Below are 57,671 nucleotides of genomic sequence, written 5' to 3'. Positions count from 1 at the left end.
ACTTTTTGTGGCCTGGGCATTATATTTTCATATCACATCATCAGCTATACCCTTATTTAAATGAAACCTGACATAAAAAAACTGGAAGATATAATTCTTTTCGTAAATGAATTTTATGGTTGCGTACAGCGAGATGATCTGATTGGCCCAGTATTTAATCAAACCATTGAAGATTGGGACCCACACTTAGAAAAGATGTACAAATTTTGGAATGCAGCTTTGTTTGGTGTTCCTGGATTTAAAGGTAATCCTTTTGCTAAACACGCCCCATTACCCATTGAAGGGAAACATTTTGAACGTTGGCTTATCTTATTCAGAAAGACTATCGACGCTAATTTTGAAGGTGAAATGGCGGAAGACACTAAAAACAGGGCAGAATTGATGGCTGCAATGTTTTTGAAAAGACTGGAAAATATGCCTGGCGGACCAAGTAAGGTTATTGTTTAAAATACTGCTATCAAAAATATGACAGAAGATATTATTACCGAAGCGGATGTAAAGGCATTGGTTTATGCCTTTTATGATAAAGTAAGAAAGGATGAAATATTAGGGCCTGTTTTCGATGCTATAATTAAAGATAATTGGGATGCCCATTTATCAAGGATGACGGATTTCTGGTCTACGCTATTGCTATATACTAAAAAATACAAGGACGATCCAATGCCAAAACACTTACCACTTCCAATTGATAAGACTCATTTCGACAGGTGGTTGCTGTTTTTTAACCAAACGATTGATGACATGTTTGAAGGTCAGATAGCAGAGAATGCAAAAAAACGAGCTAATAGTATTGCAAAGATAATGAAGGCGGTTAAAAGTATTCCACAATAACAAATGATCTTATATCTTATCGGGCAAGATAATTTATAACAGAATGCTATCTTAGCAAGATAAGTATAAATTCAAATTATGAAGATAAGTATTTGCGCATTGTTATTAACTGTTTTAATTGGTTGTCAGAATGGTAAAACAGAAAAAATATATTTAGCCCGGAACTTAGTGACAGGAGAAGATTTTAATACCTACACTAAAGAAAACGATAATCCTTTTACTGTTCTAAAGGCAATCGCCACAAAAAAACCTAAAAAATCGACTGATCAGGAATTTGCAGAAGTCTATTCTGTAAAATTTAGAGATACTACAATAAGAATTCAACCCAATAAGGCAGATAAAGACATGGTGGTTGATAAATTTGCATTAGCACAGTTTGTAAATACTCAAAAAACATGTTTATTGGTTCAGCTTTCAGATAACTCAGGGTTAATTGCACCATTTTATTTGTTAACTTTAAAAAACGATCAACTTGAAGTCGTTAAACTTTACCGTGCCTCCACTGGAAAGCAGGATAAAAAAGTTACAAAAGGTATGTTTAGGGTAGGTAATGCAGGATATTTAATTAATAACGACTATTTTATCACTAATGTTAACGCCAAAGTTTATACCATTAAAAGAGAAAGACCGGAAGAAAGAATTCAGGGAGAATTCTTTCTGAAATCTGCGGATAAGCAAACCCTGGTATTTTTATTAATGGATTCTTTTTATGAGGTTCATTACCCAAGTGGTGAAACTTTCACCTTACCTTTCCCTGTTGGAGTGCCTAACAATAAATCCGCTTTATATTCCTGGATCCAAACAAATTTTAGCTGGCAGAAAAATAATAAAGGAATTTATTTTTTGATGGAAAACAAAGGTAACGACAGAATTGTGGATATAAAGGAATTTAAGTAAATTATCTAGAATAAGAGAAAATGAAGATTATACAAAATCCTTGATTAGACTTTATTTTCTTTAAAAATAAATTTACATTGCTAGCATGGATATAACGTTCAATAAAAATGAAGACCTCAATAAGCAATCGGTTTATGAATTAAAAACCCGATTGAAGAAAATATATGCTGGTGGTGGCGAGAAGAATGCAGCCAAACAAAAAGCAAAAGGAAAAATGCTCGCCAGAGAGCGTATTGCCTATTTAATTGATAAGGAAAGTGAATTCCTGGAAGTGGGAGCCTTTGCTGCAGATGGAATGTATGAAGAACAAGGAGGCTGTCCCTCTGCAGGAGTAGTCTCAGGCATTGGTTATGTTTCTGGCCGACAATGTATGATCATCGCCAATGATGCTACTGTAAAAGCAGGCGCCTGGTTTCCTATGACTGCTAAAAAGAATTTAAGGGCACAGGAAATTGCCATGGAAAACCGTTTGCCAGTTATTTATCTTGTCGACAGTGCAGGTGTTTACTTGCCAATGCAGGATGAAATTTTCCCTGATAAGGAGCATTTTGGAAGGATGTTCAGAAATAATGCACTTATGTCATCTGATGGAATTGTACAAATTTCTGCAATTATGGGTTCTTGCGTTGCCGGTGGTGCATACTTACCTATTATGAGTGATGAGGCTATGATTGTAGAAGGCACTGGTTCTGTGTTTTTAGCCGGCTCTTATCTAGTTAAATCAGCAATTGGCGAAGATGTTGACAACGAAACTTTAGGTGGTGCTACAACACATTGTGAAATATCTGGTGTTACTGATTACAAACATCCGAATGATCAGACCTGTTTAGACAGTATCAAAAAAATAATGAGTATGCTCGGGGCACCGCAATCTGCTGGCTTCGATCGTATTAAACCTGTTCAACCTCTATTTCCACAAGAAGAGATTTATGGCTTATTACCAGAGAATAGGGAGAAACCTTATGATATGGTCGAACTCATAAAAAGATTGGTTGACAATTCTGAGCTGGAAGAATATAAAAAGGAATATGGACAAAGTATAATTTGTGGTTTGGCACGTGTTGATGGCTGGGCCGTTGGCATAGTGGCTAATCAGCGCAAGGTGGTTAAATCAAAAAAAGGGGAGATGCAGTTTGGTGGGGTCATTTATTCCGACAGTGCAGATAAAGCTGCACGCTTCATCATGAACTGCAACCAAAAGAAAATTCCATTGGTATTTTTGCAAGACGTAACCGGTTTTATGGTAGGCAGTCGCTCTGAACAGGGTGGTATTATTAAAGACGGCGCTAAAATGGTCAATGCTGTAGCTAATTCTGTGGTGCCAAAATTCACGATTATATTAGGCAATTCTTATGGCGCAGGCAATTATGCCATGTGTGGAAAAGCTTATGACCCCCGGTTAATTTATGCTTGGCCAAGTGCGAAAATTGCGGTAATGGGGGGTAGCCAGGCAGCAAAAACCTTATTGCAGATACAAGAAGCATCCCTTAAAGCAAAGGGTGAAACCATTACTCTTGAAGAAGAAGCTGAACTATTAAAAGAAATCACTGATAAATATAACCGTCAAACTACACCCTATTACGCCGCCTCAAGGTTATGGGTAGATGGTATTATCGATCCCCTGGAAACACGTAAAGTTATTTCTATGGGAATAGAAGCTGCAAATCAATCACCTATAAAAAAGCAATTCAATGTTGGAATTATTCAAACCTAGATTGGTATTTTTGTGGATGAAGAAAATTGCAATACTGCTCCTGTTTGTTTTTTGTTCTTTTAGTAATTATGCACAAGTAAGAACAGTCTTTTTCGATGTTGAAGAGAAAGTAACTTCCGACTCAACTAAAGCAGAAACTTATGCCATTTATGGCCAGGTGACAGGCAACAGTTTATGGGTTTTTAAGAAATACGATCTCAGTGGTTATTTATTGGTTAGTGGTGCTTTCAAAGATGAATCGCTTCGAATTGCTCAAGGAAAGTTTGTTTATTATGATTGGATCGATCCGAATGATAGTTTCGAAAACCTGGAAACAGTTACTAAAGGTAAAGATAGATTTGTGGTCCTTTCCGGTGCTTTCGAGGATGGTTTACGCCAGGGACAATGGTTAAGTTTTTATGAAAGTGGCGAGGTTAGGAATGTTCTAAACTATGATAAGAACGTGTTTCATGGCGAATATAGGTCATTTGATAGCCATGGTGATTTGCAGGAAAGCGGCCAGTTTGTAAACAACAAGAAGGAAGGAGAATGGCTATTAAAGGGTGGTTTAGAAGTGGTACAGTATAAAAATGACCAGGTAACGGCTGTAGTTAAGAAAACCAGGCGAGAACTGAAAAAAGAAAAAGAAAATACGCATAAATTATAATGCAAAAATCACAATGCGTTTAACAATTGAGGTATTAACAGGATAATCATTAAATTTGATGTTCAAAAGAATTACAATTATATGTCGCAAGAAATAGAACACGTTCAATGTTTGATTATAGGTTCAGGACCAGCAGGGTATACAGCAGCAATTTATGCGGCAAGAGCTGATTTGAAGCCGGTTTTATATACTGGTATGGAAGCTGGGGGACAGCTGACACAAACCACTGATGTTGATAATTTCCCGGGATATCCTCTTGGCATTATGGGTCCTGAAATGATGGAAGACTTTAGAAAACAAGCAGAACGGTTTGGAACAGCAATCCGTTTTGGTTATGTAAGTTCTGTAGATTTTTCTTCCCTTCCACATAAAGTTATAGTTGACGAAATTAAAACCATTACTGCAGATACAGTTATTATTTCTACTGGTGCCACAGCAAAATGGCTTGGCTTGCCAAGCGAACACCAATACAATGGTTTTGGTGTTTCTGCATGTGCGGTTTGTGATGGTTTCTTTTTTAAAGGTCAGGATGTTGCCATTGTTGGTGCAGGAGATACTGCCGCTGAAGAGGCTACTTATTTGGCTAAACTTTGTAATAAAGTATATATGTTGGTTCGCCGTGATGAGTTCAGGGCTTCTAAAGCCATGGTTCACCGCGTTTTAAATACACCCAACATAGAGGTCATTTATAATTCTGAAGCTAAAGAAGTTTTAGGAAATGGCAAAAACGTTACCGGCTTAAGGGTGTTTAACAACCAAACTAACGAAGAGCAAGATTTACAGATTGAAGGTTTCTTTGTTGCCATTGGTCATAAACCTAATACAGATATCTTTAAAGGGTGGATTGATATGGATGAAACTGGTTATTTAATAACCAAACCAGGTACAACCAAGACTAATGTGGAAGGTGTTTTTGCATGTGGTGATGTGCAGGACCACTATTACCGTCAGGCTGTAACAGCTGCTGGTACTGGATGTATGGCTGCTTTAGATGCTGAACGTTACCTTGCTGCAAAAGAAGATGTATTAAAAGCTTAACCCTAAGAGTTATAGGGCGCGCCTCGAAGCGGATCTTTATGATCCGCTTTTTTTGTGGGTATTTTTTATTGCTTAAAATTTAGGCTTTGATGGCTCCTAAATGTAAATTATTTTTACCTTGTAGACTTATTTCATCCATTAATAAATATGAATAAGTTTATAACTTTAATTTTACTGGCTACAATTGCTATTCCAGCACTTGCACAACAAGACGCTAACATGGGAATTATTCCAGTTCCCGTTTCTATTCAAAAACATACTGGATCTTTTGTTTTGGATAAAACGGTTTTATTGATTTCCAACAATATGGAAAACCGTAAAACAATGGAACTATTGAATGCTTTTATTGTCACTAAAGGTGGTTTTGCACTTAGAGAAACAAAAAAGGCAGAAGCTAACCAGAAAGCAATAATTATAACTTCAGAAGGTGCCGATCAATTACCTGCCGAGGGTTATAAAATTAACATTTCAAAAAATCAAATTCTAATCACCGGTAAGGGAGCTGGTTTATTTTATGCCATACAATCGGTGATGCAATTAATGCCCGAAAAAGTGGGTGACAAAATTACAATTCAAACAGCTGAAATTAACGATTACCCGAGGTTTAAATACCGTGGTATGATGCTGGATGTAGCCAGACATTACTTCCCGGTCTCTTTTGTTAAGAAATATATTGATTTATTGGCACAATATAAATTAAACAATTTCCACTGGCATTTAACAGAAGATCAAGGATGGAGAATTGAAATTAAAAAATATCCTAAATTAACTACCGTAGGCGCTTCAAGAAACGGAACAATTATTGGCCATCACCCTGGTGTTGGTACCGATAACGAAGTTTATAAAGCTTTTTACACCCAAAATGAAGTAAAAGAAATTGTTGCCTATGCAGCATCAAAATATGTTAATGTTATTCCTGAAATTGAAATGCCTGGTCATAGCTCTGCAGCTATTGCTGCTTACCCAGAGCTAAGTGCTTTTCCTGATCGGGATACTTTTATTGATGCTAATACACCATGGGCTGGCCCAAGAACAGGGAAGCAACTACAACAAACCTGGGGCGTTTTTCAGGATGTATATGTTCCTACAGAAAACACATTTACTTTCTTAGAAAATGTACTTGATGAAGTGATCGCTTTATTCCCCTCTAAATATATTCATATTGGTGGCGATGAAAGTCCGAAAGATTATTGGAAAGAATCTGCATTTTGTCAGAAATTTATTAAAGACAATAACCTTAAAGATGAACACGGCCTACAAAGTTATTTTATTCAGCGCATTGAAAAGTACGTGAACAGTAAAGGCCGTTCTATAATTGGATGGGATGAAATTTTAGAAGGTGGTTTAGCACCAAACGCAACGGTAATGTCATGGAGAGGTGAAGAGGGGGGAATTGCCTCAGCTCAACAAAATCATGATGTAATCATGACTCCAGGTTCGAATGGTTTGTATTTTGATCACAGTCAATCAAAGTCTATAGACGAACCATTAACAATTGGTGGTTGTTCACCTTATGCTAAAGTTTATAACTATGATCCCATTCCTGCCGTACTTACTCCCGATCAACGAAAATATATCATTGGGGTACAGGCAAATCTTTGGACTGAATACATTAAAACACCAGCTAAAGTTGAATACATGATCTTGCCAAGGATGTTTTCATTAGCTGAAATTGCATGGAGCCAAACTGATCGTAAAGATTTTAAGAACTTCTCAGAAGAGCGTTTGCCGGCACATCTGGCACGTTTAGATCAAACGAATACAAATTATTGGGTTCCAACACCCATCGGACAAATGGAGGGAATTATGAACGGAAAGGATTTCAATATTGAATTAAAGGTGCCTGTACCGGGATCTAAAATTTACTATACTTTAGATGATTTTAGACCTTCAGAAAATGCAACTTTATACAACAAACCAATTAAGGTAAGCGTTTCTAATGGTAAAAAGCTTAACCTTAAAACTATAGTTATTATGCCTAGTGGTAAAAGAAGTGTGGTTACGGAAACAATCTTAAATAATGGGGCTGTGATCGCTGCCCCTGCTAAATAATAGCGTTCACTAATTGATTTTGTGATAGGATACTTTTTTAATTTAAATATAACGTTGAATCAAAAAGACATTTAAATGAAATATAAATATTTATGCCTAAAACCTTTATTACTTGCTGGAAGTTTGCTGTTCTTACTGTCCTGTGCTGATGAAAATTCACCAAAGGCAGTTTCGCAAGGTAGCAATCAACCCGAAGTTAAAGAACAGGTTAATCCTTTCCCTTTTTATAAAAACATCACTGTTAGACCCGGGTTTAACTTTGAGGTTCTGAGTTGGGGAAAGGGGGTGGATACCCTGGGTGGTTATTTAATATTGATGTCTGATTCTGCAAAAAATGATTTTAAATCTTTGTCTAATGAGCGCAATGGAATCATTACCGATGCGTGGAATATGGATTTAGATAATGATGGCAACCCAGAGCTTTACATTGAATTTTTAAGTAAGCAAAATGTACGGGATTTAAATGTTTATGAATATTCTAGAAATGTTTTTCAAAAGATAAACTTCCCCTCGTTAAGCAGTAGAATAAAGAAAAATTACGGAGGTAAGGATAAGTTCTTTATTAAGAATGGCGATCTTTTCCGTTCTTTTCCAATCGTTAATACAGAGGATACTACGCAAAAAACTGGTGCTTTAAAAATACTGCAATATAAATTGAGTGGAAATAGTTTTTCTGTTGATGAGGTTAAAGATTAGTGCTCGTTCTCTTTGAACTGAGCACTAATCCTTTCAAATTTTTCTATCAAGAGCGCAATGCGCTCTTTTTCTTTTTTGATCACTATTTTACGGAGAATGGTAGAGCAAAAGATTAGCCAGCCAAACGTAAATACTACAATCACACCTTGCTTCCAAAAGCTGAAATAAGAAAGTATTTCAAAAAACATTAAAACAGTGCCTAAGCTTAATGCAAAGGTGTAGATCCAATAGAGTTTATTATAAAGGCTATACCTGCTTAACTGGTATATTTTAAGTTCTTCCAGAAAATCATTTGGATGTGCTGTAAAATCACTCTTAAAAATTAAACGATGCCCACGATATAAAATAAATGTGTAAACTGCAATAGCAGTTATTAAAATGGTAATACCAGTATGGGTTATCCAGGAGTTAAAGTCAAAAAATAACCACAGACAAGCAATGGCTATGAAGGACAAGCACATGCCGATAATGTTCATCATCGATTTGTTACGTATACTGTTTACTTCTTTTTTTGCCTGCGTTAGCATTTCCCCGGAAGAAATTTTTACTTCAACGGTATGGGAATGCCATAACGATTGTATATCTTCAAATTCTTGCATGTTGATTGTATAATTCTGTCAGTTTTTGTTTAATCCGGTGAATTTTCACCCTTAAATTCCCTTCACTAATACCTGAAATTTCTGCAATTTCATGATACGGCAGTTCGTCCAGAACCATGGTGATTATTAAACGATCATTTTCTTCCAGTTTTGATATGGATTTATAGAGTAAGGCTACCTGCTCATTTTTATCGGAGTATTCTTCAACTCTATTTTCAATAATATTGTCAGTGAGTTCTTCCTTTCCTTGTCTTTTCTCTGATCGTAAATAGGTTAAACAAGTATTTATTGCTATTCTGTATATCCAGGTAGAAATGAGTGATTTGTTTCTGAATTTATCCAGGTTTTGCCAAACTTTTAGAAATGTTTCTTGTAGCAAATCATTTGCAGCGTCCTTGTCTCCCGTATATCCATAACATAAATGGAATATTTTCTTGGAGTTGGTATCGAAGATTTGCTTAAATAACAGGTCTTTTTGTTCCACTTACGATGAGTTGATATTTGTTTAGAGGTGTTTTTTGCTGGTTTGTTACAGCTAATCTGCAAATTATATATCTTTCAAAACATTGTTTACAGAATAATTTAATTATTGTAGTTTTACAGCCATTAAAATTAAAACTTATATAAGTGTCGAAACAAAACAGGTTAACATTCTTTATCTTTTTAGCGCTCATATTGGGAGTTGGAATGGGATATTATTTAAACGTAAAATCTTTTAGTTCTTATAATGAAAACATTGCCAAAGCAGAAAGCAAGTTAAAGGCCCTGGATAGTCAGATTTTATTAATTAAGGACTCCACAGCTACTGCTTTTACTACTCTTGTAGCAGAAAAAAAAGCGGTAGAAAACATTCGTCAGGAAAATGAAAAGATTAGGGAGAAAAAGTTGGAGCCCTTTACTTTGTTAAGCGACATCTTTCTACGACTTATAAAAATGATTGTTGCACCACTTGTTTTTACTACTCTTGTTGTGGGTGTAGCTAAAGTTGGCGATATCAAGGCTGTTGGCCGGATTGGTGGTAAAACAATGCTTTGGTTTTTAAGTGCCTCTTTACTATCCCTGATATTGGGTTTAATTATGGTTAATATCTTTAAACCCGGCGAAACGATGAATTTACCATTGCCCCCAAGTAATGTGGATACGGGCATACAAAAGGTAGCGCTGTCTGTAAAAGACTTTATCTCCCATATTGTACCAAGGAGTATGGCCGAAGCAATGGCCACCAATGAGATTCTGCAAATTGTTGTTTTCTCCTTGTTCTTTGGAGTAGCAACAGCTGCAATCGGAGAAAAAGGGCAAATCATTATTAATTTTTTCGACGCAGTAGCGCATGTAATCTTAAAAATCACAAGTTATGTAATGAATTTTGCTCCTTTTGCCGTTTTTGGTGCCATGGCGGCTATTGTGGCAAAACAAGGATTAGGTGTGCTGTCCACCTATGCTTTATTTATTGGAGAGTTTTATTTTACCATGTTCTTACTTTGGATTATCCTAATTTTTATAGGATTCTCGATTTTAAAAACCAGGGTTTTTAACTTGATTAATCGGATTAAAGAACCTGTTTTACTCGCTTTTAGTACGGCAAGCAGTGAAGCTGCGTACCCGAAAACAATGCTACAGCTAGAGCGTTTTGGTTGTAAAGACAAAATAGTAAGTTTTGTACTGCCCCTTGGCTATTCTTTTAATCTGGATGGGTCTATGTTATACATGACCTTTGCTTCCCTATTTATTGCGCAATCTTATGGCATCCATTTGTCGTTTGAACAGCAAATAACCATGTTATTGATTTTAATGTTAACCAGCAAAGGAATTGCTGGTGTGCCAAGGGCTTCTTTGGTGGTAATTGCCGGTACAATTGCTACCTTTGACATACCAGAGGCCGGATTAGCCTTATTGATTGGTATAGATCCATTACTGGATATGGGTAGGTCTGCAACGAATGTAATTGGTAATAGTTTAGCTACTGCGGTGGTAAGTAAGTGGGAAGGGGAGCTGACAGGACCCTTGGATTAAAAAAGAATAATAAATAAACAATATTATATGACTTCCAGAGGGAAAAAAATATTTTTAGCGCTTTCGATTATTGTGCCATTTTTGATTTATTCTATTGTGTATTATACACCTATGATAAAGAATGCACCTTATAAATCTACAGAGTTTGTTTCCATCCAATATAAGTGGGGTGTTGGTAAGGAATTGGCAAATAGTTATGATTCTGCCACTGGAGCTTATCAATACCTTAATAACAAGGATTCTTTGGTGATTACTAATGTGAAATTAAGAAAAAACGACATCAGCTATTTACATAATAAAGCCAATGAATTGGGCTTGTGGAATTTCCCTGATGTTATTGCAAACCGTGGGGCAGATTTAAAGTCAGATAAGGTTTTACGCTATGAAATTCAGTTCAACTATCAACGCAAATCAAAGAAGGTAATCATCCTAACTGATTATAACGAAATACCAAAACTAAAGGATGTTGCGATACAAATGAAAACACTAGTGGCACAAACAATCAACGATGCAGAAGAAAGATATACTAAGAAAAACTAAATCATTTGATTTAAGGAAAATTAAGTCTATATTTGCACCTCTATAATAAAAATAAACAATTTAAAAATAATAATTATTTAACAATGTACGCAATAGTAAATATAGCAGGACAGCAATTCAAAGTTGCAAAAGACCAGCACCTTTTTGTACACCGTTTACAAGGAGATGAAGGCGCTAGTATTGAATTTGACAATGTATTGTTGGTTGAAGATGGTGGTACAATCTCTGTAGGAGCTCCTACATTGAAAGGCGCAACTGTTTCAGCTAAAATCGTGTCTCATTTAAAAGGTGATAAAGTTATCGTTTTCAAAAAGAAACGTAGAAAAGGTTACAAAAAGAAAAACGGACACCGTCAGTATTTCACTAAAATCCAGATTTCTGGTATCAGTTTATAATTATTTGTTAAACAAAAATTACCAATTTTAATTACGGTAGTTTGTAAAATATAAAACATGGCACATAAAAAAGGAGCCGGTAGTTCCAGAAACGGACGTGAATCGCATAGTAAGCGTTTAGGTATTAAAATATTCGGTGGTCAAACGGCTATCGCTGGTAACATTTTAGTACGTCAACGTGGTACAAAACATCATCCAGACAAAGGTGTAGGTATTGGTAAAGACCATACTTTATTCGCTTTAGTTGATGGTACTGTAATTTTCAAAAAGAAACAAGATAACAAATCTTACGTTTCTATTTTGCCAGCTGCTATTGTAGTAGCTGCACCTGTTGCAACTACTGAAGCTGCTGTTGCAGAATAAGTAACCACAAAAGAATATTTAAAAAGGCTGTATCATTGATATGAAATGATACAGTCTTTTTTTGTATGTAACGTTTTTGAGCTGTTGTTATTTATAAGATCAGCAATACACTTATAAAACTTGGATATTGCTTCCAGAAAGCAATAGAATGATTAATACTCCATCCAAGCCGATATATTTCCTATGAATTTTACCGCTCTCTGTGCATCAGTGCATTCGCCAGGCCAATTAATACTTTCTTTTGTGCTTCAGGTACTTTTATGTTTGCCAAGGCTTGAAAAGCGCTGTCCAGGTATTGTCGCATTTGTTCTGTAGCCAGTTCTTTAACCTGATACCTGTCGTACAATGCTTTAATATCGTCGATTTTAGTAGTAAGTGTTGTTGTATTTAAAGCATGCCTGGCTAAAGCGGTAAGATCATCTTTACCCGCTAATTCCTGAAGTTTTAACAGTAGATAAGTTTTTTTATTAGCAATGATATCCCCACCTATTTGTTTGCCGAATTTCTCGGGATCACCATACACATCCAAAATGTCATCCTGCAATTGGAATGCAATGCCCAGTTTTTCTCCAAAGTCGTAAATCAATTGCGCCTCTTCATTTGTTGCACCGCCAACAATAGCCCCAATTTTCATGGCACCACCAACTAAAACCGCTGTTTTAAGACGGATCATGTCTATATATTCTGCTATGCCAACATCATGGCGCAGTTCAAATTCCATGTCGAGTTGCTGCCCTTCACAAACACCTTGAGCAGTCGCATTAAAAGTATCCAGCACTGCCTTTAATACTTCAATTTTAACCTTTGTAAGTTGCTTATTAGACTCCACCATCATCACATCTCCACTTAGGATTGCATTGTTAGTGCCCCATTTTTCATGAACAGTAATTTTGCCGCGACGTAATGGCGCATTGTCCATAATGTCATCATGTATTAACGTAAAATTATGGAAAGTTTCAATAGCCAGTGCAGCAGGCAGGGCCTCTTCAATATTGCCATTAAATAAGTCTGTAGCAATTAATACCAATGCCGGGCGTAATCTTTTTCCGCCAAGGTTCATGATATAAGCAATTGGCGCATATAAATTTTTTGGATGAGCCGGATATTCTATTTCTGAGATTGCTTTTTCAATAATCTCTTGTAATTCAGAAGTGGTATGCATTATTTTATTGCCCGTGTTTTATTGAGTGTTGGTAAGTGAGAAATCTATCTGGCGCTTAGAAAGGTCCACTTTCTTAACTTTTACCTGCACTTCATCCCCTAACTGGTATTTTTTCTTTTTCCGTTGACCAATGATACAGTAATTCTTTTCATCCAGTACATAAAAATCATCTGCGATATCTCTCAGTCTGATCATTCCTTCGCACTTATTTTCAATCAGCTCTACATACATACCCCATTCGGTTACGCCAGAAATAATGCCAGTATAAGTGTTGCCAATATTTTCTTCCAGGTATTCTACTTGTTTGTATTTTATAGAAGCACGTTCTGCATCAGCAGCGCGTTTTTCCATTGCTGAGGAATGTGAGGAAGCAATTTCAAACTGTTCTTCATCCGCAGATTTTTCGCCATTTAAATAAGAAGCAAGTAAGCGGTGTACCATCACATCAGGATACCTTCTAATTGGAGAAGTAAAGTGAGTGTAATGGTCAAATGCTAAGCCATAATGACTAGTTTTTTTTGTTGTATAAATAGCTTTAGCCATTGAACGAATGGCTAGTTGCGTTAAAACATTCTGTTCTTTTTTTCCTTCTACATCTTCCATCAGAAAATTCAATGACTTAGCAATTTCTTTATCCGACTTCATATTGATTTTATAGCCAAAGCGGGAGGCAAAAAGGGCAAAGGTATTTAAGGTTTCCAGGTTTGGAGAATCATGTGAACGGTAAACAAAGGTGTATTTTTGTTTGCCTTTACCTTTTTTAGCTACAAATTCTGCAACTTTTTTATTGGCCAACAGCATAAAATCTTCAATAAGTTTATGCGCATCTTTACGTTCTTTAACATAAACGCCAATAGGCTTACCTGTTTCATCAAGTTTGAATTTCACTTCAGTGCTTTCAAAACTAATGGCGCCTGCTTTAAACTTTTTCTCTCTCAGGATATAAGCAAGCTCATTTAATTTAAGAATTTCACTTGCATGGTCGCCTTCTTTGGCTTCAATAACTTCCTGCGCTTCCTCATAGCTAAACCTGCGGTTGGAATGAATTACCGTGCGGCCAAACCATTCTGAATGAATGTTGGCTTTCTCATCTAACTCAAAAACAGCTCCAAAGCATAGCTTATCTTCATTTGGACGTAAAGAACACACCCCGTTACTTAATCGCTCTGGCAGCATTGGAATTACCCGATCTACCAGATAAACTGAAGTAGCCCTAGAATAAGCTTCTTTATCTAAAGGGCTATTTGGCTTCACATAATAAGAAACATCAGCAATATGAATACCTACTTCGTAATTTCCATTTTCCAGCGTTTTAAAGGAAATAGCATCATCAAAATCTTTTGCATCTGCAGGATCTATGGTAAAAGTAACCGCGTTTCTAAAATCCTTTCGACCCGCTAAATCATTTTCTGTAACCTCTTCTGGTATGGCATTGGCTTCTTTTTCAACTTCAGTAGGAAAAGTAAGTGGAAAACCGTATTGGGCAAGAATAGCATTCATTTCTGTGTCATTCTCTCCTTGTTCACCAAGGATGTGTATCACTTTTCCAATAGGATTTTTTGCGTCTTCAGGCCAATCGGTGATACTCACCTGAACTTTTTGTCCGTTTTTAGCTCCATTTAGGTCACTTAATGGGATAAAAATATCATGAAGCATTTTGCGGTCGTCAATGTTAACAAAAGCAAAACGATCAGCTATTTTTATCACACCGATGAAGTCTGTTTTTGCGCGCTGAATGATTTCAATAACTTCTCCTTCATTTTTGCGGCCACTTTTCTTAGCGAAAATATAAACTTTTACTTTATCGCCATGCAGGGCCTGGTGCAGTTTTCGGGCAGTAATATAAATGTCTTTCTCCAGGTCATCGTCTGGCACTACATAGCCAGAACCATCTGCTGTAATGTCAACTTTACCAATGATGAAAGTTTTAAGGTCTTTTAACTGGAATTTGCCTTTTTCAACTTCAACAAATATTCCTTTAATTGTTTGCTCTTTGAGAACTTCTAAAATAGTCTCTCTTGAGGCAGGGTCAGTTATATTTAATTGTGCGGAGACTTGTTTATAATTAAGGGCCTCCGTGCTTTTATTTAAAACATCGCTGATCAGCTGTGTTAGAACTTGTGCGAGGTTGGATGATTTATTTTTTGCCATAATGAGTTTATGAATCACCCGAAGGTAACAATTTGGTGCGAAATTACGGTGGTTTTAGTACATTTGTTAGCATAATAGGGGTTAAACAAGGTGTTGAAGATGGAAATGTTTGCTGTTAAAGAGAGAAAGACAAGGAATGAATTTATTGTGATTTTGGTGAAAATCATAATTTATACCGTGCTGGTTTATTTTAGGATTAATACTCCTGATGTTTATGATAGGTATCTTTTCGTTAACCAATTTTCCAGTGCCCTTTTTATGTTCCTCGGACCGAGTTTAACGGTGTCGATCCTTAGGATGATTATTATCTTTTGGTACATCAAAAAGCACAAGCTTAAACCTACTATTAAAGACAATTTTATTTTAGGAATAAACCGTATCGAGTCTATTTTGAATACGGTATTCTTTGCCCTCGCTTTTATCGTTTTTCTGGGAAATGACCCTAAAACATTTTTAACCAGTATTACCATTGTTGCTGCTGCCATTGCCCTGACTTTTAAAGATTACATTACCAATATGATTAATGGCTTAATCATCATGTTCTCAGATCAGCTATCGTTAGGCGACCACATCAAAATTCAGGAACTGGAAGGTAAGATTGTAGATATTACTTTGATAAACGTGATTTTACAAAATGAAGATAACGATATGGTTATTATTCCAAATTCCGTTGTTTTTAGTGCGGTAATCGTGAACCAATCCAAACAAAATATAAAAAAATTAAGTGTAGAATTTCAAATAGCCCTTCATTTTGGATATACACCAGATTACCTCGAACAATATTTAAAGAAGGTTGTTGCTCCTTTTTCAGGCTATATTGTAGTAAACGGCCTGTCTGTGAAAACGATAGCCATCAATAAGGATGAAGCCAGATTTAAAGTGCAGGTTTTACTGACACAGTATGATAAATTAAAAGAAAGAGAAATTAGAAGGGAATTGAATACAGCAATCATGAAGTTATCAGAGAAAGCTTCAGAAAACCTTTCCTCAGCTGATGTTTCCAGTGCCAGGAATGGCATCAATTAACTTTTTAGTGTACAATGCTTGTGGGTTGTTGTAGATTTCTTCAGGAAATCCTTCTTCTTCAATTCTGCCATTATTCATCACAATCATCCGGTCTGAAATGTGTTTTACCACTGCCAGGTCATGTGATATAAAGATATAAGTTAAGCCTAAATCTTGTTGAAGCTGTTTGAGCAAGTTCAATACTTGTGCCTGAACAGAGACATCCAATGCGGAAACAGACTCATCGCAGATGATGAATTTTGGCTGTAAGGCCAAAGCTCTGGCAATGACAATCCGCTGCCTTTGGCCGCCAGAAAATTCATGTGGGTACCTGTCAAAATGTTCTGGCTTTAAGTCAACTTTTTTAAGTAAATCCATTACAAATGCTTTACGCTGGTTATCGTTAGTCAGAACGTGGTGAACTTTTAAGGGTTCCATAATGGCGTTGCCTACAGTAAGGCGTGGGTTTAAGGAGGAATAAGGATCCTGAAAAATGAGTTGTATGTCTTTTCTTCTTTTTCTAAGTTCTACCCTGCTCAGGTTTAACAGATCTTGATTGTCGTAAATTACCTCACCAGAAGTAGGTTCCGTAAGTCGTAGAATACTGCGGCCAAGGGTAGATTTACCACAGCCTGATTCGCCAACCAAGCCTAAAGTTTCTCCAGGATAAACATCGAAACTGATGTCGTTTACGGCTTTTACAAATGCTGTAGTTTTGCCAAACAAGCCTTTACTGATTGGATACCAGGTACAAAGGTTTTTTACCTGAAGCAGGGGAGGCTGTCGGTAAAGTTCGCTCCTTCTATTTGCAATTTCGGAGTTGGAATAGCTATTTGCTTCCAATAAATGTGCTACGCTTTGAGCAGTATCACTATTTAAAAAATCGGCTACGGTAGGTAATACTTTTAATTGACGCTCTGGTGCTGGTCTGCATGCCAGTAAACCCTTGGTATAAGGGTGTTTTGGGTGCTCAAACAATGCTTTTGCAGGTCCTTGTTCTACAATTTCTCCGCGATACATTACGGCTACATCATCGGCAATTTCACTAATCACTCCAAGATCATGTGAAATAAATATCATCGCCATCTGTCTTTCTTTTTTTAGCTTCAGCAGGAGCTCTAAAATGGTTTTTTGAACCGTAACATCGAGTGCGGTGGTTGGTTCATCAGCGATGAGTAATTCAGGATTACAGCTAAGTGCCATCGCAATCATTACCCTTTGTTTTTGTCCGCCCGACAATTGATGAGGGTAACTTTCAAATATCTGAGTTGGCCTGGGCAGTTGTACTTCTTCAAATAGGGCAATGGTACGCTCTTTTGCTTTTACTTTATCAATTTCCTGATGGAGAATAATGGCTTCCATAATCTGGTAGCCGCAAGTAAAGACAGGATTTAAAGAAGTCATCGGTTCCTGAAAAATCATGGATATCTTGTTGCCTCTGTATTTTCGGATTTCTTTTTCAGATAACTCCAGTAAATTGATATCGCCAAATTCAATCTGACCTTCAATTTTAGTGCGCTGTTCATTATGAAGGCGCATAATAGAAAAGGAGGTGACAGATTTTCCAGATCCGGATTCACCAACTATGCCCAAAATTTTTCCTTTATCGACTGTAAAACTTACCTTGTTTACGGCTTTTACCCAAGATTTATCTTCTTCGCTTAGAAATTGAACTTCAAGATTTTTTACGTTTAGCATCAGATTACCAAGATAAGTAAAATTTAGACGTGTTATTAGGTAGTAAGTCCTATTTTTGCAGCATGGAAAGAGAAATTCTCGATACTAAGCGTAAAGCATTGAAGATTAATTTAAATCCGAAGATTTACGGAACTTTTGCAGAAATAGGAGCAGGACAAGAGGTGGCACGAAATTTTTTTACTGCTGGGGCAGCATCTGGTACAGTAGCAAAAACGATGTCAGCTTATGACATGACTTTTAGTGATGCCATTTATGGTTTGGAAGAAACAGGGAGATATGTGAGCCAGTCGAGGCTAGCGAAAATGTTAAATCATGAATATGAGTTGTTAAATGAGCGTTTAAGTGGCAAGAAATATGATGACCGTACTTTTTTTGCCTTTGCAGATACAGTAACGACTTTAAATTATAACAAAACAAATGACCCTCATGGTTGGATAGGCATCAAATTCCAGGCAGAGCCTGAAGGAGAGCCTAACGAAATATTTTTCCATGTAAGGTTGCTGGATACCGATGCAACTTTGCAACAAAATGTATTGGGCATTATTGGCGTAAACCTGGTTTATGCAGCCTATTATTATAAGCATGACGTAAAAACCATGATCGAATCTCTTGCAGACAACCTTACTGTCGGTTCTGTGGAAATTGATTTAATTTATGTGAATGGTCCTGCTTTTAAAGAAGTAAACAATATTTTATTAAACCTTTATTTGATTGTTAAAGACTTTTCCAGTGCAGCTATATTTGATGCTCAAGGAAGTCCATGTTTGCCAAAAGATCTTTTATATAAGAAAGATACCATGATTCTACGCACCAAATATGCGCAGAAATCAAACCCTAACTTTAGCATGCTCAATAAAGCGGTAGATCAGTTTGTACGAACTGAAAGTGTTAAAAAGGAAAATCTGAGTGTATTGATAGAGGTGCTTTTATCAAATGTACTGGACAGCGACGAGAATTGGGCCGAAAATCTCGATTTACAGGCGGTGGCTAAACGTGCGGAAGAAATGTGTAAAACAGGTAACCTTGTTATCGTATCTAACTTCGCCAGGCACAATAAACTTGCCAAATACCTTGACCGTTGTAAGCCCAAAAGTGTGGGTATTTCCACTAACATCAATAACCTTAAATTTGTTTTCAACTCCAGCAACTTCGGCGAAAACTACTCTAGTTTGCTTTTGAGTTATGTAAGTGATATGTTTAGTAAGAATGTGAAATTGTTTGCTTATCCTTTTTTAGATAAAAAAACTAAACAGGTTATTACCAGTGCTAATATGCCTGTAACCCCTGATGCCAAACCATTGTTTGATTTTCTGATCATTAACGGTTATATCACTGATATTAAGGATTACAGTGAGGAAGACGTTAAAACCGTTTAAAAGCTTGTTTTAATTAGGTTTTTTGACTAAAAAGAATATTTGTACTATTTTATTAATAGGCTGTCTCATCAAATACGGAGACAGCCTTTTTTGTGCAATTATATTTTTATGATAAAGGGCAACAGTCTGCCTATTAGTTAAGTTAAACCCCGCCGGGTTTTGATGAGACTTTGGCAGGTGTTTGCCAGGTCCTTTGTAGGTCATTTGATTGCGTTAAGGACCTACCAACGACCTACCAACGACCTACCAAGGTCCTCCAAATTTATAAGCCAAAGTGGCAATAAACTGTCTTGGCGGTATAGGGTTAACACTATAGTTTTCATGAACATAATAGTTCAACTCATTGGTAAGGTTTGAAATTTTACCTAATATGGAAAGCTTTTTCCAGCAATATCCTGCTGAAAGGTCGACAGTAGTAAATCCCTTAATAGGTATAATACCTGAAGTAGTTCCTGCTTTGTTGGTGTTCCTTCCACCATTTCTATCGCCGGTATAGAATGCAGAGGCTCCTAATTTTAATCCTTTTAAGGCACCCGAACTTAAGGTGTAAAAAACAGTACCATTTGCAGTGTTTTTTGTTGTACCTACTAAACGTTCACCCTCCACAATTCCTGATGAATCTTTGGTATCGGTATAACGCATATAGTTGTAACTATAACCAGCTAGAAAACTTAATCCTTCGGCAATGGTACCAGTAATATCAAGTTCAATACCATCACTGGCAGATTTTCCAGAAAACTCTTTAATATTAGCATCTGCGTTTGCATTTCTTGCTGCATTTAAAATTGCTTGTTGTGCAAACCTGTCGTTTATGATTTTGTACCAAGTTACATTAGCAGTAAGCTTACCCTCTAAAAAGTCGTTTTTTATCCCTGCTTCATATTGGTCAATAATGGATGGTCCCATTGGAACGTCGTAAATATCTCTGCCTGCGTTAGAAGTAAAGTTATTGGCATAACTCACATATAAGGAGGTTGTTTTAATGGGTTGGTAAATTAAACCTAGTTTAGGCGAATATGCTTTATCTATCTTATCAGCAGCAGTTCCTTTAATAACAGTTTGGTCTAAAACCTTGTTGATTGTAGTGGTTGGCGTTTTTTGGAAAGACCAGCGTATACCTGCAAGCACTTTAAATTGATCTGTTAGGGCTACCATATCTTGTACAAAAGCACCCATACGGTATATAGGAGTATAGGTATCGGTAATGATATTGGTTACCGGAATGTCAGAGCGGGTGTTATAAGTAGCGGGGTTTAGAAGATTGAAATCTCCATAATTATAAGCTGTTTTACCATCAGCATAAGCAAAACCGTATGCATTGGTGTTGGATTGATCTGCATCAAGACCAACAAGTAAAGTATGTTTTAAGGCTCCTGTATGGAAAGTTCCATTTAAATTAAGCTGTTCATTATAAGTAAATTCTTTTGTTTTTGAACGGGTTAAATTTCTCGGAACCAAGCCTTTAGCATTTGCAAATGGGCGCTCTGCAGAAAAGTAATTTCTGTTGTAGGCTTGCAACGATGCCGAAGCGTTGATTTTCCAATTATCGTTTAACTGATGGTTTAAGCTAATTTGCGAAGTGACTGTATTGGTGTTATTATATGCCCACGGGGTGTTAATATAAGCATTTCTTGGCAAGGGAGATATGGCATTGGCAACAGTGCCGATACCAAAATCGGGGGTGAAATTGCTTTTCAAATAATCACCTTGTAAGGTAAGCTCTGTTTTATCGCTGATGCGGTAAAGTAAAGATGGGTTGACATAAAATCTTTCAGACTGCGCCACATCCCTGTAGCTGTCTGCTTTTTCGTAAGTGCTAATTACACGGAAGGCAAGCTTCTTTGAAATAGGGCCATAAAGATCTGCGATTGGTTTCCATAAACCATAGCTACCCGCGCGCAACGAAACTTCGCCACCATATTCAAACTGAGGCTTTTTAGTGACCATATTTACCACTGCACCGCCGGTAACACCACCATAAAGTAAAGCCGCACTACCTTTTAAAACTTCTACAGCTTCTAAGGTACTCGCTTCTGGCATACCACCAAGGGTTGTTCTAACCCCATTTTTAAAAACATTATTAGCACCAAGACTATAGCCGCGTGCATAAAAATTTTCATTAACCGAACCTCGGTTGGCTCCAAGGGCAACACCATTAACATTTTTCATTACATCGCTTAAGCGATTAATCTGTTGGTTTTTAATAACTTGTGTTCCAATAATCTGTACCGCTTGTGGAAGATCTTTTGGTGCTAGATCAATTTTACTCAGACTTACTGGCTTTTGATTTTGTGTTTTTGCGCCATTAATATTTACTTCTTTCAATTGGGAAGAGGATTGAGAAATGTAGAAGTTAAGCGTAAATAAATTTCCGGTATAGAATTCAATTGCCTTTTCTTGTGTGTTTATGCCTATTGCAGACACCCTTAGGATATAATTTCCTGCTTTGATGTTTTTAAAAGAATATGCACCTTTTTTATCGGTGACTATTCTTTTATGAGTGTCTATTAATTCTACATTAACATAACTGGCCGGTTTGCCATCGCTGGTTTTAACTGTTCCTGAAATTGTACCGCTGTTTTGAGCAAAAGCTGCTACTTGTGTAAACAATAAAAGGAGTATTAAGGTAAAGCAAAAATATAGTTGTTTCATATTATTATTAAGACTTAATCTAAGTTGCGACAAAGATATCATCTCTTTTAATATTATGCAATATTATTTAGAATTATTTTAAATAGCGTTTTATGTTTACGTTTCAATTTATTCTTGATTAGTTAAAAACCGCACAATAAAGCAGGTTATAATGATGATAACATTACGCAAAAAGCCCCTTCATAAGATTATGAAAGGGCTTTTTACTATGGGTTAAGGCTCGCTGAGCGAAGAAATCGTTAATTTCTCATGTTGATGTATTGCAAAGGTTGTCCAAAATCTTCTTTTCTGCAAAGGGTAATTACAGCCTGCAGGTCATCAATATTTTTGCTTTGAACGCGTACCTGGTCATCCATCATAGATGCTTGTACTTTCAGACCGCTGGCTTTAATTTTTGCAACTATTTTTTTTGCGGTTTCTTTATCAATACCTTCCTTTATTGAAATCTCTTTTCTGATCATGTTTCCTGATGCATATTGTTCTTTTCCAAAATCCAGGCTTGTGGCATCTAGATTTTGCTTGATCATGCGGGAAATTATAGCATCCTGAATTGCTTTTAAACGCATATCATCTTCTGTAATGATAGTAATGACATTTGTTTTTTTATCATGTTCGATGGTGCTTTTTGAAGTTGTGAAATCATAACGATTCAAAATTTCTTTTTTAGCGTTATTCATCGCATTGTCAAATGTTTGTGCGTCTACTTTACTTACGATGTCAAAAGTGGGCATGATAATAGCTTTAGTATATAAAATTGTTAATTTTAGTTTATATTAAATTAATTCAATAAATAAAATTCAATATGAAAACCAATAACCCAAAAGTGCAAAAAAAAGTTGCTAAAAAGGCAGCAAAAAAAGAATTTGCAAAATCTATGACAGAACGATTTCTAAAACTCATGAACGAATTAGGACATGATGCAGAGAAGATTGGGGTCGATATAAGTAAAGTCGGTTCATCTGTAATGAAAAAGCTGTCTGCGAAACTTTCTGGTGTTAAAACCATCAAAAAAGAAGCTGTAGAAAAAACAGATAAGAAAATCGATAAAGCGGTAAAAAAAGCAGTTGTTAAAGCTAAACCTATTGCCAGTAGTGTTAAAGTACTACCTATTGTTACGGTAGAAAAAGTAGCCAGTGCGATAGAAAAAAAGCCTGAAGTAAAAAAAGTTGTTAAGGCTAAGCCAAAAACTGCGAAGGATAAGGACGTTAATTCTTAAAAAGCACAGTAGAATTAACAGTTAATTAACATTAGATTTCGCAGTTTTGCTTGTCTAGGTTCCACCCTGGTTATTTTGATTGGATTACATGACAGAAAAAAAGATTCCTTTTTTAAACAGGGAAATTAGTTGGCTATATTTTAATGAACGGGTTCTTCAGGAAGCGGCCGATGAAACAGTACCTTTAATAGAACGGATTAAGTTTTTGTCAATATTCTCTTCTAATTTGGATGAGTTTTACCGCGTAAGGGTGGCTACAATGTCGCGTTTGGCTAATTTAAATGAAAAATCTAAAGCATTACTTGGTTTTAATCCTAAAAAGATTCTAAATGAGATAAAAAACACTGTGGTGAGGCAAGAGCGTAAGTTTGAACAACTTTTTCAAGCCACATTGATCAACGAACTGGCACAAAATCGTATTTTCATTTTGAACGATACACAGCTCAATGTAGTAAGGGGTGAATTTGTACGAAACCATTTCAGGGACAAGATATTATCTAACCTTGTTCCGATATTGATAGATTTAGATAAACCTTTTCCTGAGCTGAAAGATCGTTATTTATATTTCCTGGTGCGGCTGTCAAAAAAAAGCTCCCGCAAAAGTGAGCGATTTGCCTTAATAGAATTACCTCAAGATTTGCCTCGATTTTTGGTTTTACCTGAAACCAATGGGTTGAAATTTATTATCCTTGCGGAAGATATTATCAAATATTGCATGGATGATATCTTCTATATTTTTGATTATGATGAGCTCGATGCCTATTCTATACAGGTAACCAGGGATGCAGAGTTAGACATCGATAAAAAAATCAGCGAAAAATTTATTGAAGAGTTAAAGACAAGCTTGGATAAAAGGCGTAAAGGTAAGCCTATGCGTTTGTTATACGATACGGAAATGCCCTTTGATATGCTGAGTGTGTTAGTGGCCAAGATAAAAATTGAAGCAGAAAGTTTAATACCGGGCAATCGTTACCATCGCTTTGGCGATTTTATTCGCTTTCCAAATGTAGGTTCCGCAGCATTCGAATACGCACCTAGTGAACCCCTAAAAGTTGCTGGTTTACACCGTACCGAGAGTATTATCAATAAGATAGCCCTAAAAGATTACTTAATCAATTTGCCTTACCAGTCTTATGATTATATCATTCTCTTTTTAAGGGAAGCAGCCATAGACCCCAAGGTTACCGAAATTAACATCACCTTATATCGATTAGCAGAAAATTCAAGGGTCATTAATGCGCTCATCAATGCTGCAAAAAATGGTAAGGTTGTAAATTGTGTAGTAGAGCTTAAGGCTAGATTTGATGAGCATTCCAATATTTATTGGTCCAACAAACTAGAGGAAGAGGGTGTAAAAGTTAACTATGGTTTAACAGATTATAAAGTACATTCCAAAATATGCCTGGTGAAAAGAATGGAGCGTGGAAGGGCAGTTTACTATGCTAATTTAGCCACTGGAAACTTCAATGAAAAGACTGCAAAGCTTTATTGTGACCATAGTATTTTTACGGCAAAAAAAGAAATCACCAGAGATCTGGTTAAACTGTTTAATGCCTTAAATAAACAAACTGTAGCCAAAGATTTTAAATACCTGATTGTTTCTCCACTAGAGTCTAGAAAGAAATTGTATTTTCTTATTAACCGTGAAATTAGAAATGCTAAAGCTAATAAAGCGGCATACTTGATTTTGAAGGTTAACAGTTTGGCCGACGAAGGCGTAATTGAGAAACTTTATGAGGCCAGTAATGCAGGGGTTAAAGTAAAACTCATTGTTCGTGGTATTTGCTGCCTGATACCAGGCATTAAAGATTTTAGTGAAAACATTACTGTTATTAGTATTATTGATAAGTTCTTAGAGCATGCTCGGGTCTTTATTTTTGGTAATAATGGAAAAGAAGAAATGTTTTTATCCTCCGCTGATCTCATGACCAGGAACATTGACCATAGGGTTGAAGTTGGTTTCCCGGTACTGGATGTTGATGTGAGACAGGAAATTAGAGATATCATAGATTTCCAGCTGCAGGATAATGTTAAAGCAAGGGATGTTACTAAACTAAATAATAACAAATACCACAAAAATAGGCTTTCGGTAAAGGTAAGAGCACAAGTGCAAACTTATAACTATTTAAAAAATAAACACCAGTAATTTAATGTTAAGATACGCAGCTATTGATATAGGATCCAATGCAGTTAGGTTATTGATTGCTGACATAATCAGCAAGGATAACGAGTTTGGTTTTAAGAAAAACACTTTGGTAAGGGTTCCTTTGCGTTTAGGTGACGATGCTTTCCTTGATCATAAAATATCTGAAAGGAAAATTAATGATTTGCTTAAAACAATGATTGCTTTCAAAAATTTAATGGAAGTTTACCAGGTTTCTAAATACCTTGCCTGTGCCACTTCAGCCATGCGCGAGGCCCAAAATGGTAATGAAATTATTGCATTGGTAAAAAAAGAGACAGGTCTTGACCTGGAAATCATTCAGGGACAAAGGGAAGCTAATATCATTTATGCGAATCATATTGAAGAAAATTTAGACATCAGTAAGAATTATTTGTATATCGATGTGGGTGGGGGCAGTACAGAACTTTCGGTGTTTGTGAATAAGGTTCCTGTCGCTTCGCGATCTTTCAACATAGGTACTATCCGTATTTTAGATAACCAGGATAAGGATGAAACCTGGGAAGAAATGCGCCTTTGGATTAAAGAACATACGCGGGATTATAAAAATATGGCCGGCATTGGTACTGGTGGCAATATCAATAAATTGTTCAAAATGTCACGTGAAAAAGAGGATATGCCTTTGTCATTGTTAAAACTCAAAATAATGTACAATGAGCTGAATGGTTATTCTTTAAAAGAACGGATCAATATTCTGGGGCTAAATCCTGATCGGGCAGATGTGATCATTCCTGCTGCTGAAATATACATGACCATCATGAAGTGGACCGGTATCAAACAAATCTATATTCCAAGAGTGGGAATGGCCGATGGAATTATTAATTTACTGATAGAAGAGAATCTTGGTTAATAAAGACTAAGGCAAGATAGGCGCCATGGTGACTGACACATTGGGGGTTTTTATAGCGGTAATTCATTTTTAATGGATTTTCTGGCATCGAGATCTCTATCCTGATCTTATTTATTTCTTCTTTACTGGAAGCACAAATGGTATGTATCATTTTATCATTAAAGGTGCTTTCGGTAAAGTAGGTTAACCCATCAATCAACACTTTTCCGGTATAAATAGGAGTAGAAAAGTTTAATTCCTTACAGCAGAGTTGAGTTGGCGCAAAGATTCTTATTTCCTTTTTTCTGGAATAAATTTTATAAGCTGCTTCTTTCATACTCCATAAAAGCCATACCACTACATCAGGTTTATCAGAGAAAAGTATAAGCAATTGCTCTTCCTTAGAAAAGATTTTATGTAAATAACCTTTTCTTTTCCAATTACTTTCTTTAGCTGCAACTGTTAAATCGACGATATCGTTACCGATCAATCTCCTGCAGCTTTGCTTCAATAATTTCAATGGAGGCACCTATGTTAAGCATTTTTTCCATCGATTGGTTATCTATTTCAATACCAAATTCTTCTTCCACATCCAGAACAACATCTACCAGATTTGCAGAATTAATTTTGAGGTCTTTAATGAAATCAGTATCCTCATTTATCGCATCAAGGGCTTCCTTGTTTTGCGCATAGGTAGTAAGAATTGGCTTTAAACGGGTTATTAACTCCTCTTTAGTCATGATTTATATTTTTTTAAAATTAAACAAGCATTAACATCTCCAAATCCGAAGCTGGCCTTGGCTAATAGATTTACTTCGTAAGGTAAATATTGTGTTGGTATTTTTTCCGGATCAATTATTTTAACAATTTCGGGATGGAGATCTTCACAATTTATATTTGGAAAGAGGAAACCCTGATCAATTTGTAAAACTGATGCAATGCATTCTATGCTACCTGCAGCAGTTAAACAATGGCCTGTCATTCCTTTTAGCGAGTTGATGTAAGGGAAAGTTTTCCCTGACCTGTCTAATGCAGCAGCCCAGTTGTGTATTTCTGTACTGTCCATCACCGTGGCCGTCAGGTGTCCATTTATAGCATCCAGTTCTTCAGCTTTAACCCCTGCATTTTTCAATGCAGCCTTAATACATTTCTGTACAGCAAGGTTATTTGGTGAAGTCATAGATCCGCTTCCTCTTTGTCCGCCGGAATTTACATGCCCACCAAGTATTTCTGCATAAATATAAGCACCACGTGCTATCGCAGACTCCAGGGATTCCAATAATAAAGCTCCGGCTCCACTACCCGGAACAAGGCCACTCGCTGTAGCACTCATAGGCCTGGATCCTTTTTCTGGTTGATTGTTATTTTTAAAAGTACAGACTTTCATGGCATCAAAGCCTGCCCAAATATAAGGTCCACTATCACTTGTGCTTCCGGCAAGCATTCTTAAAGCCTGACCAGCTTTGATTCTTTCATACGCCAGCAGTATACTTTCAGCTCCAGTAGTGCAGGCCGATGAATTGGTGGTTACCTGATTGCCGAGACCAAGTTTTCCACCAAGGTAGGCGCTTATTCCACTGGCCATAGTTTGCGTAATTACATTGCTGCCTAGTCTGCGAGCTTGTAATAGATCGATCTTATAAATGGCCTCCCTAAATTTATCTATTCCTGAAGTTCCCGTTCCAAAAATAGTACCACTATCCCAATCTGGTTCTTCCTTAATATCTAAAGGAAGCCCGGCATCTTTCCAGGCCTCCATTCCAGCAATAACACCGTAAAGGATTCCGCTGCTGTTAAAATTTTTTAGTTCCAGGTCAGTGAAACAACTGGAAATCAATTCCGGAGAAAGTGTTGGCTTTCCTGCAATCTGGCAGGAAAACTGAAGGTTCTCTAATTGTTCCTGGTGTTGAATACCGGACTTGCCATTTTTTATAGCCTCGGTAAATTGAGGAATTCCCACTCCATTTGGAGCGGCTACGCCAAGTCCGGTAATGACAACCCTGCTAGTCATTTAATTTAGTCGTTACCATACCTGATAATGTACCTTTACAAACAATTTCTCCTGCAGCATTTTGCATTTCTACTTTGCAGTGCAGTTTTTTGAACCTGAAGTATATTTTTTCAGAGATTACTTTAACTTTTTCACCTGGAAAAACAGGCTTCATGAAATCAACTGCTGTTGAAGTTAACATCACATGTCCAGTTGTTCCTGCTTCTAAATTGCCCATCAAGAAAATTCCAAGAGAAACCATGCCTATTTGTGCCATTGTTTCAGTTAATATAACACCAGGTGTAACAGGGTGATCTTTGAAATGGCCTTTGTAAAAATCTAGTTCCTTGTTAAAAGTAAAGGTTCCGCTACTGCCATTTTCGTCGACATGCAATAGTTCGTCGACAAATAAAAATGGGTAGCTGTAAGGTAATTTCTCTATTATTTCATTTGTGTTCATCATCATTTTATTTTTATTACCACTGTAATAATATCCGCTGCGCCGAAAACCCTGGTCCGAAGCTCAACATCAGTCCTTTTTCTCCTTTATTTGGTTTCTTATCCATAAATCGTTCGAGTACATACAATACTGTTGCACTAGACATATTTCCATACAAACGTAACACTTCTTTTGTATCGTCAATGTTTTTTCCATGTACTCCAAATAAAGATTCTACAACCTCCACAATTTTTTTACCTCCAGGATGAAATATCAGGTGGTCAATATCTTTTATTGTTAAATTATTTTTCTCTAAAAAAGGACGAACAATGGCTGGGAAATGAGTGGCAATTGATTCGGGTACTTCAATATCCAATATCATTTTTAAGCCGGTGTTTGTTAAGCTAAAGCCCATCATGTGTGTGGCATCAACAAAATGATACATGCCTTCGTCTACTATTTCGGGGCCATTATCTTCTTCACAAGAGGATAATAAAACACAGGCAACACCATCGCCAAAGATTGCAGCGCTCACAATATTAGCCATTGAAAAATCTTCCAGTTGAAAAGTAGCCGTAGGGGATTCAACAGAAATCACTGCGGCACGTTTTCCTGGATTGGCCTTTAAAAAGTTTTTGGCGTAAATCATACCCGAAACTCCTGCGGCACAACCCATTTCGGTAACTGGCAACCTCACCACATCCTGCCGCATGTTTAAATTATTAATTAAATATGCATCCAAAGAAGGAATCATAATGCCTGTACAGCTTACCGTAATTAGGAAATCTATGTCTGTAGCTAACCATTTTGCTTTCTTTAAAGCACCAGACAAACATGTTGTACTCAATTTAATACCTTCCCTTATGTAAATATTGTTTCGCTCTTCAAAGGTTGATGTAGAAAACACTTCTTCTGGCGACATAAACGAATAGCGTTTGTCTACAGCAGCGTTCTCAAATATTTTTTTAACTTTTCGAATAAAACGTTCATCCTGCCCACTAAGCCAGCGATCCAGGAAAGGTAATATTTCTGCGGTACTTCTGGAAAAACCAGGTACGGCCTTAAACACTGTTTTTATTTTAACCATAAGTTGTAACAATCCATTGATACCTGAATGCCCATCTCCAATTCAATAAGTAATTATGGAAATGGAGCTGTTTTGAAAATAATAAAAAGTCTTCTCTCTTAAAACCCCGAAGTATGGAAATTAATCCATCTTGTTTTGACATGTTGTTTAGCCTGAATACAAAACAAAGTGCATTGAACAGATAATAAGCAATAGCACTTCTATGCAGGTCGTTGATAACAAAGCCCAGGTAACTATGTTTAGCAAAATCACTAAGAAGTCTTATTATTTCTTCATTTTTAAAATGATGTAAGGTAAGGGTGCATAGAATAATATCGTAGGTGTTTTCTTTTTCTATTTCCTCAAAAATATCTTCACAAATAAAGGAGATGTTTGGGTAGTTGACTGATAAATTTTGGGCATGATTGATGGTGAATTTGTTAGCGTCAATACCATAGAGGTCAAAAGATAAACCTACTTTCTGTGCGTATTTAGCTAATTCCCGCAACATGTCGCCATTACCACAACCTACATCTAGAATTTTGAAACTTTTCTTAGCTGAATTTTTAATTAAAGTATTAATCCCTTCTACAGTAACTTTATTGCCGCCCAACAATTGGTTGATATGAGCAATTTTATCTAAGGCGTCACGTAAAACTTCGCCCTCCATATCGAAATTGTCCATTAATTCCGGGGCGTCACTTCTATAGGTAGTATCCATGAGTTCTTTTGATAAGCTGCGGTAAAATGAAAGGGAAGTTAGTTAAACTTGCCGTCATAAAATCAGCTAATATTTCTTTTCGCATTAGTGTAGATAAAATGCTTCCCATTTGTATCCGGTTTTTAAAGTGATATTGCCATAACTGTCTATATTGTTGCTCCATATCTACTCTGGAACCCTTTTTATGTATAGAAAAATTGATGACCTGTTCGGCACAGATTTTTGCACTGTGTATAGCCATTGCCATCCCATTTCCACAAAGAGGATGTATTAATCCGGCAGCATCACCAATCATCATCACATGATCTTTAACGGCTTCTTTCTTTTCAAAAGAGATTTGTCCGATACTCAAAGGCACATCGAATTTAATGGTGCAGTTTTCAAACAGCGATTTTAGATGGATATTTTTGAAGAGCACTTGTTCCTGAAACGCTTCAATGCTGCGGTATTTTTTGAACGCATCATAATCGCTGAGGTAACAAATATTTATCCGATCGTTCTCCACTTTAGACACACCGCAATAACCACCTTTAAAATGATGCAGGGCAACTAGATTTTCATCAAAAGGACCAGAATAGTGTGCTTTTACAGCAAGCCATGGAGATGGCTGTTTCATAAACGACCTGTTAAGCTTGTTATCTAATGCTGTTCTTTTTCCATAAGCGCCAAGCACAACCGGGGCATTTAAAACTCCGTTTCCAGTGGTATGAACATCAAATTCATTTTCTTTGAAATAGATATTCAGTACGGTGTCCTTTATAATAGTACAACCATTTTCCTTTGCTTTTTGCATTAAGAACTGATCAAAAGCATACCTGCTCAATCCGAAACCACCCATTGGCAGAGGAGTAGAAATTATTTTGCCCGTGGTACTTGAAAATTGGAACTTGTTAATAGTTGAGGGCTGGAGTGCTGAAGGATCGGCACCAAGGGATTGAAGATATGGGACAACTTCATTAGAAATATACTCACCACAAACTTTATGTTGTGGATATGCATGTTTTTCAAGAAGAGTAACTTTTAATCCTGCCTTTGATAAATGGATTGCAGCTATTAAACCAGCAAGGCCACCACCAGCAATGATGACGTCGTTATTATAATACATAGCAAGTAAAAAAGTGTACACTATTAACATATAGTGTACACTAATTGTTTGCCTGTTTAATTATCCAAAAGAATGGCCGCGTGGTCGTCAATAAACCAGGTAACATGACCATCATAAGGTTGTATTAATTGCGATGGGTAAAGAGCGTTGTTTTTATTCCCTTCAATAACCTCTTTAACGGCATTTGCTTTACCTTCCCCAAAAACGAGAAAGGCAATGTTTTTTGCCTTATTAATCAGTGGTGCGGTAAAACTTACCCGGTAAGTAGAAAGTTTATCTACGTAAACAGCGTCCACTGTTGCTTCTTTATTTTTTAAAATTGCAGTTTCCGGAAAAAGTGATGCCGTATGAGCATCATCGCCCATACCCAATAAAATAAGATCAAAGTTAATATCCGCTCCATTAAAATGTTTATTAATAGCCTTTGCATATTCAATTGCAGCTTTCTCAGGAGCAAGTTCTGTATTCACATAAAAAATCTGATTTGCTGGAATATTCAATGGATCTAACAAGCTTTCCTTGGCCATTAAACCATTGTAACTTTCATGGCTTGGCAAAACATTCCGTTCATCGCCAAAGAAAAAGTAGACCTTAGTCCAGTCAATTTCTTCTTTATAACGGGTTGAGAGTAAATGATAAAGTTCTTTTGGAGAATTACCACCAGTAAGTACAAAATTGAAACAATCCTGTTCTGAAATGGCCTTCTTCGCTATTTTAACGATGTAACGGGCCAGGTTATTCAGCAGTTCCTCTTTTGTTTTATATATCAGTAAATTCATTAGTATATGTGGTTTAACACGCTTTAATTCTTTCTTAATCTTTATTCAATGGTAAAGTAAACCAATGAAAGCCATCTCTGGCAATTAAAGCCTCGGCATCTTCCGGACCCCAGGAGTCAGCAGTATAATTAGGGAAACTTATAGATTTTTTATTTTCCCAGGCATTAACAACCGGCATTAATAATTCCCATGCACTTTCTACCTGATCGGCACGCATAAATTGGGTTTGATCTCCGGTCATAACATCTAACAGCAAGGTTTCGTAAGCCTCAGGTGTATCAGAAGTGTAAGTCCCTTTATAATCAAAAACCATATCAACAGGGTTCAATACCATGTCTAATCCTGGTCTTTTTCCCTGAACCTGTAAACGGATACTCATTTCAGGTTGAATGCTGATGATCAGTCGGTTTTGTTGCCAATGCTCGGTCACACCAGTCGGGAAAATGTGGTGAGGTACATCTTTAAACTGAATGGTAATTAAAGAAGAAGTTTGGAACAAACGCTTTCCTGTTCGTACATAAAACGGAACACCCTGCCAGCGCCAGTTATCTACAAAGAACTTAATGGCCGCAAAAGTTTCCGTATTTGAATCCGGATCAACACCATTTTCATGTCTGTAACCAGGAACTTCTTTTCCTTCTACCCAGCCTTTAGTATATTGACCTCTCACGGTACTAAAACGAATATCTTCCGGACCAAAAGGACGCATAGCTTTTAATACATCAACTTTTTTGTTTCTAATTTCGTCCGCATCAAAGTTTATCGGCGTTTCCATTCCAATTAAACACAGTAATTGCAGTAAATGATTTTGAATCATATCCCGGAGAGCACCAGCACCTTCATAATAACCGCCACGTTCACCTACGCCCAATTGTTCGGTCACTGAAATCTGAACGTGATCTATATAAGTCCTGTTCCATAGTGGTTCAAGAAAAGAATTGGCGAAACGGAAAGCCATAATATTCTGCACCGTTTCTTTACCCAGATAATGGTCAATTCTATAGATTTGTTTTTCTGTAAAAATGCTTGTCAATAACTGATTTAATTCTCTTGCCGAATCTAAATCTCTACCAAAAGGTTTTTCGATAACAATTCTGCAAGAATCTTCAGTACCTGCCAGGTCATAATCTAACAGACATTTAGCAATTAGCGGGAAAAGATTTGGGGCAACAGCGAGGTAATAAATTACTTGCGTATGAGGGCCAAATTCTTCTTTAAAGGTCTCTATTCTGTCTTTCAGGCTTTTAAATGTTGCTGGTGCCGAAACATCAACAGGCGTATAAAAGGCATGGTTAGCAAATTTAGCCCATTTATCCTTTTGAGCTTTTCCAGTTCTGGAGAAGCTATTGACTCCCTCCAGAATCACCTCTCTAAATTCCTGATCGCCAAGGTCTTTCCTTGCGGTACCAATAAAAGCATATTTCTGTGGCATATAACCATCTGCATAAAGGTTGTACAAAGCAGGTACAAGTTTACGCAGATTAAGATCCCCAGTTCCACCAAAAATAACGAAAATGGTAGGTTTAAGATTGATCAATGTTTTCATGATTTTTTGTTACAATGTTGTTTGGTTCCAGAGTGCGTGAAAAACTCCTTCTTCATCGGTTCGTTCAAAAGTATGAGCACCAAAGAAATCTCTTTGTGCTTGTATTAAATTAGAGGGTAGTCGTTTTGTTCTTAAAGTATCAAAATAGGTGAGGGTGGATGCAAAAGCCGCAACCGGAATGCCGTTATCCATAGCAATATTAATGATTTTTTTTAATCCGCTGATGGTTTCTTTCAGTTTAATCTGAATAGAAGCATCTAAAAACAAATGTTCTAAATCAGGTTTGTCAATATAAGCCTGGTAAATATCTTCTAGCAGTTCAGCTCTGATGATACATCCGCCACGCCAGATTTTTGCAATCTCATGCAAGTTTAACTCGTAGTTATAAGTGTTAGATGCTTGCCATAAAAGGTGTAAACCCTGAGCATAAGAAGAAATCATGGCAAAGTAAAGTGCCTCTTCCAGTCGAGCTTCTATTTCCTGAAGGTTTTCAGGCAACGTTATCTCCTGAGGGAAAGCTGCTGAAAGCGCTACTCTTAATTGTTTGAATTTAGAAAGGTCTCTTGATGTTACCGCTTCATTGATTGTAGGAATCGGCAATTGCAAGTCCATTGACACTTGAGAAGTCCACTTTCCAGTACCCTTTGATTTAGCTTCATCTTTTACCATGTCGACCATTAGGTTTCCTGTTTTATCGTCAATAAAAGCAAAAATAGCTGCTGTTACTTCCATTAAAAAGGATTTCAAACGGCCTTTATTCCATTTAGCAAATACGAGTTGAATTTCTTCAGTTTTGTAGCCGAGTCCGGTTTTTAAAACATCATAGGTTTCTGCCAGTAGTTGCATCATGGCATATTCGATTCCATTGTGCACCATTTTAACGAAATGACCCGAAGCACCAGGACCAATATAAGTTACACAAGGCTCTCCATTTACTTTTGCTGAAATGTCTTCGAGCACTTGTTTCATGGCTTTATAAGCTGTTTTGTCGCCACCAGGCATCATGCTTGGTCCAAATCTGGCACCTTCTTCACCACCAGAAATACCCATTCCAAAAAAGTGAAAACCCAGAACAGACAGTTCAATTGCCCTGCGGCTTGTATCTGTAAAATGAGAATTTCCACTATCTATAATCATATCCCCTTTGTCGAGTAAAGGTTCTAACTCTTTAATTACATTATCGACGATGGCGCCTGCAGGTACCAGTAATACAATTCTTCGAGGCAATTCCAGGCTTTGAACAAAATCTTTCAGTTCACTAAAGCCCTTTAAATTATGTTTTTGGCCTACTTCTTCCAGGATATTTAACATTTTTGGATCTTTATCATAACCGGTTACGGCATAATTATGATCCGCCATGTTCAATAGTAAATTACGGCCCATGGTACCCAGGCCAATCATTCCTAAAGCGTATTTTTTCATTGATTTATTTATGTTTTTAACGGTAATGAAGCTATCATGAGCAATATTTTTAACGGTGATGAAGCTATTATAAGTTTATGTAGACATTATGGTTTTTTTGGATGAAGGGTAATCAAGTGATATTTCTCCTTGATTTTCCAAAGGATTGCTCCACCTTTGATACCTTCCCTGTTAGACACTATTTTTACATTGTCTTCTAATTTAAAATCAATATATTTTGCATTTCCACCGCCAAGATAGAGTTTATCGAAGTTAAAAACGGTTTTATAAATATCAATTACTCTTTCTACCCGTTCATTCCATTCTTTTTCACCTAATTTTTTAAGTGCTTTATCACCAATATAATCATCATAATCCTTGGTTTTGTTTACCGGTAAATGGGCTAATTCAAGATGGGGCAAGAGCTCACCGTCAAAGAGTAAGGCGGTTCCAAATCCGGTTCCAAGAGTAAGAACGATTTCGAAACCCTTTCCATCCACCAATCCAAGTCCCTGTTGGTCGGCATCATTAATCATGCGCACCGGCTTACCAATCAAGTCACTAATCATTTGTCCAAATTCTATTCCCCGCCATTTATCCTGAGCCAAATTTGCTGCCGTATAAACTACACCAAGTTTAACATAGCCCGGAAAACCAACTGAAATTTGACCAAACTCTCCCATGGTAGCAGCCAATTGTTTAATGACGATCAGCACCGATTCTGGCGTTGCTTTTTCAGGGGTAGGTAACTTTGTATATTCGGATAAAGCTACACCTTCAGGACTTAATAGGCAGGCTTTAATATTCGAACCACCTATATCTATAGACAAAATGTTCTTCATTTCTTTATCCTGGTTGTTTAGCATTTAATTGTTATTAAGTAAATGGTTTGTTGTATAGTTCAAAATAACAAATTTAGAACCAGTAAACCTTATTAATAATTGAATATATTGACATTTTTAAGCACTGAAACATTTTTAGGTACAGATTGTTAATAAAAAAGACAATGCTCTATAATAAATTCAATTGTCTGTATTGCTAAAAATTAAAATGGAAAAGCGGTTATTAATAATTGAAAATGATTTAGAAATGGAGGATATCTTTAAGGAGATATTTTCTGAGGCATCTGATGAAGTCTTTTTTTACGAAGAAACAGATAATATCTTTAAATTGATTGAGCTGCATCGGCCGAATTTAATTATATTAGATTATAATTTAAATGGTACAAATGGTGGCGAGCTTTGCAAAAGAATTAAAAGTGATAAAGCATATAGTCATATACCCATATTGATGTTGTCGGCCTTTCCAAAGTTTATTTACCGAAATGAAAGCGTGGATTATGATGCCTTTTTGGAGAAGCCCTTTGACGTGGAAGAATTTAAAATGATTGTTGAAGAGAAAATAATGAATGGATCATCAAAATGAAGTTTTATTTCAGACTTTTTTAGAGAAAACACTTAACGGGCTTGTTTTTAAGGTAAGGGACGCCTCGTTCCTTGTTTTTGCTGTTGGAGATGATTTTTTAAATTTATTAGGCCTTCAAAGGGCAAATATCCTTAATAAAGATATCATAGAATTACCTCTCGGTCTTTTTCATCCCTCTACAAGAAGGGTTTTGGCAGGCATACTGCAGCACAAGCAAAATGCCACTATCAATCCTTTTTTCATTCAGACAGAAAATCATGCTAAAAATTTATATGCTTCAGTAAAAATAACCCCTATACTCCATTCGGATGGACAGGTATTATACCTTTTATATACGCTGTTAGCTATAGACAATAACATCAGTGAAGCTAAAGAAATGATCAGCCGCAACTATTTGATGCAACTTCTTGATCAGGCACCTGTAGGTATAAGTATACTCCGCGGTAAAGAATTAATTGTAGAATCGGCTAATAATATGATGCTGGAACTCTTGGGTAAATCTGATGCCATTCTTAATTTGCCGTTAGCAATTGCCTTACCAGAGCTCCATGGACAGGGGTTTTTAAAGTTATTAGACGATGTATATACCTGGGGGGAGCCTTTAGTGGGCAATGAAGCAAAAGTTTTTTTAATCCGCAATAGCAAGTATGAGACCGCTTATTTCAATTTTGTTTACCAACCCATTAAGGATAACCTGGGGGTTACTACAGGCATAATGATGGTTGCTGCAGAAGTTACCTCACTTGTTTTAGTTAAACAGCAGCTAGAAGACAGTGTCTCTAATTTCAAAAGTGTAGTAATGAATGCCCATTATGGTTTATTGGTGCTAAAAGGTAAAGATTGGATTGTTGAAGTTGCCAATCAACCCATGCTAAACTTATGGGAAAAGAAAAAAGAAGAAGTGCTAGGCTTGCCGCTCATGGAAATACTTCCAGAACTTGTTGGTCAGCCTTTTCTAGAGCATTTGAGGCAAGTTACCGAGTCTGCCACATCACATGTAATTAAGGAAGAAGTATTTTACTACAATACTGGTGGGGGGATAAAAAAGAAGTATGTAAGCCTTTTTTATGATCCGATGATGGATAAGGAAGGCAATGTTTGTGGCGTTATTGCTGGGGCAGAAGACATTACGGAAAGGGTAGAAAGCAGGCTTAAATCAGAGCGTGCTGAGGAAATGTTAATAATTGCTATCGAATCAGCAAATCTTGGTACCTGGCATTACCACCCTATAAGTAAAAGACTCATCGTTTCGCCAAGACTTAAAGCGCTTTTTGGGTATACTGAAAACGAAGAAATGACTTATGATTCGGTGATGGCGAAGGTTACCGAAGAATATCGGTTTATGCTGCTCAAAGCAATTAAATCTTCTGTTAATTATGGTGAACAGTTCAATCTGGACTTTTCTATTGCGGGCAATACTGAAAATAAATTGCGTTGGATGCGCGCTACAGGAAAGATTTACAGAGATAATGAGGGAATTCCCATTAGGTTTTCAGGCGTTTTAATGGAGATTACCGAGCATAAGCAAAATGAAATCAGGAAGAATGATTTTATCGCCATGGTTAGTCATGAACTGAAAACGCCACTTACTTCGTTAAAGGCCTATGTGCAATTGCTAGCTTTAAAAGCAAAGCAAAGTGGGGATGTTTATACGATTAAATCTTTAAAAAAGGTTGACGGACAAGTGAATAAGATGAATAATATGATTAGAAGCTTCCTGGATTTATCTCGACTGGAGGCAGGGAAACTTTACCTGGATAAAGAACGATTCAGCGTAGAAAAACTTATCGCCGAAATTGTTGAAGAAACTGCCCTTACCGATAGAACACATGTAATATCCACGATTGCCTGTATACCTGTAGAGGTTTATGCCGACAGGGAAAAGATTGGACAAGTGATTAATAACTTGCTTAGTAATGCTATAAAATATTCTAATCAGGGAACGAACATACAAATAGGAATTGATCTTAAGGGAAATAGCATACAAGTGTGGGTAAAAGATGAAGGCCTTGGTATTTCTAAAAAAGATGCTGAGATGCTGTTTAGCCGCTTTTACCGTGTAGAAAACACCCCACTAAAAACAGTGTCTGGCTTTGGTATTGGCTTATATTTAAGTGCAGAAATTATACAACGCCACAATGGCAATATATGGGTAGAAAGTGAAGTAGGTAAAGGATCTGTTTTTTACTTTAGTTTACCTGCTGAAGGCACCGAAAGCAAAGAAGCCCAATAATTCGAAAATTACTGGGCTTCTTAATTGATTTTATGAATAATCAGCGGAGAGTGGGGGATTCGAACCCGCGGACCTATAACAGTCAACAGTTTTCAAGACTGCCGCAATCGACCACTCTGCCAACTCTCCGCCGCAAAAGTACGAATACCGTTGGTTTTTACAAATTTTTAATTATTATTATTGTTATGTATATTGGTGTTCAGTCTAATAAAAATTATTTCCCCTATTTTCTGGTCGGTTTTAGGCTAAGTTTATTATTTTCTTTGTGCGGAATAGCAAAGCGGGTATGAAATTCTTGTTTAGCATCATGAAAAGAAGTTACTAAACCTATTTTATTTAAAGCCCAAATATAATACCAGGCAATATCAACCTGGTAATTTAAAAATCCACTACGTGCACTTTTAGGGTAAAGGTGGTGGTTGTTATGCCATTCGCCAGCTACAATACCTGGCCAAAGTTGGTTTATAGACATGTCCTTACGGTTAAAATCTGTCCCATGTTTACGTTTATCTTCCCCTTTACCATGCCCTTCGTAATTAAAAGTACGCACGCCAACTGCCCAGAATGCTGCGGCGGCAAATACCGTACAAGCCAGCGCATGGCCACCAAGGAGAAAGAATAAGGCGTACCAAAAAGTCCAGTTAATGATGCAAGCCAAAATTGCAATGGCGGGATTGGTGAGGGATCCCCATTTTTGATAAGCCTGGTAACTATTAGTAATTACACCAGTATGACGCATCAAATTGACAGCCCTGTCGTAATCTTCCCTTGATAAATTTTTTGCAATAGGCTGGTGATTTACATCAGCAAGAAAACAATATAAAAACCCTCCCGAAGCATTATATGGGTCGCCGGGTTCATCTGATTTTGAATGATGAACATGATGTGAAACCACATAAATTTCTTCAGGTATCATGCTAATCGTTAGGTTTTGGGTCAATGTTCTCCAGAAATTATTCTTGAAGGTATAGGCTCCATGTGTACAATAGCGGTGATGCCAAATAGTGCCATGGGTGCCCATAGCAATCATGCTGTAAATAAAAAAGACAATCAACATTCCAATACTGAAAAATTTAAACAGAAAGAGGAAGAAAATTGGGATCAAGATAATTACTCTAATCCAGCTAAAGAAAGGGAGCCAATTTTTGCGGTTCCGAAATACGTTTAGGCGTGTAAAAAATTCATTAACAATTTGTTCTGCTGTAGGTTTGATCAGTTTGCCGTTGCGATCTGCCCAACCATAAGCAGGTGGTTCTAGTACTGTGTCCAAAAAGGCCATTAAATATAATTTGTGGAATATACAACAGATTTTTGGTAAATAAGCCAAAAAAACTTAGGTACAATACTATTGTAAAATTACTTTTGATGATTTACCAGATTTTAACTCTTTTTTCTGGCGACAAGTATAAAGAATCAGTAGGTTTTACATTAAAAGCGGTATAAAATTCGGGGATATTTCTGACTACGCCATTTACCCTAAATTGGGCAGGAGAATGAGGATCTGTATTAACAGAATTTCTTAAGGCCTCTTCATTAGATTTATACAACCAGCCTTGAGCCCAACCAATAAAAACACGCTGCAAACCGGTAAATCCATCCAAAACAGGTGGCTTATTGCCATTTAGGCTGGTTTGGTAAGCTTTTAAAGCAATGCTCAGGCCACCAAGATCACCGATATTCTCGCCGAGGGTAAATTCGCCATTCACATTTAAGTCATTAAAAACCTTAAAACCATTGTATTGAGCAACTAAAGCATTGGTTCTTTTTTTAAATTCAGTTTGGTCGTTTGCGGTCCACCAATTACGCATTACCCCATTACCATCAAAAGTACTACCCTGATCGTCAAAACCATGGCCAATTTCGTGACCAATCACAGCTCCAATAGCACCATAATTTACTGCATCCTCTGCATTCATATCAAAAAATGGCGGTTGTAAAATTGCTGCAGGAAATACAATTTCGTTCATCAAGGGGTTATAATAAGCATTTACAGTTTGGGGAGTCATTGCCCATTCTGTTTTATCAACAGGTTTACCCAGTTTATTTAAATTGCGGTAATATTCATATAAGGCAGCTCTTTTTTTATTACCATAAAGGTCGTTTTTAACCACTTTTAAGCTGCTGTAATCTCTCCATTTATCCGGATAACCAATTTTTGGTCTAAACTTATTTAATTTATCTAAAGCCTGTTTTTTAGTATCCGGACTCATCCAGTCCAATTCTTTAATACTAGTTTCATAAGCTTTTAATAAGTTTGCCACCAATAATTCCATGCGTTTTTTAGCAGCAGCAGGGAAATGTTTTTCCACATAAACTTTTCCAACTACTTCTCCTAAGTTTTCATTAACTGCGGTAACAGCCTTACGCCATTGTTCTTTCTGTTCTTTTATACCATATAAAGCTTTGCCATTAAAATCAAAATCCTCTTCCTCTAAAGCAGTATTTAAAGAATTTGCGGCAGCACTTGTCGCGCTCCATTTTAAGTAGGTTTTCCAGATAGTCAGAGGCGTGTTTTTTAAGATGGCGTTTAAATCTTTGGTAAAGGCTACCTGGGTAACTACCAGGCTATCCAGGTTTTTGATTCCAGCCTCGTTCAACAAGGTATTCCAATCTAGGGCAGGGGTTAATGTCTTCAAACTGCCGACGGCATATTTATTATATAATCCGGGCATATTTCTGGTTTCTTCTTTTTTCATGTGCTTAGCTGCGATCAAAGTTTCCAGGGCCATAATTTGTGACGCTTTATTTTTAGGATCTGGAAGACCTGCCAGCTTTAACATGTTTTGTATATGAATGACATATTTTGCCCTGAGGGCGGCAGATTTTGAGTCTTTCATGAAATAATATTCCCGGTCAGGCAAACCCAAACCGCCTTGCCAGGTATAGATCATGTATTTTTTAGGGTCTTTAAAATCTTCGATGATGCCAATATTTAGTGGAACCATATTGCCGATTTTATTGGCATAAGAAAAGTAAGCGGCCAGGTCTTTTGAAGTGGCTATAGCATCAATTTTTTTGAATTCTTCTATTAGAGGTTTTATTCCAATGGCATCACGAACTTTTTTATTCATAAAGGCAGCGTAGTAGTCGCCTATTTTTTGTTCTTCAGAACCATCTTTTGGGTTACCCTGTGCAGCATTTTCTATAATGGTTTTCACATCATCCTGTGCCTTGTCGTATAAAATGCTCATTGCACCATAAGAGGCCCTGTCAGCAGGGATTACGGTATTTTTAAACCAGGAACCATTTACATACTCTGTAAAATTATTACCAGGAGTAACACTCGTATCCATGTTTTTCTTAAGTATGCCAGAGTACAATCCATCATTTGGTTTAGGGTTTTGAAAAGCGGTGGTAAACAAGAGCGCTGTTGCCGTGAGTAAAAGCAAGGCATTATATCTATTTTTAATCATGACTATAGCATTAAGTAATACAATTTAACAAAAGGAAAAGAAATAGCCAAACATTAATGTTAATTAATAATAGCTGAAACCAAAATTTGCTAATCGTGTTATAAGAAAAAAATAATAGAGATGGAAAATCAAGATCAAATTCCTAATCCTGATGTATCACAAGATGATATTGACACTTTAGAAAGGCTTAGATCAGGATGATCACTTCGAGCTACCATAGCCGGAGTTCATAGGAACCTCATAGGGACCTCGTTGCGGATGTTGGCTACAAGCTCCCTATGAGCTCCGGATTAGCTCTGCATTAAGTTCAAGACAAATATTAACTAAAGTTGAGCGATAACTGCAGGTTTATAAAGTATGTTTCTGATGTTATTAATGAGATCCTGCAGGTCAAATGGTTTAGAAATAAAAGCATTGCAACCATAATTACCAAGAGAATTAATGACCTTGTCGTATGCAGATAAAATGATGACTGGTAAGTTTTTTGTGGCTTCCTTCTTTTTTAGTGCAGAACACATTTCACCGCCATTAATACCTTTCATGATGTAATCAATAATTACAATATCTGGCTGGTATTTGTAAACAAGAGAATGGATGTCGGTGGTGTAGCTGCTTGTATTTACTTCAAAACCAAAACAGGCTAATGCAGCTGCTAATACTTCTAATAAATCTAAATCGTCGTCGATTAACAAGACTTTCTTCATAGATAGGACTTTTTAATAAAATTTAATTCTCTAAATTAGAGGTTACCTAACCTAATAATCAAAAGTACCCTTGATATATTCTTCTTGAAACCGTAATTATACGGTAATTATTGCGGTTAAATACCTGAAATAAAAGGTTTTTATTGGTGTGATGAAGTGTTTTTACCATTTTTTTTGTTGAAAAGCGGTAGGGTACGACTTGAGGAGGTATGGTGACTATGAAGGTAGTTTTAAACCAGAAATTCCCGTTACCACTTCTTCGTCTTCTTCTTTTCCATGTTTTCCTTTTTTCTTTTTCTTCTGACCGCCACGAAGTTCTTCTTCAATAAATTTATCAAAATCTGTCTGCTGGTCACCTTTTAAGATATTTCTGATGTTTTCGTTGCTTTCATTTTGCAGTTTATAAAACTTACCTAGGTCTTCTGGGTTAAATAATCCAGCTTGTTGTTTTTTTGCTAAGTCTACCTGTGTTTTAGAGATGTCTAGCATGTAATTATAAATTACATTTCTTTGGGTTGTATTTACTTTTATTTTTTTTGTAAAGCTTTCTATTTTCTTTGTAGCAAGTTCGACGGGAGTAGGTATTTTTTGAGCATGGGTTAAAAACATGGTTCCCAAGACTATTGATAGCATTAAAATGTATTTTTTCATTGGTTTATTTAAGTTTTTAACGGTGATGAAGTTATAAAAAGCATTATTCTTTACCTCGGCAATTTATGAAATTATATGCAGATTCATCATAATTTATGAGCAGACCAACTTTATCATGCTATAAAGGATTAAAGTTGTTGTCTTATTTTGGGCTAAATGTTTATATAATTTATAGTATAATGCTTTAAATATTCTTAAGACTTTTTAAATGTATTTTGTACAATTCTGCACATGCCAGTGCATCACTTAAAGCATCATGATGGTTTAAAGCAATTTTGTGTTCCAGGCACAAAGAAGCCAATTTCTTTTTGTAAATTTTATAAGTGCATTGCTTGTCGTATATAGGCTGTGCAATGCCGAAATAGTCTAAAGTTTGAGAAAGACAGCTAAAATCAAAAGCGCTATTATGGGCTACCACAGCGGCAAATGGGGGAATATATCTACCATGAATGGAACGAATTCTTAAATCCTATTACTATCAATTGTAATTGAAACAATTTGTTTAACGCTTTGTTAGGAGGTAATATTTATTAATCATCCCATGAAAACAAAAATCATCTTATCATTAGGCATTTGTGCCATTTTTTTTATGCTATCATGCCAGAATAAAGGTAATTCAGGTAAGGACAGTGCTAGTGACACTACAAATGTAGCTACCACTGTGAAAGCTCTAAGGCCAATTGGTGCCGAACCTGTCTGGGCTCCGGGAATTAAACCTGAAATGTTAGCGGTAATAGAAAAGTTGGAGAGTTATAAAGACCAGCCTATTCCAGAATTAACAGCTGTTGAAGCTCGTAAAAATCATACGCCGACTGATGCTGTTAAAGATTTGATGGCAGAACATAATATGGTTGCGCCCAAAATGAAGGTTGATACTATGGGCAAGGAAATTCCCGTAAGTGGAGGAACTATTCATGCCCGAATATATACACCGCAAGGCGGAAATGGTCCATACCCTGTTATAGTTTATTATCATGGCGGGGGATTTGTGATTGCCAATGTAGATGTGTATGACGCGTCTGCAAAAGCTTTGGCCGATCAGGTAGGAGCGGTGGTGGTTTCGGTGGCCTATCGTTTAGCACCTGAGCATAAATTTCCGACAGCGCATAATGATGCTTATGCAGCTTATGACTGGGTAGTGAAAAATGCTGCATCAATAATGGGAGATCCTAAGTTGATTGCTGTTGCAGGCGAAAGTGCTGGGGGTAACTTAGCAGTTAGCACGGCGATTATGGCTCGGGATAATAAAATAATGATGCCAACAGCAATTTTGGCTGTTTATCCTGTGGCGGGCGCAAACATGATGACTGAATCTTACGTAAAAAATGCAGGTGCTATACCCTTAAATAAAGCCATGATGGAATGGTTTGTGAAAAATTATCTGAATAACATGGACGAGGCTAAAGATCCACGGATAAATTTGGTTGCAGCTAATTTAAAGGGCCTTTCGCCCACAACGATAATTACTGCAGAATTTGATCCATTGCAAAGTGAAGGAATGCTGTTAGCGACTAAATTAAAAGCGGCTGGTTCTTCGGTTGATAGCAAAAATTATGATGGGGTAACACATGAGTTCTTTGGCATGGGGGCTGTGGTTCCTGAAGCTAGAGATGCAATGGGTTATGCCGTAAAACAGTTAAAGAAAGCTTTTAACAAGTAATATACATCAGTTAACGAAATTGCAACTTAAAAGTCGTGACCTTTTTTGCGACTAAAAAGTTGGATAGGGCTCACATATGCAATAACTTTTTCAATTTTTTATTAGCCATATAATGAACTCTTTGCTTGCCCCTCTCGCACTTGCCCGAAGTGTATTGAAAGGTCACTATGCCACAATGGTAGGCTAGTTGTCCTGGCTTGTTCAAAAGAAGTGCAGGCATTTGTAAAGTAAGCGTCCGGCCCAAAGGTACCAACTTCATTATAAAAACTTATCAGATGAACATAGACTGGGAAGATCCGTTTTTCATCAAGCCATAAAAAATTGGAAAACCAACTACCAACATAACATAAGAAATCACTTCAAGCTTTTTTGGTGCACTGCGGCGAGGTCAGGTTGCATGCAATATTCATGTACCGGAATTTTAAATAATTTTACTATCCTTACATACTTACCAAAAGTTTGATAACCAAGCAAAGTAGTGAGAAGGCAATAAATTGATGAAATAAAAACTAAACAATGCTTAAATATAGCCTTTTGACAGACGTTGAATTAGCAGGTCTGTTAAAGAAAGGAGAAGAAAGGGCTTTCAGAGAAATTTACCAACGGTATTGGGAGAAAGCATATATTAAATCATATAAACGTATTCACGATAACTTTGAAGCTGAAGAAATTGTTCAGGATATTTTCTGCAACCTATGGCGTAAAAGAGACAAATTTATTTTAGTAAAAGGTTTCGACAATTACTTTGCTGGAGCAGTTAAATTCGAAGTGATCAATCGCTTTGCAAAGCAAGCCAGGCAGGCTAAACTGAAAACCAAAGTGCTATCTTCTTTCTCAGAGATTGACAATTCCACTTACGACTATTTAAATTTGAAAGAACTTCAGAATCAATTACAAAAATCCATTCTTGAATTACCGGAAAAATGCAGCCTTGTATTTCGGTTAAAATTTGAAAAAGATTATACACAACAGCAAATTGCCCAGGAACTGCAAATTTCTGAAAAAACCGTAGAAGCACATCTTTCTAAAGCACGTAAAATGCTTAAAGAGAAATTCGGACGGATATTAACCCTATTGATCTGCTTTCTATAGCAGAGTTCCCCAGCTCAACGGGTAGGTACCAGGAATATTTCAAAAAATATTTGATTATGACTAAGGGATTTACATCTGACGTTTGGCTATCTATAAAACAACCAGAGAATAAATTTACATGATACAGGAGCCGGCCGATAAATGGCATATAAAAAAGCTTGCCTTGAAATGGCAGGAAGGAACAATATCTGAAGAAGAAAAGATACTGTTCAATCAGTGGTACCATTCTTATGACGATCCGTCATTGAAAGGTATTACCACCGAAAATGCAGGGCAGTTAAAAAACCGTTTGTATAAAAATATTACTGAAAGGGAACAAATTTATCCGGAACGTAGTGGGTTCAGAAAATACCAAATTTACATTTCATCTGCTGCAGCATTGATTCTTGTTCTTTCCTTAATAACTTACTTCTATTTCAATAAAAATGGAGTGGGTGGAAAAGAGCAATCCATGTTTTATGCTGAAAATATCCTTCCGGGAGAAAATAAGGCTGTGCTTACACTTGCCGATGGCTCTGCTTTTATTCTTGATCAGACATCCAGCGGGGTAATTGGTAATCAGGGAGGTGTATCTATTATTAAGAGTAAAGATGGCAAGGTTAGCTATGAAGTAAGTCAAAACAAAAGCCATACAGTTAGTGCCATATTCTATAATAAAATAGCCACACCACGCGGTGGCCAATACCAGGTAAATCTTTCGGACGGCACTAAAGTCTGGTTGAATGCTGCATCCACACTAAAGTTTCCTACTACTTTTGATAATGGGAAACGGGTTGTAGAGCTAACTGGAGAAGCTTATTTTGAGGTTAATCCTATATCCCAAAAAGGGAACAGGTATGCTAAAACCCCATTTTTGGTTAAAACACGTAATCAGACGGTGGAAGTATTGGGTACACATTTTAACGTTAATGCTTATGATGATGAGCCTGATACCAAAACGACACTTTTAGAGGGATCGGTTAAAGTAATGCAGCTGGCTTCGCCTGTTTTTACTTTTTTAAAGCCCGGTCAGCAGTCTGTTACAAACCATGGTGTAACTGTTTTTGATGTTAATGCGCTACAGGCCGTAGAATGGCAAAAAGGATATTTCTCATTTGACAATGAAAATGTAGAAAGTATGATGAGAAAAATCTCCCGCTGGTATGATGTTGAAGTAGAATACAGAGGCAATATCCGCAATAGAAAATTTGGCGGGAGAATATCAAAGTTTGAAAACATCTCGCAAGTCCTGCATGTGATGGAAAAAACTCAAGTTATTCACTTTTATATAGAAGGGAGGAAAATTATTGTAATGCCATAGTATTTAACATTTCATAAACTATTCTATAGCGATTGGAACTATAACAAATAACCAAATATAAAAACCTGAGATTAATGAACAAGAACTGCATTAGATTATTTTATAGTTTTTTAAACTGTAAAATTCTGCTCTCCTTGAAGCTAACGTCAGTAATTCTCCTAATAACCCTCCTGCAAGTACAAGCAAACGGGTATGCACAGAGAATTACGATTACAGCCAAAAACATCAAGTTAGAGCAAGTATTCAATGAGATTAAAAAACAAACCGATTATAATCTCTTTTACGACCAGGAAATGTTGCAGGGCGCATCACCTGTTACTATTTCTGTTAAAAACGCCCCTGTTGAACAGGTACTAGAGCAATGTTTTGCCGGTCAGCATTTAACCTATGAAATTGAGAATAACATCATTATCATTAAAAAGAAAGTAGAACTCTCTACCGGAACGTTGCAAGGCAAAGGAAATCAACAAATCGTAGTAACCGGCAGTGTTACAGATGCAGCAGATGGAGGCAGCCTTCCCAATGTGAGTATTAGCGTAAAAGGGACAACAAGTGGCACGAGTACAGCTGCTGATGGACGGTTTAAGATAAATGTAATGGACCGCAATGCCACTTTGGTTTTTAGTTTCGTAGGTTATGGAACAAGGGAATTTCCGCTCAATGGGCAAACACAAGTGATGGTGCAGCTTTCGGCAAACCAGAGAAACCTGGATGAAGTAGTTGTAGTAGCTTATGGTACGCAGCGTAAGGTTAGCGTGGTGGGAGCAGTTGATCAAATTAAGGCCAGCCAACTGACCGACCGTCCGGTGGGTAATCTTACGCAAGCACTGCAAGGGTCTTCACCAAGTCTAGTTATTCAGCAACGCAGCATGAACCCGAATAATAATGCTATGAATATTAACCTGAGAGGAATTGGCACATTTGGTAATAACTCCCCGCTTTTGGTTATAGATGGTATTACCAGTAATGATATCAGCAACCTAAATAACCTGAATCCGAATGATGTTGAAAGTATTTCTATCCTGAAGGATGCGGGTAGTTCTGCTATTTATGGCTCCCGTTCGGCCAATGGCGTTATTTTAGTGACCACTAAAAAAGGTAAACTGAACATGAAGCCTTTGATCAGGTTTTCTGGTCTGATTGGTTCTCAAAATCCTGAAGTATTAGTCCAGCCTCTTAAAGGATATCAAAATGCCTTATTAAGAAATGACTCCTATGTTAATTCAGGAGCTAATCCAATTTATTCATCGGCAAAGATCGCGCAGTTTGCAACCGGAGACAGTGAGTATTTTTTAAAAGGTATTCTGAAAAATGGTTTGCAGCAAAATTATAATATTGATGTGCAAGGTGGATCTGCCAATACAGCATACATGATTTCGCTGGGTTATTACGATCAGGAAAGTAATTTTAAAGGTCCTGACTATGGGCTAAAACGTTATAACTTCCGTTCTAACCTCACTACAAATATTGGAAAGCTTAAATTATCAACCATTTTGTGGTATGATAGAAGCGAAGGAAATGCTTATCAGGGAAATACCGACTTCCTGCTTGCAGACGCCGGTCGGATTCCATTATACAATAACTATGTGCTGAAAGATGAGAACGGAAAGTACTATGTGAACGATGTATTAACCGGGGGGAACCCGCTTGCTTCATTGGAAAATGGCGGATACACTAAAAATAACGATGATCATTTTCAAGGAAGCTTGAACGGGGAATTTGAGATTATTAAGGGATTAAAGGCAAAAGGTCTGGCTGGCTTTGATCTTCGTCCGGAGAACAGATTGATCAGAAGGTTCTATTGGCCTGTCTATAATTTATCGGGCGATCTAACGCCAATCAACTTAAGTAGCTCAAAAGACTACAGCATAGAAGATTATAGTGGAAAATCTACTTTATTGAACTTACAGGGCTTGCTTGATTATAATAAAACTTTTGGAAAGGTGCATAATATCTCCTTATTAGCCGGATATTCCAGCGAATCTTTCCGACAAACCCGTCATGAAATTAGAAAGCGCTTTGTAGATCCAGTTTTGGGCATACCTATCGAAGGAACAATCATTGATGAGGGCAGTTATAATACGGTAGGCGGAACTACTGAAAGAAGCATTTATTCTTATTTTGGACGTGGCGGTTATTCCTTTGCTGACAAATATATTGTTGAAGGAAGTTTTCGCTATGATGGTTCCTCTAAATTTGCAAAGGCAAACCGTTGGGGATTCTTTCCCTCCGGATCATTAGGATGGCGCGCAACCGAAGAAAATTTCTTAAAATTCTGGAAAGAGAAAATCGGAGACCTGAAAATCAGAACCTCCTATGGCCAACTTGGAAATCAGAATGTAGACGATTACCAGACTTTTACTACATATGATATCTACAATAATCAATATGGTTTTAATAATGTCGCTTTACCTGGTACGGGCTATACTTTTGGTAATCCCGATCTGAAATGGGAAACGACATCCTCTTTTAATATTGGCGCAGATGCGACGTTTTTTAATCGAAGTCTAAGAACCACATTTGATTATTTCCACAAAAAGACGAAAGATATCCTTCTTACCCCACAAACACCTCTGACACTTGGCGGAGCAGTTCCCAAAGCTAATTTAGGCGAAATGGTAAATCAAGGATGGGAACTAAGTATTAACTATGATTTCAACCACAGTGATTTTCATCATTCAATTGGGTTCAATGTTGGCGACTCCTGGAACCGAGTTACTAAATTTGAAGGTAATGAAGCGATCTATAAGTTGGATGAAATTGAGCGTATTATTCGTGTAGGCTTACCGCTTTATAGTTATTACGGTTATAAGACTGCAGGATTATTCAGAAATGAAGATGATATCAAAGATTCTGCTTTGCCTATAGGTGTGAAACCTCAGCCCGGCGACGTAAAGTATATGGACCGTAATGGAGATGGCATTATAGATGACAATGACCGTTATGTGCTTGGTCATGCATTTCCACGTTTAACTTTCGGTTTTAATTATGCCGTGAGTTGGAAAGGTTTCGACCTGAATATGCTTTGGCAGGGCGTGGGCAAACGTGATATGGCCTTAAGAGGGGAAACGATAGAGCCTTTCCATGGCGGATACTCTTTTGTGATGTTTGAGCACCAGCTGGATTACTGGACACCTGGAAATCCTGATGCGAGATCTCCAAGACTTACGGCCCCGGGAACGGCTTCTACCATCAATAATTATGGTAAAGGTTCTGACCGAAATATATTCGATGCATCTTATCTACGCCTGAAAAATATTCAGATAGGATTTACACTTCCACAAACAGTGAGTAGCAAAATTGGCATGAGTAAGTTTAGGGTCTTTTTGAGTGGACAGAACCTGTTTACCTTCAGCAAAAATTCTTTCATCGATCCTGAGTCTACAGAATTTGGTGGAAATATGGATGCTGGTGGTGCCAACAGTGCGCGAAATTACCCACTGTTAAAATATATAGGTGGTGGCTTCAATGTGGAGTTTTAGTGTTTATAAATAAACGGGGAATCATGAAAAGGAAATTTATAATATTGAGCCAGCTGACATTGTTGATGGCGGGCTTATTTATTGCTGGATGCGTCAAACTTGATGTTACGCCAACCAATAAATTTACAGACGAAACCTACTGGAAGTCAGAGGATAAAGTTAATTCTGTGCTAAACATGGCTTATCGTCAGCTGTTTAGCAGCGATTATTTGCTGGCCAATGAGCTGTTGAGTGACAATGTCTATAACGGATATGGAACGCCTAATGAGAAGGTTATTTCCAATGGATTGGCAGATGCTTCAAACGGTCGCTTTGAAGGCAATTGGGGTAATTGTTACGGTGGAATAAAAACATGCCATACCTTCCTGGCGAATGTAGATAGGGTAACAACTATGGATCCAGCTTTAAGAGAAAAAAGAAAAGCTGAAATACGTTTTATCCGCGCTTCATTATACTTGGAATTAACGACCTGGTATGGAGATATTCCACATTTCACGGAAGATATCAATCTGGAGGAATCAAAAACATTAACCAGGAAGCCACAGGCAGAAGTAATGGCATGGATACATAAAGAATTGAATGAAGTGGCAGAGATCTTACCAAGCCGGGAGCAATACGCTGCGGCCGATAATGGGCGGATAACCAGTGGGGCTGCTGTAGCATTGAATGCCCGCGCTTATTTATATGAAAATAATTGGTCAAAAGTTGCTGAATATTGCGAAAAACTGATCAGCGGCTCATCTTATGGCGCATACAGTCTTTTTAATAATTACCAAGAGCTCTTCTGGGCGAAGAATGAATATAACAGTGAAATCATTTTAAGCATGCAATATGTTCCTGATTTAAAAACATGGGGCAATTTGGTGGATTATGTTCCAATGTCGGCAAATGCCCGCCTATGTATTGCAGGGCCTACTCAAGGCTTGGTGGATAGTTATTTAATGAAAAACGGTAAAAAATGGACAGCTGCAGATCCTGATTACGCCGATCGTGACCCACGCATGGCTGCTACCATTGTTTACCATGGTTCAAAATGGGTAGACCGCACAGGCAGCGAGTATAACATAGTGATCCATCCTGAAGGTACCACGCCCGCAGGAAAACCATCCGATAAGTATACCGGTGCAGGTACAGCGCAAACGCCGACCGGGTATTATTACCGTAAATATGCCGACCCTTCATCCTCATCATATACCGGGGGCGGATGGGAGTCGAACCTCAACCTTCCCCTGATCCGTTTTGCTGATGTGTTGCTAATGTATGCAGAAGCAAAGAATGAACTTCAGCAAATGAATAGTGACGTTTGGAACCAGACCATAAAGAAACTTAGGCAGCGCGTGGGCTTCGACGATACGAACGAAGCACTAAATCTTCCTACAGGTGATCAGGGAGCCTTAAGGGAAATAATTCGCAATGAGCGTCGTGTTGAACTCGCCCTGGAAGGACTGAGAATCTTTGATATTCGCCGATGGAAAACAGCAGAGACAGTTCTTACACAAGCCCAGCGGGGTGCCAGATTTGATAAAAGCAGCGGTAATTATGATTATATCAAGCTGCCAGCAGGCAACTTTAACAGGAACCGTGATTATTTATGGGCAATACCAAGGAAGGAACGCCTTTTAAATCCAGGTCTGATACAAAATCCAGGTTATTAATAATAAAATGAAAAAAATGAAAAAACATATATTAAGAGCATCTCTTTATCTCCTTGTTTTTCTGGGATTTACTGGTTGTAAAAAAGATAATGAATTTAAGCAAGTTTCAGTAACCGCAGTCAATACGCTATATGCTCCCGATGATGGAAAAAATATGCTATTACAAAATTCTTCCACGGCGAGTTTGTATTTCGAATGGGAAAAGTCGGTGGCACAAGATAATGGGCTAGTATACTATGATGTCTTATTTGATAAGGTGGATGGTGATTTTTCTGAGCCTGTCTATGTCGTTCCTGCTGATAATAACGGTATCAGTACCAGCGCAAGTATTACCCACAAAGTATTAAACAGGATTGGAACTCTTGCCGGCTATAAAGCTTTGCAGGAAGGTGTATTGAAATGGACAGTAGTAGCGTCCAGAGGTTTGAATAAAGCGAAGTCTGAACAAGTTCGAAAAATTAACATCACTTTATTAGGTGGGGTGGAATCGCCGGCTTTACTTTACATAACTGGAGAGGGTACCGAAAGTGGAGCAGATTTATCGAAGGCTTTACCTTTTAAAGCGCTTGCTGGGGGTAATGAATTTGAGATTTACACCAAGCTAACCGCCGGTAAAAACTACATGTTTGTTGATTCCAAGACCACAGTATCAAGAACCTTCTCGGTAGATGAGGGAGGTACCACATTTAAGGAAAGTAAGACTGGTACAACCGTAAAAAAGGATGGCATTTACAGGATTCACCTGGATTTTACGGCATCCGCTGTTGTCATTTCGGAGGTCACAAAACTGGATTTTTTCATGTCTACTCCTGAACAAAGGGAAACTTTAATCTATCAAGGAGCAGGAATATGGAAGAGTCGTGATTTCGTTCCCGATTTTACTACGAAATTTGGAGACGACAGGTACTTTTTCTGGATGACGCTGAATGGAAAAGAACAGAAACTTGGTAGCACGGCAAAAGATAACCAGCCGCCACCTGCCAAAACCGGCCCTTATTTCAGCCTAAAGTTTTATCCTGAAGACAAAAATCAGTGGGATTATTCTTTCAAATTTCCAAACAGAAATTTAAAGAAATGCAGTATCATTGTCTCTTTTAGCGGCGATGGCGCGAACAATACGCATGAAATAGTGTATTAAAAAATAATGGACAGGTTAATCAAACTGTAAAAAGAATTTATACTGATGAAAAAAATAATATTGATGACTGTCACAGTCATAATTGCTTGCTCTTGTGGTAAAATCGAGGATGAATATATTGACAGGAGCATAAAATACAATATAGACTGGACAAAGGCAGCAGACAGCAGCAGTACTGCTTTAGCTTATATCTACTGGAGTTCTACAAAACATCATTTTAACGATGATAATCTGGGCACAATTTCAAAGTATGATTACTGGCCTGAGGCTCATGGTCTTGATGTATTGGTAGACGCTTATAAAAGAACAAAAAGCGATGTTTATAAACAGCGGATTCATGACTTTTTTGAGGGTGTAAAAACTAAAAATGGAGGCAGTTTCTACAATAATTATTATGACGATATGGGCTGGCATGGAATGGCACATTTACGGGCTCTGGAAGCGACAGGCGATGTTCGTTATGAAGAATCATCCAGGAAGTTGTGGGAATTTATTGTTGCAGGCTGGAATGAGGATGACGGCGGAGGAATTCCTTGGAACCACGAGAACAACGAGCAGGGAAAAAGTAAAGGTATCCCTTCGAATGGTCCAGCTGCAATTATTGCAGCCAAACGCTGGCAAAAATATAAAGAAACAGAGGTAGTCAATGGGCATAATAATCTGGAGTGGCTCTCTAAAATTTATAGCTGGATGAAGGAAAACCGCGTGGTACAACAATCGGGAAGAGTGTTCGAAAATATCAATGACAAGAACGGCGACTGGACTTACAACGCTGGCACCTATTTAGGCGCTGCTGTAGAATATTATAAAATTACAGGGAATAAGGTGTACCTTAACGACGCCATTAAAACTGCTGACTGGACAACCAGCACACTTATAAATGCAAATAATAAGGTGCTTAGCGACTGGGCAGAGCAGGAAAACCATGATGTAAATTTATTTAAGGGAATTTTTGTCCGCTACCTCACGGAGTTAATCAAGACCCCCGATCTACCTGATTCTGCCAGAAAGAGGTACGTTAATTTCTTGAAAAATAGTGCGCAGATACTATGGACCAAAGGCGCTGCCAAAAGTCCTGCCGTGCTTTTTGGTTATCATTGGTGGGAAGCACCATTGAATGGAAAGGCGTCCTTAAGAGCTGAATTAAGTGGTTCAATGTTAATGGAATCAATGGCACTCCTTCAGAAAGAAGGATATTTGAATTGATTTTTTTAAATAAAGTAGGTGCTGAAATAAGGCACCTGCTTTTAGTAATAAATAGGAACCAAAGTAATAATATGAAAAAAAGATGCACGAGTTTGCTGTTGATAATTCTGTTTTTATCTACCGCAGTTAAAAGCCAGAACAACAAGTTAAATACAAAATATGTAAATACTTTTATCGGAACAGAGGCCGTTACTGACCCTAAGATTTTAGGGTTTGAATTACCTGAAGGCTGGAGGGCTTGGTCAGGACTCACCTTTCCCGGCAGCTCATTACCCAATGCCATGGTACAGCTCAGTCCGATGACAAAATATCAGCCAGCTGGTTCAGGTTATGAATATGAAGATTCTGTAATCGTTAGTTTCACCCATACCAATAAAGGACATTGGAACTTGGGAAATATTCCAATATTGCCCCTTTCAAATACAGGATCAAAATCGGGTTCTCGTTTTTCTCATAAAAATGAAAGTGCAGAACCAGGCTATTATCAGGTCTATCTGGATGATTATAAGGTAAATGTGCGTTTAACGTCAACATTAAGAACTGGATACCATAAATACGAGTATAAAGATAATCACGGCAGAAAGATCCTGTTTGACTTATCAAAAGCATTGAGTGGAGTAAATACCTGGAATATTGAGCAGGTAGGTAAGTCAGCGCTAAAAGGATTTCAGGGAGGAGAGAATGTCTATTTTTATGCGGTTCTGAATACAGCTATTGAAAAGCTGGAAGTAAAATCTGCTGGTAAAAAAGATGGCTATGCGATTATACATCTGGCTGATGGGAAAAAAGAACCTGTAGAGCTAAAAATCGGACTATCATTTGTAAGTACAGCCAATGCAAAAGAGAATTTGGACAAAGAAATAGGTAAAAAATCTTTTGAAACCATTCGACTAGAAGCACTTAAGACCTGGGAGAAAAAGCTGTCGGCTATACAAGTGAAAGGCGGAACAGAAAAACAAAAGGTGATGCTTTATTCTTCTTTATATCGCTCGCTACTTTGGCCTGCACTGCGTAGTGATGTGAATGGCGAGTTCAAAGACGCTAAACATGCTGTTGTTAAGGCAGTAAATTATAATTATTATACCGAACCTTCTTTATGGGACACTTACCGTAATAAAGATGTGCTTTTGGGATTAATGTCTCCACAGGTGACCACTGATGTGATTAAATCAATGAAAGACGTTGGGGATAAGACTGGATTTATTCCTACCTTTTTTCATGGTGATCATGGTGCTTCTTCTATTGCTGGGGCTTACCTGCGAGGGATTGATAACTTTGACGTTAAAGGCACGTACGAGATTTTATTAAGGAATGCAAATGTATCGCCCGGTGCGCGTCCTTTCCTGGATGAGTATATTAAAAAAGGTTTTATATCTGATCCGGAAGTTGCTAATCCTCACGTGGAGACCAAAGCCAGAGCAGGCGTGTCTAAAACATTGGAATATGCCTACGATGACTATTCCCTTGCCCAGATGGCAAAAAAATTGGGTGATACTGCCAATTACAGAATTCTGATGGCCAGATCACAGAACTATAAGAATATGTTTGATCCTTCGACACGTTTCATGAGAGGAAGATTAGAAAATGGAGATTGGATTACACCCTTTAATCCGCAGTATCCTTATTATGAATACATGTATCGGGAGGCAAATGCTTGGCAGGTGTCATTTTACGTTCCACATGATATGAAAGGTTTGATTGCCTTGTATGGAGGAGAAAAGGGCTTTGAATCTAAACTAGACTCCCTGTTTACCCTTCCATGGAATCCAAAGCATATAGCTAGAAATGTAGAAAGTATGATTGGACAATATTCCCATGGCAACCAGCCTGATCATGAAGCTCCATTTTCCTATCATTTTATTGGAAAACCGGAGAAATCACAAAAAATAATTGATAACATCCTGAACAATTTATATGGTATAGGCGAGCAGGGTTTAGCACTTTGCGGTATGGATGATGCCGGAGAATTGTCTTCCTGGTATGTATTTACTGCATTAGGTATATATCCATTTTCGGCAACCGATGCCGAGTACATTGTTACTGCCCCGCTATTTGACGAAGTTAAATGGACAACACCAAACAGGAAAGTACTCACCATTACAAAACCTGGAAAGGGAAGGGGGATTACCGAAATAAGAGTCGATGGAAAAGTGAATAAGGGATATTTCATCTCTCATGATTTGTTTAAACAAGGAGGTAAAGTGGAAATTATTACACAGTAGTATAACCAAATTGGAGTTAATTTGTGGAGTATTCCATATCATAGTTTTTTGTGCTTTTGAAATTTCTCATTCTACTATATATAGTCGAGCCTTAAAATGGAATTGCAACTTAAAAGTGGAGACTTTTTTTATGCTACTAATAAACTATTAGATTTATAAAATGTCTCCATTTCGTTGGGTGTTCTATTACCTAAAGCAGAGTGTATTCTTTTTTGATGGTAAAACCCTTCGATGTATCTAAATATTTCTAATCTAGCAACTTCCCTATTCACAAATTTTCTGTGATAAACTAATTCACATTTCAGTGTTTTGAAGAAACTTTCGGCCACTGCATTATCCCAGCAATTACCTTTTCTACTCATACTTTGAATAATTTCATTTTTCCTTA

The 57,671-nt window shown here is 37.3% G+C and carries 52 protein-coding genes and 1 tRNA gene (1 of these 53 running past the window's edge); 28 read left to right on the top strand and 25 right to left on the bottom strand.

Going from position 1 to position 57,671, the window contains the following annotated elements:
• From AAKU52_RS06730 to AAKU52_RS06690, 9 genes are all read left to right on the top strand, one after another.
• Positions 1 to 64: the end of a cytochrome C gene (locus AAKU52_RS06730; protein WP_354331568.1), read on the top strand. Its footprint begins 365 nt before the window's first position; the window shows 64 of its 429 coding nt (coding positions 366–429); its start codon lies off the left edge, out of view; the stop codon is at positions 62 to 64.
• Positions 61 to 447, top strand: coding sequence for a group III truncated hemoglobin (locus tag AAKU52_RS06725; RefSeq protein WP_354331566.1), 387 nt, complete (start codon positions 61 to 63; stop codon positions 445 to 447). The genes AAKU52_RS06730 and AAKU52_RS06725 overlap by 4 nt, the downstream gene beginning before the upstream one ends.
• An 18-nt stretch (positions 448 to 465) precedes the next feature.
• A complete protein-coding gene (locus tag AAKU52_RS06720; RefSeq protein WP_354331564.1) occupies positions 466 to 831 on the top strand; it encodes a group III truncated hemoglobin in 366 nt (121 codons plus the stop codon).
• A 78-nt stretch (positions 832 to 909) separates the two neighbouring features.
• Positions 910 to 1,728, top strand: a complete 819-nt coding sequence (locus AAKU52_RS06715; RefSeq protein WP_354331562.1) for a hypothetical protein — start codon at positions 910 to 912, stop codon at positions 1,726 to 1,728.
• A gap of 85 nt (positions 1,729 to 1,813) precedes the next feature.
• Complete coding sequence (locus AAKU52_RS06710; RefSeq protein ID WP_354331560.1) at positions 1,814 to 3,442, top strand: acyl-CoA carboxylase subunit beta; 1,629 nt, start codon at positions 1,814 to 1,816, stop codon at positions 3,440 to 3,442.
• Positions 3,420 to 4,088, top strand: coding sequence for a toxin-antitoxin system YwqK family antitoxin (locus tag AAKU52_RS06705; RefSeq protein WP_354331558.1), 669 nt, complete (start codon positions 3,420 to 3,422; stop codon positions 4,086 to 4,088). Before AAKU52_RS06710 ends, AAKU52_RS06705 begins: the two co-directional genes overlap by 23 nt.
• Positions 4,089 to 4,169: 81 nt before the next feature.
• Complete coding sequence (trxB, locus tag AAKU52_RS06700; protein WP_354331556.1) at positions 4,170 to 5,126, top strand: thioredoxin-disulfide reductase; 957 nt, start codon at positions 4,170 to 4,172, stop codon at positions 5,124 to 5,126.
• Between the two features lie 147 nt (positions 5,127 to 5,273).
• Positions 5,274 to 7,178 carry a beta-N-acetylhexosaminidase gene (locus AAKU52_RS06695; protein ID WP_354331554.1) on the top strand — a complete coding sequence of 635 codons (1,905 nt, stop codon included), beginning with the start codon at positions 5,274 to 5,276 and terminating at the stop codon, positions 7,176 to 7,178.
• Between the two features lie 75 nt (positions 7,179 to 7,253).
• Positions 7,254 to 7,874 carry a hypothetical protein gene (locus tag AAKU52_RS06690; RefSeq protein WP_354331552.1) on the top strand — a complete coding sequence of 207 codons (621 nt, stop codon included), beginning with the start codon at positions 7,254 to 7,256 and terminating at the stop codon, positions 7,872 to 7,874.
• On the opposite strand, the gene AAKU52_RS06685 is transcribed toward AAKU52_RS06690, so the two are convergent.
• A complete protein-coding gene (locus tag AAKU52_RS06685) occupies positions 7,871 to 8,473 on the bottom strand; it encodes a hypothetical protein (protein ID WP_354331550.1) in 603 nt (200 codons plus the stop codon). The two genes, AAKU52_RS06690 and AAKU52_RS06685, sit on opposite strands and share 4 nt — an antisense overlap.
• A complete protein-coding gene (locus tag AAKU52_RS06680) occupies positions 8,460 to 8,957 on the bottom strand; it encodes an RNA polymerase sigma factor (RefSeq protein WP_354331548.1) in 498 nt (165 codons plus the stop codon). Before AAKU52_RS06680 ends, AAKU52_RS06685 begins: the two co-directional genes overlap by 14 nt.
• Positions 8,958 to 9,100: 143 nt before the next feature.
• Between AAKU52_RS06680 and AAKU52_RS06675 the strand changes: the two genes are divergently transcribed.
• The 4 genes from AAKU52_RS06675 (at position 9,101) to rpmA (ending at position 11,784) form a co-directional block, all read left to right on the top strand.
• The gene (locus AAKU52_RS06675; RefSeq protein ID WP_354331546.1) at positions 9,101 to 10,486 is read left to right on the top strand and encodes a dicarboxylate/amino acid:cation symporter; all 1,386 of its coding nucleotides are present in this window, start codon (positions 9,101 to 9,103) and stop codon (positions 10,484 to 10,486) included.
• Positions 10,487 to 10,513: 27 nt separating this feature from the next.
• Positions 10,514 to 11,026 (top strand): hypothetical protein, encoded by a 513-nt coding sequence (locus AAKU52_RS06670; protein ID WP_354331545.1) that lies wholly within the window; start codon positions 10,514 to 10,516, stop codon positions 11,024 to 11,026.
• An 83-nt stretch (positions 11,027 to 11,109) separates the two neighbouring features.
• A complete protein-coding gene (rplU, locus tag AAKU52_RS06665; RefSeq protein ID WP_354331543.1) occupies positions 11,110 to 11,421 on the top strand; it encodes a 50S ribosomal protein L21 in 312 nt (103 codons plus the stop codon).
• Positions 11,422 to 11,478: 57 nt separating this feature from the next.
• Positions 11,479 to 11,784 carry a 50S ribosomal protein L27 gene (gene rpmA / locus AAKU52_RS06660; protein WP_354331542.1) on the top strand — a complete coding sequence of 102 codons (306 nt, stop codon included), beginning with the start codon at positions 11,479 to 11,481 and terminating at the stop codon, positions 11,782 to 11,784.
• 190 nt (positions 11,785 to 11,974) lie between these two features.
• Here the strand turns inward: rpmA and AAKU52_RS06655 are convergent, their stop codons facing one another.
• Positions 11,975 to 12,946 (bottom strand): polyprenyl synthetase family protein, encoded by a 972-nt coding sequence (locus AAKU52_RS06655; protein ID WP_354331540.1) that lies wholly within the window; start codon positions 12,944 to 12,946, stop codon positions 11,975 to 11,977.
• Positions 12,947 to 12,964: 18 nt separating this feature from the next.
• Entirely contained in the window at positions 12,965 to 15,097 is a 2,133-nt protein-coding gene (gene rnr, locus AAKU52_RS06650; protein WP_354331538.1) for a ribonuclease R, read from the bottom strand.
• Positions 15,098 to 15,196: 99 nt separating this feature from the next.
• Between rnr and AAKU52_RS06645 the strand changes: the two genes are divergently transcribed.
• On the top strand, positions 15,197 to 16,123 hold the full coding sequence (locus AAKU52_RS06645; RefSeq protein ID WP_354331536.1) for a mechanosensitive ion channel family protein: 927 nt from the start codon (positions 15,197 to 15,199) through the stop codon (positions 16,121 to 16,123).
• On the opposite strand, the gene AAKU52_RS06640 is transcribed toward AAKU52_RS06645, so the two are convergent.
• Positions 16,085 to 17,800, bottom strand: a complete 1,716-nt coding sequence (locus tag AAKU52_RS06640) for an ABC transporter ATP-binding protein (protein ID WP_354331534.1) — start codon at positions 17,798 to 17,800, stop codon at positions 16,085 to 16,087. The two genes, AAKU52_RS06645 and AAKU52_RS06640, sit on opposite strands and share 39 nt — an antisense overlap.
• Positions 17,801 to 17,862: 62 nt before the next feature.
• Between AAKU52_RS06640 and AAKU52_RS06635 the strand changes: the two genes are divergently transcribed.
• On the top strand, positions 17,863 to 19,176 hold the full coding sequence (locus tag AAKU52_RS06635) for a nicotinamide mononucleotide adenylyltransferase (protein WP_354331532.1): 1,314 nt from the start codon (positions 17,863 to 17,865) through the stop codon (positions 19,174 to 19,176).
• Between the two features lie 243 nt (positions 19,177 to 19,419).
• Here the strand turns inward: AAKU52_RS06635 and AAKU52_RS06630 are convergent, their stop codons facing one another.
• On the bottom strand, positions 19,420 to 21,828 hold the full coding sequence (locus tag AAKU52_RS06630) for a TonB-dependent siderophore receptor (RefSeq protein ID WP_354331530.1): 2,409 nt from the start codon (positions 21,826 to 21,828) through the stop codon (positions 19,420 to 19,422).
• A 239-nt stretch (positions 21,829 to 22,067) separates the two neighbouring features.
• The gene (locus AAKU52_RS06625) at positions 22,068 to 22,559 is read right to left on the bottom strand and encodes a YajQ family cyclic di-GMP-binding protein (protein ID WP_354331528.1); all 492 of its coding nucleotides are present in this window, start codon (positions 22,557 to 22,559) and stop codon (positions 22,068 to 22,070) included.
• A gap of 71 nt (positions 22,560 to 22,630) precedes the next feature.
• Between AAKU52_RS06625 and AAKU52_RS06620 the strand changes: the two genes are divergently transcribed.
• From AAKU52_RS06620 to AAKU52_RS06610, 3 genes are all read left to right on the top strand, one after another.
• On the top strand, positions 22,631 to 23,044 hold the full coding sequence (locus AAKU52_RS06620; RefSeq protein ID WP_354331526.1) for a hypothetical protein: 414 nt from the start codon (positions 22,631 to 22,633) through the stop codon (positions 23,042 to 23,044).
• Between the two features lie 88 nt (positions 23,045 to 23,132).
• Positions 23,133 to 25,190, top strand: a complete 2,058-nt coding sequence (gene ppk1, locus AAKU52_RS06615) for a polyphosphate kinase 1 (RefSeq protein ID WP_354331524.1) — start codon at positions 23,133 to 23,135, stop codon at positions 25,188 to 25,190.
• A gap of 4 nt (positions 25,191 to 25,194) precedes the next feature.
• Complete coding sequence (locus tag AAKU52_RS06610) at positions 25,195 to 26,076, top strand: Ppx/GppA phosphatase family protein (RefSeq protein ID WP_354331522.1); 882 nt, start codon at positions 25,195 to 25,197, stop codon at positions 26,074 to 26,076.
• Here AAKU52_RS06610 and AAKU52_RS06605 read toward each other — a convergent pair.
• The 11 genes from AAKU52_RS06605 to AAKU52_RS06555 form a co-directional block, all read right to left on the bottom strand.
• Entirely contained in the window at positions 26,045 to 26,545 is a 501-nt protein-coding gene (locus AAKU52_RS06605; RefSeq protein ID WP_354331520.1) for a 4'-phosphopantetheinyl transferase family protein, read from the bottom strand. The two genes, AAKU52_RS06610 and AAKU52_RS06605, sit on opposite strands and share 32 nt — an antisense overlap.
• Positions 26,535 to 26,795: an acyl carrier protein gene (locus AAKU52_RS06600; protein WP_354331518.1), complete on the bottom strand. Its 261-nt coding sequence runs from the start codon at positions 26,793 to 26,795 to the stop codon at positions 26,535 to 26,537. The genes AAKU52_RS06605 and AAKU52_RS06600 overlap by 11 nt, the downstream gene beginning before the upstream one ends.
• The gene (locus tag AAKU52_RS06595) at positions 26,792 to 28,066 is read right to left on the bottom strand and encodes a beta-ketoacyl-[acyl-carrier-protein] synthase family protein (RefSeq protein ID WP_354331516.1); all 1,275 of its coding nucleotides are present in this window, start codon (positions 28,064 to 28,066) and stop codon (positions 26,792 to 26,794) included. Before AAKU52_RS06595 ends, AAKU52_RS06600 begins: the two co-directional genes overlap by 4 nt.
• Entirely contained in the window at positions 28,059 to 28,511 is a 453-nt protein-coding gene (locus tag AAKU52_RS06590) for a 3-hydroxyacyl-ACP dehydratase FabZ family protein (RefSeq protein WP_354331513.1), read from the bottom strand. Before AAKU52_RS06590 ends, AAKU52_RS06595 begins: the two co-directional genes overlap by 8 nt.
• A 10-nt stretch (positions 28,512 to 28,521) precedes the next feature.
• Positions 28,522 to 29,571: a type III polyketide synthase gene (locus AAKU52_RS06585; protein WP_354331511.1), complete on the bottom strand. Its 1,050-nt coding sequence runs from the start codon at positions 29,569 to 29,571 to the stop codon at positions 28,522 to 28,524.
• A complete protein-coding gene (locus AAKU52_RS06580; RefSeq protein ID WP_354331509.1) occupies positions 29,564 to 30,271 on the bottom strand; it encodes a methyltransferase domain-containing protein in 708 nt (235 codons plus the stop codon). Before AAKU52_RS06580 ends, AAKU52_RS06585 begins: the two co-directional genes overlap by 8 nt.
• A complete protein-coding gene (locus AAKU52_RS06575; protein ID WP_354331507.1) occupies positions 30,255 to 31,376 on the bottom strand; it encodes an NAD(P)/FAD-dependent oxidoreductase in 1,122 nt (373 codons plus the stop codon). The genes AAKU52_RS06580 and AAKU52_RS06575 overlap by 17 nt, the downstream gene beginning before the upstream one ends.
• 56 nt (positions 31,377 to 31,432) lie before the next feature.
• Complete coding sequence (gene pgl / locus AAKU52_RS06570; protein ID WP_354331505.1) at positions 31,433 to 32,155, bottom strand: 6-phosphogluconolactonase; 723 nt, start codon at positions 32,153 to 32,155, stop codon at positions 31,433 to 31,435.
• Between the two features lie 34 nt (positions 32,156 to 32,189).
• Entirely contained in the window at positions 32,190 to 33,701 is a 1,512-nt protein-coding gene (zwf, locus tag AAKU52_RS06565) for a glucose-6-phosphate dehydrogenase (RefSeq protein ID WP_354331503.1), read from the bottom strand.
• Between the two features lie 9 nt (positions 33,702 to 33,710).
• A complete protein-coding gene (gene gnd / locus AAKU52_RS06560) occupies positions 33,711 to 35,123 on the bottom strand; it encodes an NADP-dependent phosphogluconate dehydrogenase (protein ID WP_354331501.1) in 1,413 nt (470 codons plus the stop codon).
• A gap of 86 nt (positions 35,124 to 35,209) precedes the next feature.
• Complete coding sequence (locus AAKU52_RS06555; protein ID WP_354331499.1) at positions 35,210 to 35,968, bottom strand: ROK family protein; 759 nt, start codon at positions 35,966 to 35,968, stop codon at positions 35,210 to 35,212.
• 184 nt (positions 35,969 to 36,152) lie between these two features.
• On the opposite strand from AAKU52_RS06555, the gene AAKU52_RS06550 reads away from it, so the two are divergent.
• Positions 36,153 to 36,527 (top strand): response regulator, encoded by a 375-nt coding sequence (locus tag AAKU52_RS06550; protein WP_354331497.1) that lies wholly within the window; start codon positions 36,153 to 36,155, stop codon positions 36,525 to 36,527.
• A complete protein-coding gene (locus tag AAKU52_RS06545) occupies positions 36,511 to 38,760 on the top strand; it encodes an ATP-binding protein (protein WP_354331495.1) in 2,250 nt (749 codons plus the stop codon). Before AAKU52_RS06550 ends, AAKU52_RS06545 begins: the two co-directional genes overlap by 17 nt.
• Positions 38,761 to 38,804: 44 nt before the next feature.
• On the opposite strand, the gene AAKU52_RS06540 is transcribed toward AAKU52_RS06545, so the two are convergent.
• The 5 genes from AAKU52_RS06540 to AAKU52_RS06520 all read right to left on the bottom strand — a co-directional run bounded on the left by AAKU52_RS06540 (position 38,805) and on the right by AAKU52_RS06520 (position 43,528).
• Positions 38,805 to 38,889, bottom strand: a tRNA-Ser gene (locus tag AAKU52_RS06540).
• 94 nt (positions 38,890 to 38,983) lie between these two features.
• Positions 38,984 to 40,039 (bottom strand): fatty acid desaturase, encoded by a 1,056-nt coding sequence (locus tag AAKU52_RS06535; protein ID WP_354331493.1) that lies wholly within the window; start codon positions 40,037 to 40,039, stop codon positions 38,984 to 38,986.
• Between the two features lie 91 nt (positions 40,040 to 40,130).
• Positions 40,131 to 42,173 (bottom strand): M13 family metallopeptidase, encoded by a 2,043-nt coding sequence (locus AAKU52_RS06530; protein WP_354331491.1) that lies wholly within the window; start codon positions 42,171 to 42,173, stop codon positions 40,131 to 40,133.
• Positions 42,174 to 42,496: 323 nt separating this feature from the next.
• Entirely contained in the window at positions 42,497 to 42,877 is a 381-nt protein-coding gene (locus AAKU52_RS06525) for a response regulator (RefSeq protein WP_354331489.1), read from the bottom strand.
• Positions 42,878 to 43,093: 216 nt separating this feature from the next.
• Positions 43,094 to 43,528, bottom strand: coding sequence for a hypothetical protein (locus AAKU52_RS06520; protein ID WP_354331487.1), 435 nt, complete (start codon positions 43,526 to 43,528; stop codon positions 43,094 to 43,096).
• 541 nt (positions 43,529 to 44,069) lie between these two features.
• Between AAKU52_RS06520 and AAKU52_RS06515 the strand changes: the two genes are divergently transcribed.
• Positions 44,070 to 45,188, top strand: a complete 1,119-nt coding sequence (locus tag AAKU52_RS06515) for an alpha/beta hydrolase (RefSeq protein WP_354331484.1) — start codon at positions 44,070 to 44,072, stop codon at positions 45,186 to 45,188.
• Positions 45,189 to 45,258: 70 nt separating this feature from the next.
• Here AAKU52_RS06515 and AAKU52_RS06510 read toward each other — a convergent pair whose 3' ends face one another.
• Positions 45,259 to 45,408 carry a transposase gene (locus AAKU52_RS06510; RefSeq protein WP_354331682.1) on the bottom strand — a complete coding sequence of 50 codons (150 nt, stop codon included), beginning with the start codon at positions 45,406 to 45,408 and terminating at the stop codon, positions 45,259 to 45,261.
• Positions 45,409 to 45,704: 296 nt separating this feature from the next.
• On the opposite strand from AAKU52_RS06510, the gene AAKU52_RS06505 reads away from it, so the two are divergent.
• The 7 genes from AAKU52_RS06505 (at position 45,705) to AAKU52_RS06475 (ending at position 57,283) form a co-directional block, all read left to right on the top strand.
• Positions 45,705 to 46,280, top strand: coding sequence for an RNA polymerase sigma factor (locus tag AAKU52_RS06505; protein WP_354331482.1), 576 nt, complete (start codon positions 45,705 to 45,707; stop codon positions 46,278 to 46,280).
• A gap of 118 nt (positions 46,281 to 46,398) precedes the next feature.
• Complete coding sequence (locus tag AAKU52_RS06500; protein WP_354331480.1) at positions 46,399 to 47,580, top strand: FecR family protein; 1,182 nt, start codon at positions 46,399 to 46,401, stop codon at positions 47,578 to 47,580.
• A 74-nt stretch (positions 47,581 to 47,654) separates the two neighbouring features.
• Positions 47,655 to 51,062 carry a TonB-dependent receptor gene (locus AAKU52_RS06495; RefSeq protein ID WP_354331478.1) on the top strand — a complete coding sequence of 1,136 codons (3,408 nt, stop codon included), beginning with the start codon at positions 47,655 to 47,657 and terminating at the stop codon, positions 51,060 to 51,062.
• Positions 51,063 to 51,085: 23 nt separating this feature from the next.
• The gene (locus AAKU52_RS06490; protein ID WP_354331475.1) at positions 51,086 to 52,717 is read left to right on the top strand and encodes a RagB/SusD family nutrient uptake outer membrane protein; all 1,632 of its coding nucleotides are present in this window, start codon (positions 51,086 to 51,088) and stop codon (positions 52,715 to 52,717) included.
• 16 nt (positions 52,718 to 52,733) lie between these two features.
• Positions 52,734 to 53,855: a SusE domain-containing protein gene (locus AAKU52_RS06485; RefSeq protein ID WP_354331473.1), complete on the top strand. Its 1,122-nt coding sequence runs from the start codon at positions 52,734 to 52,736 to the stop codon at positions 53,853 to 53,855.
• Positions 53,856 to 53,918: 63 nt separating this feature from the next.
• Complete coding sequence (locus tag AAKU52_RS06480) at positions 53,919 to 55,061, top strand: glycoside hydrolase family 76 protein (protein WP_354331471.1); 1,143 nt, start codon at positions 53,919 to 53,921, stop codon at positions 55,059 to 55,061.
• A gap of 71 nt (positions 55,062 to 55,132) precedes the next feature.
• Positions 55,133 to 57,283 carry a GH92 family glycosyl hydrolase gene (locus AAKU52_RS06475; protein WP_354331470.1) on the top strand — a complete coding sequence of 717 codons (2,151 nt, stop codon included), beginning with the start codon at positions 55,133 to 55,135 and terminating at the stop codon, positions 57,281 to 57,283.
• Positions 57,284 to 57,411: 128 nt separating this feature from the next.
• Here the strand turns inward: AAKU52_RS06475 and AAKU52_RS06470 are convergent.
• Positions 57,412 to 57,671 (bottom strand): integrase core domain-containing protein (locus tag AAKU52_RS06470; RefSeq protein WP_354331468.1); only part of this gene is annotated, 260 nt, incomplete at its 5' end.

The sequence above is a fragment of the Pedobacter sp. CG_S7 genome, assembly GCF_040544395.1.
In the GTDB taxonomy this organism is placed as follows: domain Bacteria; phylum Bacteroidota; class Bacteroidia; order Sphingobacteriales; family Sphingobacteriaceae; genus Pedobacter.
The sequence above is the reverse complement of the archived record's forward strand: the minus strand, read 5'-3'. Positions and strand labels throughout refer to the sequence as shown.

Coding starts and splice junctions, on each gene's coding strand:
- zwf (WP_354331503.1), bottom strand. CDS start 33,701: ATGAAAACATTGATCAATCTTAAACCTACCATTTTCGTTATTTTTGGT.
- AAKU52_RS06485 (WP_354331473.1), top strand. CDS start 52,734: ATGAAAAAACATATATTAAGAGCATCTCTTTATCTCCTTGTTTTTCTG.
- rpmA (WP_354331542.1), top strand. CDS start 11,479: ATGGCACATAAAAAAGGAGCCGGTAGTTCCAGAAACGGACGTGAATCG.
- AAKU52_RS06635 (WP_354331532.1), top strand. CDS start 17,863: ATGGAAAGAGAAATTCTCGATACTAAGCGTAAAGCATTGAAGATTAAT.
- AAKU52_RS06645 (WP_354331536.1), top strand. CDS start 15,197: ATGGAAATGTTTGCTGTTAAAGAGAGAAAGACAAGGAATGAATTTATT.
- AAKU52_RS06520 (WP_354331487.1), bottom strand. CDS start 43,528: ATGAAAAAATACATTTTAATGCTATCAATAGTCTTGGGAACCATGTTT.
- AAKU52_RS06480 (WP_354331471.1), top strand. CDS start 53,919: ATGACTGTCACAGTCATAATTGCTTGCTCTTGTGGTAAAATCGAGGAT.
- AAKU52_RS06705 (WP_354331558.1), top strand. CDS start 3,420: ATGTTGGAATTATTCAAACCTAGATTGGTATTTTTGTGGATGAAGAAA.
- AAKU52_RS06585 (WP_354331511.1), bottom strand. CDS start 29,571: ATGGTTAAAATAAAAACAGTGTTTAAGGCCGTACCTGGTTTTTCCAGA.
- AAKU52_RS06580 (WP_354331509.1), bottom strand. CDS start 30,271: ATGGATACTACCTATAGAAGTGACGCCCCGGAATTAATGGACAATTTC.
- AAKU52_RS06640 (WP_354331534.1), bottom strand. CDS start 17,800: ATGCTAAACGTAAAAAATCTTGAAGTTCAATTTCTAAGCGAAGAAGAT.
- AAKU52_RS06525 (WP_354331489.1), bottom strand. CDS start 42,877: ATGAAGAAAGTCTTGTTAATCGACGACGATTTAGATTTATTAGAAGTA.
- trxB (WP_354331556.1), top strand. CDS start 4,170: ATGTCGCAAGAAATAGAACACGTTCAATGTTTGATTATAGGTTCAGGA.
- AAKU52_RS06690 (WP_354331552.1), top strand. CDS start 7,254: ATGAAATATAAATATTTATGCCTAAAACCTTTATTACTTGCTGGAAGT.
- AAKU52_RS06715 (WP_354331562.1), top strand. CDS start 910: ATGAAGATAAGTATTTGCGCATTGTTATTAACTGTTTTAATTGGTTGT.
- AAKU52_RS06685 (WP_354331550.1), bottom strand. CDS start 8,473: ATGCAAGAATTTGAAGATATACAATCGTTATGGCATTCCCATACCGTT.
- AAKU52_RS06550 (WP_354331497.1), top strand. CDS start 36,153: ATGGAAAAGCGGTTATTAATAATTGAAAATGATTTAGAAATGGAGGAT.
- AAKU52_RS06510 (WP_354331682.1), bottom strand. CDS start 45,408: ATGCCTGCACTTCTTTTGAACAAGCCAGGACAACTAGCCTACCATTGT.
- AAKU52_RS06545 (WP_354331495.1), top strand. CDS start 36,511: ATGGATCATCAAAATGAAGTTTTATTTCAGACTTTTTTAGAGAAAACA.
- AAKU52_RS06495 (WP_354331478.1), top strand. CDS start 47,655: ATGAACAAGAACTGCATTAGATTATTTTATAGTTTTTTAAACTGTAAA.
- pgl (WP_354331505.1), bottom strand. CDS start 32,155: ATGAATTTACTGATATATAAAACAAAAGAGGAACTGCTGAATAACCTG.
- AAKU52_RS06630 (WP_354331530.1), bottom strand. CDS start 21,828: ATGAAACAACTATATTTTTGCTTTACCTTAATACTCCTTTTATTGTTT.
- gnd (WP_354331501.1), bottom strand. CDS start 35,123: ATGAAAAAATACGCTTTAGGAATGATTGGCCTGGGTACCATGGGCCGT.
- AAKU52_RS06620 (WP_354331526.1), top strand. CDS start 22,631: ATGAAAACCAATAACCCAAAAGTGCAAAAAAAAGTTGCTAAAAAGGCA.
- AAKU52_RS06475 (WP_354331470.1), top strand. CDS start 55,133: ATGAAAAAAAGATGCACGAGTTTGCTGTTGATAATTCTGTTTTTATCT.
- AAKU52_RS06670 (WP_354331545.1), top strand. CDS start 10,514: ATGACTTCCAGAGGGAAAAAAATATTTTTAGCGCTTTCGATTATTGTG.
- rnr (WP_354331538.1), bottom strand. CDS start 15,097: ATGGCAAAAAATAAATCATCCAACCTCGCACAAGTTCTAACACAGCTG.
- AAKU52_RS06600 (WP_354331518.1), bottom strand. CDS start 26,795: ATGACTAAAGAGGAGTTAATAACCCGTTTAAAGCCAATTCTTACTACC.
- AAKU52_RS06725 (WP_354331566.1), top strand. CDS start 61: ATGAAACCTGACATAAAAAAACTGGAAGATATAATTCTTTTCGTAAAT.
- AAKU52_RS06530 (WP_354331491.1), bottom strand. CDS start 42,173: ATGATTAAAAATAGATATAATGCCTTGCTTTTACTCACGGCAACAGCG.
- AAKU52_RS06595 (WP_354331516.1), bottom strand. CDS start 28,066: ATGACTAGCAGGGTTGTCATTACCGGACTTGGCGTAGCCGCTCCAAAT.
- AAKU52_RS06610 (WP_354331522.1), top strand. CDS start 25,195: ATGTTAAGATACGCAGCTATTGATATAGGATCCAATGCAGTTAGGTTA.
- AAKU52_RS06555 (WP_354331499.1), bottom strand. CDS start 35,968: ATGCTAAACAACCAGGATAAAGAAATGAAGAACATTTTGTCTATAGAT.
- rplU (WP_354331543.1), top strand. CDS start 11,110: ATGTACGCAATAGTAAATATAGCAGGACAGCAATTCAAAGTTGCAAAA.
- AAKU52_RS06625 (WP_354331528.1), bottom strand. CDS start 22,559: ATGCCCACTTTTGACATCGTAAGTAAAGTAGACGCACAAACATTTGAC.
- AAKU52_RS06500 (WP_354331480.1), top strand. CDS start 46,399: ATGATACAGGAGCCGGCCGATAAATGGCATATAAAAAAGCTTGCCTTG.
- AAKU52_RS06515 (WP_354331484.1), top strand. CDS start 44,070: ATGAAAACAAAAATCATCTTATCATTAGGCATTTGTGCCATTTTTTTT.
- AAKU52_RS06590 (WP_354331513.1), bottom strand. CDS start 28,511: ATGATGATGAACACAAATGAAATAATAGAGAAATTACCTTACAGCTAC.
- AAKU52_RS06490 (WP_354331475.1), top strand. CDS start 51,086: ATGAAAAGGAAATTTATAATATTGAGCCAGCTGACATTGTTGATGGCG.
- AAKU52_RS06575 (WP_354331507.1), bottom strand. CDS start 31,376: ATGTATTATAATAACGACGTCATCATTGCTGGTGGTGGCCTTGCTGGT.
- AAKU52_RS06505 (WP_354331482.1), top strand. CDS start 45,705: ATGCTTAAATATAGCCTTTTGACAGACGTTGAATTAGCAGGTCTGTTA.
- ppk1 (WP_354331524.1), top strand. CDS start 23,133: ATGACAGAAAAAAAGATTCCTTTTTTAAACAGGGAAATTAGTTGGCTA.
- AAKU52_RS06535 (WP_354331493.1), bottom strand. CDS start 40,039: ATGGCCTTTTTGGACACAGTACTAGAACCACCTGCTTATGGTTGGGCA.
- AAKU52_RS06655 (WP_354331540.1), bottom strand. CDS start 12,946: ATGCATACCACTTCTGAATTACAAGAGATTATTGAAAAAGCAATCTCA.
- AAKU52_RS06710 (WP_354331560.1), top strand. CDS start 1,814: ATGGATATAACGTTCAATAAAAATGAAGACCTCAATAAGCAATCGGTT.
- AAKU52_RS06695 (WP_354331554.1), top strand. CDS start 5,274: ATGAATAAGTTTATAACTTTAATTTTACTGGCTACAATTGCTATTCCA.
- AAKU52_RS06720 (WP_354331564.1), top strand. CDS start 466: ATGACAGAAGATATTATTACCGAAGCGGATGTAAAGGCATTGGTTTAT.